Source organism: Psychrobacter sp. I-STPA10 (genome assembly GCF_021012795.1).
Classification (GTDB): Bacteria; Pseudomonadota; Gammaproteobacteria; order Pseudomonadales; family Moraxellaceae; genus Psychrobacter.
Genome location: NZ_VFYU01000003.1, coordinates 115,344 through 167,884, shown reverse-complemented (window position 1 = coordinate 167,884; position 52,541 = coordinate 115,344). Strand labels below are relative to the sequence as shown.

The window sequence follows — 52,541 nt, the reverse complement described above, 5'->3', positions numbered from 1 at the left end:
CACAGGCTGAGAGTACTACCATGTCTGTGCCATCTAGTTGTATGCCCATCAGGTCTAAGGCAGTAACTTTGCCAGTGTAGCTATTTGCTGTTGCTCCTGTTAGGGCTATTCCTGATTTGAGCATGGGGTTGTCAATTTCTGGGTCATTGATAAAAAATCCATGACTGGCTATGTGTAATAGTTTGCTGTCTTTGGTCTGTAGCAGGTTGTCTTTATTGGCTTGTTCACGGCTATAGCTTTGTATCTTACCTTGGTGCTGTTTTAGGGTGGCAATGATGTCTTCGGCTTCTTGTTGGGTGCCGGGGAGGTCATTAAAGGTTAGATTTCTTAAACTGGTGTTACTGCTAATATCGGTGTTGCGGGTGATGGCTTGTCGGTTGTCTGCTTCATCTTTGTGCTTGGTGTCGTGGTAGTCGGGGTTATAAAATATGGTCAGGTCTTTGTTGGGGATGGTATGTTTGGGCTGTTTGTGTAGGCGTAACCATTCTTTGCCACTGGGTATGTAGCGAATACGATGACTTTGGATTAGGTATTGTCCTTGTGGGTCAATAAGGGCGTCAAAGGGTAATAGTCGCAGTGCACCATCGGCTGAGATGATGAGTTCTGCTTTGCTGTCGATGTTTAGTTTAGTGTCGCTGATAAGGTGTTGGTAGAGCTGTTGTAGGTATTGTTGGTTGTTGTGCGACATTTGGTTGTTTAGTTGGTGGATACGTGCAGTTTTGAGGCTGCTATTTAGGGTTTTGTTGTTGTTGATGCTGGTAATTTGGGTTTGGGTGTCTTGAATGCTGTTTTGTAGGTCATGGGTGAGTTTATCTATTTGACTGCTGTTGTTTATGCGCTCAAAGGTTATGTGGTTGTTGTGGTCTAGGGTAAAGATGTAGTAGCCGTCTTCGGTATGGGCAAAGTCTATGTATAGTTGGTCTGCTGTTAGGGTGTCGGCAATTTGTTGGCTGCTAATGTTTTTTAGCCCAAGTTCTATACGAAAGCTGTCTGCTTGTGCAGCAAGTTGGCTTTCTAGGTCTGCTATTTTGCTTTGGGCTTGGTTGATTTGCTCTGTTGTTTGTTCAGGATCAATTTTTCTATTATCAGTACTATTTAATAATTGCTTGTAAAGATCAGTTAGGTATTGCTTTTGTTGAGTAATCTCATCAATTTTGTTGGCAATTTTAAGGTATTTACTATTGTTTCTAAGCATGGCAAGCATGTTTTCATTGTCATATAATGCACCTTTGCTGTTTAGCCATGCGTTTAGGGTGTCTTGATGTATTTGGGTGTTAGTGATGGCTTTTAGTTCAGGGGTATATTTTAGTTCTTCTGCTGTGGGTTGTAGAGGTTTGTCTGCTTGTGCTTGGATAAGGCTGTGGGCGGTTTTAAGCACTAATGGGGTATAGTAGGAGTTAGTTTTGATAAAAGCTTGTTTTCTTTGATTAGCAAAGATACTTTCAAGATTAAAGATATAAAGTTTATGAGATAACATTGCGTAATAATGGGCTGCTAGCAATCGATCAAAACTACTATGTAAGACAGCCAAATTATTATAACTAGAAGCTGTGACAATATCATAAGTGCCAAATACTTTTTCTCTAATCTCTAACGCATGTTGATATGCAACTACAGCTTGATTATATTTACCTAAAACCTCATAAATCCCAGCTAAATTATCATAACTAAATGCAGTATTGGGATGCTCCTCACCGAGTATTTTTTTATGAATCTCTAACGCACGTTGAAATAATATTAAAGCTATATCATTATAGCCTAATATTTGATATTTTCCAGCTAAACCGGTATAAATGGTTGCTGTAGTTTGATGCACTTCTCCAAAGACTTTCTCGCTAATAGCTAATGACTTCTGGTATAAAGGCAAGGCTTTATCATAATCCCCTAAATTATTATATAAGAAAGCCAAATTGTTATAACTGCTTGCTGTATCTGGATGATCTTCTCCCAATACTTTCTCTCTAATAGCTAATGATTTCTGATATAAAGATAAAGCTTTATTATAATCTCCTAAAGTTTCATATAAGCTAGCCAAATTGTTATAACTGGTTGCTGTACTTTTATATTCCTCTCCCAATACTTTCTCAAAAATAGCTAATGATTTTTGGTATAAAGGTAAAGCTTGCTTATATTGCCCTAACCGTTGGTGATAATTGGCAACTATTTCTATAATATCCGCATAATAAAGTGACTCTTCACCAAATTGCTGTTTTATGATATCTTGTTGCTGCTGAGCTATTGTAAACCCCTGTTTCCATTCTTGATTCTGGTAAGCTTGATTACGCTGTGAAGTTAATTGCTGATAATTTAACCATACCTGTTGCCATTGCAATACCATATATTTTTGATACTCTTCTGCCTGTACTGGAGTATAAATATTATCTAATAAAACAAAGTCTTGCTTAGCTTCAGTGACAAAATCTTCTCCATTACCTTGTGTCGCAGCCATAGCAAGGCTTTGATTATACATCTGCTTGGCAGTATCCATATTACCCTGTGCTGCTTGGATATGCGCCAGATTAATAATATCTGCTGGCGAGGCATAGTCTGATAAATATGCTTGTTGGCAATAATCTTTTGCTAAGTTAATCTGATTTGTTAATAAAACTGACCAACATCCTAAGCTAGTAACATATTTATTTTGTGAATAGGTCTGCATCAGTTGTGCTAATGCAGGTAGATAAGACTTAAGGTATTGTTGTTGCTCTACTTTTGATAGTTCAATAAAGGAGTCAATAAATTGCTGCGCATTTTCTTCATTAGGCTGTTTTTGGTACAACTGCTCAGCAATCAGATAGGCAGAGTGTTTATCTTTTTCATTTTGTTGGGCAGTTTGTAGTTTTGTAGTTAACTGCTCTACACTTAGACTTACCAAATCTTGTTTCTCTACTTCATCTGCTGCCATCACTGATGATGATATCAACGAAATACTCAATGCTAACGCTCGTATTTTTATCGTCATTATCCTGTTCCTTTTGGATGATTAAACTATATTACATATGTTCAAAATATATATGTTTGAATTTATATTGCTGCTTATGGATATTTAATTGGCTAAACTATTAGCTGTATTACTTATATATTTTACTAATGATCCACCTTATCCCAAGGACTGTTTTTAACCATCTCTTCTAATATACGCTGAGTCTCTAATAATTTTTTCTCAGTCATCTGGTGACTCTCACGTTCTTGCTGATACTTATCTTCAACTGTATTAAGCTGCTGCTGTGCATTGAGTAAACGTTTTTCAATATCTAGATTTTGCTCTTGTAATGCCAGCTTTTGTTGCGTCTCTTGTAACCATTGCTGTTTTAAGTTCTGATTATGCTCCACTAACTTATTTTTCTCATACTCTTGACGTATTTTTTGCCTTTTTTGGTTACGATGCTCCACATACTCAAACACATATTGAGCAATATTGATGGCCAACAGGGGTAAACCAAACTCTAACCAAACTCCTTGAGAAAACATCCAGTGATAAAACAATACGATACAAATGATCACCAAGCCAATATTAATAAAGGTCGCCCATTTAGGACTAAACTTAGCAAATATCAACGCAGCCATGACAATAATCAGACCATTAAATACAATGCGCTGCCACAGTGTCATCTCACTAATAGAACCAAACTGATCAAATGATACCAGCGCATTAAGATTAACCAATACACCAGGCATATCTCCAATCGGCGTACGAAAATTATCTTTGGCACTGGCATATGCTGCACCTATCGCTACAGGACTATCTTGCCATGCCCCTTGCTCGTATTCAGACTGGAGCATCATTAAAGGAGTGGTTAATTGATATTTTTTTTCATGGCGACTTAAGATATCTTCTTGCCAAGATTTCATCGAGTATATGATACGGTTATCAACGATATCGCTGTCTTTTTTTACCACAAAATTATTAACAAAATAGTCGATGGTTATATTGCATTGTTCTGAAGTTGGATTAGCAAGATGGTTTTGAAAATCATGTTGATTATAAGCTTCATAACCCTTGGGTATGGAAGTTATATCTTTCGCTAGATACGTCGGGGCAATACAAGGTTGAGTCGTATCAAGCTGGCAAAAGGACTTTAATTTATTATCATCACTAAGCGTAATGAGCTGCTCATAAGTATTATTAATAAAATCTTTTCTAGCCGTTGTGGTCAAATTACTATTGCTACTCGAGACAGTGTCAAAACTATGTAGCCAAGGTAATTTTGCTAATGTTGGAGCAATCTGGTGAGCTGGACCGGCTTCAATACTTTTTACTACATGATAAGCAAGCTGAGGTGAAGGCAAGAATACCCAACGGCTGTTAGCATCTATGACATCATTACTGGCGGTATGGGCAGTAGGTATATTATCAGAAATTCCCTGACTAGCATTAAGCTTATCAGAGGCGTGCCATTGAAACGCATTAAATAACTTCCAATATCTGACGACCCCATCTGTACTTTGATAATAAGTCGGAGATACTGGATGTATATACAAGTTGCCACTCTGTAGTGGATAATGTAGCCAAATATTATCTGAAATAGAGGTAAAATATTCTTCGTTGGGCAGACAAGGATCTACCATGGTTGAGGTAGCTACATATAAATGTAGCGGTTGTGGGTTATCTTTATACTTATCAATAAAAGACTGAACTGCTGCTAGATTTTTTTCATCTACTTCAAAAGTAAAATCAATAAATACATGACGGCTACCAAGCTGATATGCTTTATCTACCAACTGCAAGATATTGACTACTGCTTGTTTATCTGGATCTTGCAACCACTCACTATTTTGTTCAGACTCCTCATCAATAACCAGTAATACTGGCTCGCTATCAAACACCCCTTTTTTATCACTATATTCAGTAAATACCTGCAATGTTGTATCAAATATTGATTCTTTAATATCATGAACATAGGTGATTTTATCCATCTGAGATAATAATCCAGACGAAACTATACCGACTGCCATTGCAATCAAAAATCGTTTTGAAAAATCTGATAAATTATTGAGTTGCTCTTTAGTTTGAATAAAATAATGCTGGGTAAATTGGGTAGTTTTGGTTGACTTTAATAGCCAGCTAACCACCTTGATAAAAGGGTATAAAATCAGCTTCGCTAATATCAATAACTTAAATAAAAACGAGGAGGGTGACCGAGACTTCACTTTAAAATACCCTTTAATCCATTAAAACCGTATACGATTATTGCTCAATGACTGTTTGTTGCTGTTGTGGCTGTCCTATATCTGAGCAATAGCTACGTTGATAAAAATGAAGTAGAGAGTAAATAGGTGGAGAGATATTTTGTTGATCGTCAGTATTAGCTGCTATCATGCTAAGTTGATTGATAGCATTTAGATAAAGTATTGAATGATCTTTTTTAAAAACATCAATCTGATAAATAATATTTTTTTGTTTTTCTATACTATCTACATCTTCTCCTTTTTGCACTTGATACCAATGAGGAAGAGCCAAACTATCATTCGCCTTCCACTCTTCTTGCACTTGATACCAATTAGGAATATTTAAGCTATTATCGGCTTCTTTGCTTATATTTTTTATATCCATAGAATAAATTAACATCATATCTTCTTTCTGACTATTATCAGTCAAATGATCACTAATAGTAAGACTATACATCTTGTTTTTGTCAAATTTTATATTTGTAAAGATTGCAAAATTATCTTTTATTTCAACTGTTTGTATAGGATTTTTTTTCGTTAGAGAGTATAAAGCAGAATCTAATGTTTTTTCTGCTTGTTGTCCTATCGTCTCAATACCTTGTTTCATGGGTTCTTGCACATCTTGTTTTGCAGTATTTTGTGCAACTTCACTACTATTACTATTTTTTTCTTGGCTTAAATTATCAGTAGATAAGTCATATATATTCAATGTAGCATAATACTGATCTGGTATTGATTTAAAAGGAATACCAAAGCTAGAATAATGACCTGATTGTATATATTGATAACTGGACGAACTACCAAGGCAAGCAGTTAAACTGTCCAACTCACCATCGTCTGAAGTGGTACTACCACCTCTATTAGAATTTCGATGTGCTTGTGCCTGTGTTGGTCGAGAAAATGGTGCTTTTACTGTTTCAATCAATCTAGTTATAAGCCCTACACTCCACTGACCTATACCATCTTCCTCAAGATTGATACACTTACCTTTTGCAATACTCACATTTTTGGAATTGCTAACACCAATCATGCTTTGACTAATCTTAATATCGCGTTGTCCTGTATTGCAGACTTGAGTGTTAACAGGTAAACGTTTCCATTGCACATTTCTAAGTATACTGTAACTATATGATTGTCTTCTTTGATTAGGTGGTGTGACAGATATGCTATCTCCATACTTTCTATCAACCACATTAATTTGAAACCCTGTCGTTTCACCACCATATGTATAGCTACTTACTGTTAAAATCATACCTGCCATAAGTAGCTGTGATCTTGTTATCTTTTGCATATTCCATCCCCCAGAACCTAATGATATTTATAAACCTATGTATTCATGAATTTCATTTTTAGACTATCTCAGTCACAATTTAAGTAATGTTTAATACAAAATATAGTTGTAAATATATCATAATATCACTTAATGAAAACATTATCTGAATAAAAATAATAATGTCTGAAACAAAGCGTGCCGTTGCTCTCAACTAACCATGATACAAGTATTGGATATATTATTTATCTTGGATTAAACATATCTGATCATCTTACTCATCAACTCCCCCGAATCACAATTATTTTGCTACAATACGCCCGATTTTATCCAATTTTCACCTTAATAGTTAATACATCATATTTAAGAGAGACAATCCATGGGCTTTAACTGCGGCATCGTCGGCTTGCCAAACGTCGGCAAATCTACCCTATTTAATGCACTCACCAAAGCGGGTATTGCCGCTGAAAACTTTCCGTTTTGTACCAAAGATCCCAACGTAGGTATCGTTCCTGTACCTGATCCACGTTTAGATAAATTAGCTGCTATTGTTAAACCTGAGCGGGTACTACCTACCACCATGGAGTTTGTTGATATTGCAGGCTTGGTGGCTGGTGCTTCTAAAGGCGAAGGAATGGGCAATCAGTTTTTAGCAAATATTCGTGAGACACACGCCATCGCTCATGTGGTACGCTGTTTTGATGATGATAATGTGGTGCACGTTGATGGACGAGTCAGCCCCATTGATGATATCGAGACCATTAATACCGAGCTGGCATTATCTGATCTTGAAGCGGTCGAACGCGCCATTTTGAATTTAAACAAAAAAGCAAAAGGTGGCGATAAAGACGCTAAAGCGGCTTTGGAAGTATTTCAAAAAGTAGAACCACTGCTAGCAGAAGGCAAACCTGCACGTGCAGCAGGACTCGATGATGATGAGAAAAAGCTGATTAAAAGCTACGGGCTAATTACCCTAAAACCGACCATGTATATTGCTAATGTCAGCGAAGATGGCTTTGAAAATAATCCATACTTAGATGCTGTACAAGACTATGCCAAAAATGAAGATGCCATTGTATTGGCAGTATGCAATCAAATTGAAGCTGAAATTGCTCAACTTGATGAAGAAGATAAACAAGACTTTTTAGATAGTATGGGTATGGTCGAGGCAGGATTGGATCGTGTTATCCGAGCAGGCTATAGCTTACTTGATATGCAAACCTACTTTACTGCTGGGGTCAAAGAAGTACGAGCATGGACAGTCAAAGTTGGCGCGACTGCACCTGAAGCTGCTGGTGTCATTCATACTGACTTTGAACGTGGCTTTATCCGTGCTGAGGTCATTGCTTATGAAGACTTCATCGAATATGGTGGAGAAAAAGGGGCATCGGCAGCAGGAAAATCACGCTTAGAAGGTAAAACTTATATTGTCCAAGATGGCGATGTGATGCACTTTAGATTTAACGTTTAATTAATTTTATCTTTAAATAAGTTAGTTAGTATTTTAAAATAAAAAGATCACTTCTATAATTTTTGGAATTGATCTTTTTTAAAGTTAATTTCGTGTTATATTATAACATTCTATATATTAAATAAGGAACAGTTATGTTTTCATTCACTACTAGCAAAACCAAAGTACGTTTATTCTCTCCCCTATGTGCAACATTACTTGTGCCTTGTTTAATGCTAAGCGCATGTCAGAAAAATGATGCCACTCAAACAGCAAATACAACGGAACCTAACCAAGAGGTGGAAGCGCACGATCATGATCACGAAGAACACGACCATGATCACGAAGGACATGACCATGATCACGAAGGACACGACCACGATCATGAAGGGCACGACCATGATCACGAAGGACACGACCATGATCACGAAGGGCATGACCATGATCACGAAGGACACCATCATCATGGCGCACATGACCCTGCTAATATGACTAAATTTTCATGTGAGCCAGAAAATGAAATTTTTGCTCATTATCATAATGATGAACAACCAAAAATTGTGCATTTACTCATTGATGGTGTTGAGTATGAGTTAAGCGAAACTCCATCAACCTCAGGCACACTCTATAGCTCTGATATCGGTCTCACAGATGATCAAGGCATCGCCTGGAAAGTCACTAGTGAAGATAAAACCCAATTATCAAGCTTTGCTGTAAATGGTGGACAAGCGACTGATGGTAAAGTCCTTTTTGAATGTAAAAAAGACTCTTAAACAGCAATACTTATACCCGCTTTGATAAATTGTTTTTCATGAGTTATTTACCTACTATCACGCTCAACCTCTTCCAAGCCTCCCCTTATTTTAAGGGAGGATTTGGCAGGGGTCATAAATCAATTGAGTAAATACCGTACCACAACTGCGTTTATAGCTTGCTACTACCTTTTTTAATGTGTTACGTTATCCTTAAATAAAAATAGCAATCAATAGGATACGATAATAACAATGACTAAAAAAAAGACAGCTAGTAAAGTCGCAACACCTAGCAAACAATGGTCATATCTATTAAGTGATCGCCGCTTAGGAAGCATTAAAAAATATAAGAAAAAAGAGAAATCGCGCACACCATTTCATAAAGACTATGACCGTCTGATTTTTTCACATTCGTTTCGGCAATTAAACCAAAAAACCCAAGTCCATCCATTGACCAATCAACTGGGTATTCACACACGTCTAACCCACTCATTAGAAGTTTCCTGTATTGGACGCTCATTAGGCATGCGTGCCGCCGAAAAACTTCATGAACACCTTAGTAATGGTTTACCTCGAGGCATCAGTGTCGCTGATGTGGGGGTAATAGTACAAGCAGCTTGTCTGGCACATGACATTGGCAATCCACCTTTTGGTCATGCTGGTGAGTATGCGATTAGAGATTGGTTTCATCACGCCAATCAAGCCAAATTACTGCAACATATTCCAGCTCATCAGCGTTGGGATTTGCTGGGTTATGAAGGCAATGCACAAGGCTTTCGCTTACTGACACGTAATGAACATCACCCCAATCAAGGTGGTATGCGCTTAACTTGTGCAACTTTGGGTGCATTTATGAAGTATCCTTGGTTGGCAGCACATAGCAATGGCAAGCAGCAACACAATCAACAATCACAAACAGGATTGAATATCCAAAAGTATGGCTGTTTTGCCAGTGAAGAGAAACAACTACATGATCTGGCAGCACAGCTACACCTTCCTATCTCTCCGATACATGATGGCTATGCCCGCCACCCCCTCGCCTATCTGCTTGAAGCTGCTGATGATATTTGCTATGCGCTCATTGATTTAGAAGATGGTATCCATTTACGCATGTTACCCTACGCTGAGGTTGAGGCATTGATGCTATCGCTGATAGGCAAACGTGGTATACCACCTGAGGTAAAAAATAATGCGCCCATAGCACAAAAACTGGCAGCTCTCAGAGGACGTGCCATGATGCGCTTGGTGGACAAAGTCAGCGAAGCATTTATTCGTCATGGCTCAGAACTATTAGCAGGTACCCTACAAAGCAGCTTGTTTGATTATTGTCAGGCAGATGTTCGAGATGGCATTGCTGCTGCTAAGCATCTGGCGCAAGAACAGATATTTGCGCACAGTGACAAAATACGTATGGAGCTGATGGCAAATCGCTGTTTACAAACCTTGCTCAGCGCCTTTATGCCGCTGGCATTATTACCCCAATCAAACCAGCCTGCTGATTTTGAACAACAACACTTACTAAGGCTGATTGGCTCACATTTGCACCAAAATCATCGTATACTAGACGATGATGTCTATCATAATACACTTAACATTCTCGATTTTATCACGGGTATGAATGACCACGAAGCCTATCGTCTGGCTCAAGAGTTAAGTGGTAGTCATAGTGCAGGCTGGTAATTATGATAGACAACTGTATTCTCTACTGTTGATTTAATGAATCACCTTAAAAGATTAATACAAAATTAGCCCTCGTTTTTTTGTGTAGAACTCAGTATCATAATAGCCCATTAATCATAATATACAGTCCAATGAATTCAAGAGAACAAAAAAAACTACAAACCCGCCACGCTTTTTTTAATGCTGTACTTGATTTGTGTATGACTGGTCAATCTTTTGGCTCTATTAGTCTGCGTCAAGTAACTCGTGAAGTTGGTGTTGTGCCCACCGCATTTTATCGTCATTTTGATGACATGGAAAAACTCGGTCAAGCACTGGTCGAAGATGAAATGGGGACCGCACTCTCTGTACTCGGAGAACGCCTACAGATCGGACGTACCCGAAGCTTTGATCGTCAAATTGCTAAAAGCATTCAATTATTTTTCCAATCAATTGATGAGCATCCACGCTATTGGCAGTTTATGGTCAGTGAGCGTTTTGGTGGTTCAGAAGCGGTACGTAATGCCATTGATAATCAAATCAAATTATTTGCCAAAATAGTTGGTGCAGATCTTGGGTTGCAACCTGCCTTTGCTCATATTGATGACTATGATCGTCAACTTTTAGCGATTGCAGGTTTAAATTTATTTATGTCGTGGATTATGGATTGGTTGGATTTGACCTATAGCGAACAGTTCGATAAAGACATAGACAAAAAAGCTTTAGAAGCAAAAAAGCAAGAACAACTACACCGCTGTACACGTCAAGCACAAATGCTGTTTTATGGAGCAGAGAACTGGAAATCGTCTGAACAAACCATCTTAAATGATGACTGATTTTATGTTGCTGAGTTTAAATAAATAGGTGGTGTTTCAAAAAGTATGCTGTGGCTATTTTTAATAAATTACCATAGCTTCAGCCCTCCCCCTAGCCCCCTCCTTGTAGGAATTTCTATTTAAAGAAATTCCCTTGCGAGGCTAAAATTGCAGTGCAATTTTTTAACGCCTCTCAGGGAGGGGGAACAGTTCCCTCCCCCTGAGGGGGAGGGATAGGGAGGGGGTAGCATACTTTTTAGAACACCATCAATAAAAATAAATACGTTACTTTGAATTAGATAAGTTATTTTAACGAATTGCTATAACACCTGTATTTAAAGATTAGGGCGATATGTCCACAATTTTCGATTATAAGGGCGAATCACACGCTGAGCAGCTTGCTCTCCTATGTTCCCTCCTATGCCACTGTTGGCTGGCTGCTGATTGTCAGCTTGTCCATTATTTGCTGCATCTGTCTTAGCCACTTTGCTGATAAATGTAGTGGCATAGCGATGCTTAGCGTCCACTTCCACATCAATCAAGACCTCAAATGCTTGGCTATCTACAGCAAGTAAAGGGCGAACAGCCGCTTTGGCTTTTTCATCCAAACCTGCAAACCCTTCTGTTTGCATCAGATTATCCAAGCTATCAAAGGGCTGTGTTTGTACCGCCTTCACCAGTGGCGCAAACTGCGCTGCGCTGCCACCTTCTACCAAAGATGCCAATACCACCGCATCAGCCGTATTAGCATTAACTGGCAAATAATAAGGCACTGCTGTAATATAAGGTTTCAGCGTCGCCAGCTTTGCAGGAGTAAATCCTTTAACCGCTGCGAGCTCATCAACACTAATAAAAGGTTGGTTGGTAATACTCGCCACCACAGATTGCGAATTTTTATTGTCCTGCGCCTCATAAGCGTCACGCTCTGCTCCACCTTCTGCAAGAGTTTCATTGTCTGGGTCTTGCCAGTCTAATACTGCATACGCCAGGATAGGATCTAAACCCACATTGCTCAGTAATCGCTGAAAGGCTGCTAAGGCTGCCTCATCAACCGCACCATCATGATATAAGTTATTGATATTAAACTTTCGTGAGGCATCATAAATATTTAGGGTAACTTTATGCGATCCTATCTGTAGTGGTTTTGGTTTTTGCGCCCAAGCATCTTGCATACTATCACTGTTGTTTAGTGTCATGTCTGCGGCAATTAAACCTGCGGCAATCTGCTCTGCTGCCACAATATCTTGCAAAATTTGATTTTGATCCAAGAGTAGCATTTGTTTACGTAAAGCGATTTTTTGACTGGCAAGCATCGAGCCTGCCACCACAGTAATAACCACTACCAGTAATAGCACAGTCAATAAAGCCATGCCTTGTTGACGCTTTGGAAGCATAAAATTTACTGTGGTTTTTGACATATTAAAATATTTTATTTATCTGCTTAAAGTAATGGCTTAGGATTCTGGTTTCGGATCAGGATCAGGCTTTGGTTTTGCTATCACATCGACTACTGGTGGTGTCGACTGTAATGCAAATTGCCAACTTATGGGTACTTGTTGAGCACCCATTTGATAGCCATACTCTATCATAATACCTTTGGGTAAACTGCCTTTATTCGCTGCATTTTTTTTCTCTGCATCCTCACTATTAGCACTGGGTAAACCAGAATCTTCTGTCACGCTAGGATCTGGAAATGTCGCCATAGGCTCTGGATTTAATGCTTGAAAACGTAGCTGGGATATATCTGAGATAAGTATACTTTGCAGCGGGGTTTGTGTATCAGCAGTGTTTAAAGAATCAAAACGCTGACGAATCAATTGGTTACCTTCAACTCGATAGACAATACGTTCCAATAGTGGTGAGCTTTGATAACGGGGGTCTGGGTCAGCAAAACGAATAAAACTTATCGAGTCCGCAGCAAGGGTAAAGCCATTGGTGTGTCCCACATCTATAGCTCCTTGTATAGCCCCTTGACCATTTGCTAAACCATTTAAGCTGCTTGGTGATGCTGCCTCAGACAGTCCACTATCAAGCTGATAGGGTATCGCCTGTGCCATATCCTTTTGAATTTGCAAATAAGCAAACTGTAGTTCACTTAATGCGGTTGTTTGTAGCTGTGCTCTATCTTTGCTACGATTAAGACCATCAAACACCTGCCAGCCCGCGACTGCCAATATAGCAAATATAGTCATCGCTACCATCAGCTCTAGCAAAGTAAAACCACGCTGATCATAACTAGGAGAGGCTAAAGGTAAATGGGTCATTAATTTCTCAAAATAGTCTAATAGTCTATGGGCAATCTATAGGCAAATACTCACTCAGCTTAGCGCGCTTAGCTAAAAAACCACCTTTGTGGACTACAAATACACATTGTTAGTTTTGTGGGTTTTTAATAACCACATTTAAATCCGTCACATTGTTTTTAACTTGTCCATCTATCACAGGCGCAACTTGAATATTAACAATCTGTAGAGAATTCTCCACCGCAATCCCAGCCATAGGCTGTGGCACTAATACCACTTGCCAATCTCTTCCTTGTGATGATACCTGCTGTGATTGCTGTGCCGTTAACCACTTATTATGAATTTTTAAATCTGCACCTGCATTTTGCGCCACAAAGTGTGCCAATGTTTGTGTTTTTAGATTATCTACTGAGCGCAGGTAAGTACCACTTGCTTGGCTTGCTACAATAGCAACAACTGCCAAAATTGCCAAAGCAACCATGACCTCAATCAGGGTAAAACCACCTTGTTTTTGCCTTTGTTGACTGAAATTTTGGCTAAAAGTTTGCTGGTTTGACAAAAAGCGGAAATGTGCAGCACAATATGAGCATCGATATTCACGCATCACGACTGCCCTACTTTAATCTGACCATTTGGCATCACCGTAATCACCTCACCCACCAAGCGATCATGATAGCGCACTTCAATAGTCACAGGAGAAGCCTCACCTGTACCATACCACAACACCTTAGGCACATCATTGCCTTGAAACCACGGCTGCAAATCTTGCGTAGACTTATTTTGAGTTGATAAAGAAGAGATGGTTAGTACCACATCAGGAGGTAATTCAGGCAGGGTAATACTTGGCTCAGGTTGCCAAGTTGGCTTTTGACTATTTTTTTCATCACTACTCATGGCAGAAAGCTCCATGGCATTTTTTGGCTGATCCCCACTACTGACAGCCGTTGTGGTCAAAAACACATAAGGATCGCTCAAACTGAGAATGACTGGTGATGCTTGTCCATCTACTTTTGATTGCATCGCTAAGCCCATTGGCTGCATTTGCTCGGCTGAAAGCAGACGTACATATTGCAAACTGTCTATTAAATGCTCATAGAATGCTCTGTTTTTACGACTCTCAGTACTGCCAACAGACATGGTCATCATGGCTGCAAATACAGACAAAATGACCACCACCACCATCATCTCAATTAATGTAAAGCCACTTTGCCTATTATCAACAGATACGTCTTGACTTACATTACCAGAGTTAGAATAAAAAATCATACTAACCATATTAACCATACTAATAGACGACTGTTTTAATTGAATAAACTGTATCTTAGAAAATTGCGATAAACGATAATATGATTTTAAATAATATCTATTCATTATAAAGAGGATTGCTGATGTGCCTTGGTTTCAGAATCAATCTGATTCACCAAAGCAGCCATGTCATCATCTGCACTGTCAGTACAAGGATATTGCTTTGGTAAGTCTAATATTTGCTGCACCAATGCATAACGCAGGGTATCACGCCTTCCAAGATAACGCTGATAAAAACTTGAATTTAGTAGACTAGCGCCCCCTTGTCCCATCGCCCAAATAGTCGACATATAATCTCGTGTACTCAAACCACTATTTTGACTTTGTAGATAATGACTGGTGATATTAATCAAGCGTTTCATACGCGCACGGCGAATATCATACAATTCACCAAACATACGATTCAGCCCAATGGCGGATGACGCCAATCTTTCCTCTATCTGATTTAATAATAAAGCTTTTTGAGGGTTTAATAATTGTTGTAAAATGATACGAGCTACTCCAGCAGCAGGTTCATCTTCGATTTTATTAATCAAAAACAACTGTTCTTCATAACGGATAATAATGCGCAAATACAACTCATCTTTACTGGCAAAATGCTTATACAGTGTTCCTTTTGCCAAATCCAACTGATCTGCCAAACTATCTAGGGTAATATCTCCATTGCCCGTTTCCAGAAGCAACTGCTCTGCCATCGCTAATATGTTTTCTTCGCGTTGTTTGAATTGCTGCTGTCGACTCATGGACACTCCTATCAACTATTATTACTTATCTTATATAATTTATAACCTGATATAACCTGGTTGTTACTGTTTTATTGTTGTCACAGAACTGTGCTAAGTTTTATCATGCTTAGTCAATTAAACCCTAAATTCCTATTATTCTATGACTGTATAGTCATAACTACTTTATAGCATACCGATTTTAATGGTATTGTTCCAGTAAATTATTAAAATTTTTCGTGGTCAACTCTGCCACTGCCTCAGTAGACATAGCAAACAGCTCTGCCAGACAACTGGCGACATAAGGCACATAGGCAGGCTCATTGGGCTTGCCCCGTTTTGGTACGGGCGCAAGATAAGGGCTGTCTGTCTCTATGAGTAATCTATCTTTGGGAACTTTGAGCGCAGCATCACGCAAACTTTGAGCATTTTTAAAGCTCACAATGCCCGAAAAAGAAATATAAAGCCCCAAGTCCAAAGCCTGCTTTGCCGTCTCCCAATCTTCAGTAAAACAGTGAATAATGCCATGTTCTGCTTTTTCAGCCTTCAGAACCGCTAACGTATCATGTTTGGCTTCACGAGTATGAATCACTAAGGGTTTTTTTAGAATCTGACTGGCATGTACATGACGAGTAAGACTGGCTTGCTGCGCTTGTATATTCTCATCACTCCAATAATAATCCAATCCTGTCTCACCAATTGCCCACACATGATCTGCACTTGCCATCTCAACCAAACGCTCTACCGTGGCAGACTCTAGTACAGCTAAATCCTCACATGGATGCACACCAACACTCATTCCCAATGTCAAAGTATTGTCACTATATTGCTGTACAATTTGATAAATATCATCGTATTCGGCAATATCACACATGATTGCCATGGCTCGATTCACATTGGCAGCTTTCATCGCAGCAATCGCTCCTGCCAATTTACCATCATATTTAGTCAGATCGAGTCGATTTAGGTGACAATGGCTATCTGTAAACATAAGTTTCCAATTTATAAATAAATGTAATAGTATATTAAAATATAGAAGCTATAACTTTTTTATTACTGCATTTTAGTGAACTATATAATAATGATAATTTTTTAATAAACAACAATTTGTCCAAACTTATCCAAACAATTTTTTATAAATTATGATTAATACTAGTGTCTGTTGAACATTTACCCCATTGGACTAATATCTACAAGGGATATAACTATTTTTTACTTTTATGTAAAAATTAGCTAAATTTGCATGATGAAGCGTTAATGAACTTGTTCATATCCCTGCTGTTATTAACCAGAGCTACCTGCGTTCATTGCCTTGACTAAGACAATCAGACAATCAGACAAATTTGTCTCAATTTTTCCTATGAAGATGAATATTCAACAAACCCTAATAATAAATAATTATTTTAATACAAATCACAAATTTGTGCAGTATCAGTTCATTATATCTCTACTTTACTTTTCATCTAAACAGACTATCAATAACATAGAGCTCAACAGTTTATGAATAATAATTTGCTACAACTCTATAGAAACATCAAACCATCACTATATAAAAAAATCTATAAAAATCGTTTCCATATCATTGATAATGGTCAACATAATACATTTGCCATTGAAGCAAATAACCATATTATTGGACACTGCCCCATGACCATTCGCAAAGGCTGTCATAACCACATAGCCATTGGTAAAAACGGTAAATTTAACCAATTAAAAATAGATATTGATGGCAATCACAATACTGTCAATATTGCTGATGAGGTGAAATTCTCTGGGCATTTACTCATTGTTGGTGATAACCTACATATTAAAATAGCAGCAAAGACCACCGCCATTGACTGTTATATATTGGCACGCGATAAAAGCGTTAACATTGGCTCTGAATGTATGATCTCACGGGGCATTGAAATCAGGGCAACCGATGTGCATAAGGTATATGATCTACAAACCAAACAAAGACTCAATCATGCCACTACTGACATTCATATTGGTGATCACGTTTGGATAGCTGCCAATGTCACCATCTCCAAAAATGTACATATTGCCGATGGATGTATTGTCGCTGCTGGCGCATTTGTTAATAAGCCTGTCCATACGCCCAATTGCCTGATTGCAGGTACACCCGCCAAAATAGTCAAAACGGGTATTTACTGGGAGCGTTAAAGCTTTAACAACCTGTATTCATCACCCATTTAGCCCTTAACCCAATGGTACAACTCGCAATACCTCTTCCATTGTTGTTAAACCTTCAGCGATACGCTTTGCACCTGCCAATCGTAATGGCTGCACTCCTTCTTTATACGCTTGCTGCTTGAGCTCATCAAGCTTGGCATCACTGGCAACCAGCTTTTTTAGTTCATTAGATAATGGCATGATTTCATACAATCCAATACGTCCTTGATAGCCAGTATTACGACACTGCTCACAGCCCATCGCATGATAAAACTGCTCAGGTAAGGCCGCTTTCCACGGACTCACCAGCTCTGACCATTGTAATGCCATCTCACTATCTGCCACCACAGCCTGTGCACTTTTACAATGTGGACATAAGGTACGTACCAACCGCTGCGCCACCACACCTAGTATTGTTGCTGAGGTCAAAAATGGCTGCACCCCCAAATCATGCAACCGTGTCAAAGCACTCGGTGCATCATTGGTATGTAGAGTAGACAACACCAAATGTCCCGTCAGCGATGCTTGTACTGCCATGTCCGCAGTTTCATTATCTCGTATTTCTCCCACCATAATAATATCTGGGTCTTGGCGCATCAATGAGCGAATACCATCAGCAAAATGCAAATCTACTCCTGCATTAATTTGCATCTGGTTAAATGTTGGCTCAATCATCTCGATGGGGTCTTCAATGGTACACACATTAACTTGCTCAGTGGCAAGTTGTTTTAAGGTACTATATAAAGTGGTAGTCTTACCTGAACCTGTTGGTCCTGTCACCAAAATAATGCCATTGGGATTGGCGGTCATATTCTGCCACGTCTCAAGTTGTTTACCTGATAAACCAAGCTGAGCAAATGAGCGTACCAAAACTTCAGGATCAAATACCCGCATCACTAACTTTTCACCAAACGCTGTTGGCAGAGTTGATAAACGCAGCTCCGTCTCTTGTCCTTTGGGGGTACGGGTTTTTAAGCGTCCATCTTGCGGCTTGCGTTTCTCAGCAACATTGAGTCTACCCAAAATTTTAATACGTGCAGTAACGGCTGTCATGATAGTTGATGGCATCTCATAAACGGTATGCAATACACCATCAATACGAAAGCGTACTTTGCCTGTCTCCCGTCTTGGCTCTAAGTGAATATCACTGGCACGTTGCTCAAAGGCATATTGCAACAGCCAATCCACCACTTTAACAATATGTTGATCATTGGCATCAGGGTTGCTGCTATCACCAAGCTGTAACAGTGCCTCGACATTTTGGATATTGGCAGCATCACGTTTGTTTGCCAGATTTGCCCCTGCAATGGCATGGGTAACCTGATAAAACTCTTGGCGAAAGCGGTTAATCTGTGCTGGACTAATATATACCGTACGAAAGGTTTTGGGTTTGATAATATGGGCAATATTGGTATGCCAATCGGTATAAAATGGCTGGTCTGTACCAATCACTACCTCCGTATCACTAATGGCTATCGGCAAAATATATTGACTACGAGCATACTCAAACGCCATTATTTTGGTGATACTTGGTACATCAACTTTTAATGGGTCAATACGCACCACAGGCATGTCTGCTTTATCTGCTAACCAACGATTTAGCCAAGCTAAATCTAATTTTTGGTTAGTTAGCAAACGGCTGCTGAGCTTAAAATCAGCAATCACTTGCAATGGATGCTTATCTTTATCACGACGACTGGTCATCACCAGATTGTAATCACGCTGGTCAATGACACCATCATTTAATAGCTCATCAAGACACCAACGCAAATCAACGGTCATGGAAAATTCTGGAAGGGACATAAACATGGCTTCTATTTGTAATTATCCGCTATTTTAAACCACTTGCTGTATATCCACCAGCCACAATACCCCCTCATTATCCATCTGAAAGTGCACATCCACTTGTTTATAACGCATGATAAATACCTGATCTACCTCATGTTGTCGATACGCAGGTCTTGGATCTTGTGCAATCAGTGCACAAATAATATCGAGATCATTTTTTTGGATGCTTAGATAATTTATATTAACTGGGTTAGAAGAAGATTCTTCTGTTAAGAATGCGCTAAACTGATGTTGTGCCCTTGTGCTGATTTTTACTATTTTTGTGGTAGGTGCGGCGGGGGCAAAACCACTGATAGCATCAATAATGGCATCACTATATGCCACATAAGGCTTAATATCGACGATGGGCGTCGCATCAATCATATCTGCCCCTTGAATACGCAATACTACCTTGCCCTGTTGTTTATCAACTGCTAATAAACGCACCACTGATAAACCCAATGCCGAAGGGCGATATGTACTACGAGTAGCAAATACACCCAATTTAGCATTACCACCAAGACGCGGTGGGCGTACTTGTGGCTTAAAATTGACTTGGGCTTTATTATGATGCGTATGCCATGTTATCCATAAGTGGCTAAAATCTTCGATACCAACAAAGGCATCGAGTGTATCATAAGGTGGCAACATCTCGATATGACTGACCAAATCAACCAAATTAGGCTGACGTGGCATACCAAATTTTTGTGATAAGGGCGAGCGGTGATAGCCGATGATGGGAATGGTTAAATTGCTTGGTGTGCTTGGCATAGAATAAATAACATTGGCATAAAAGAGGGATATTTTAGCATAAGCTGGATACTGCCAATTTTCCATTTTACAGACTGCCAACCCTGTCCTTAACTGCAAACCTTAAATGCTGAGTCAGCATTTACACTCTTTGAAAATCTATGTGAAATTTGGAATAAATCTATATGTATTTTCAAGACAGTTTTTTACTCAATCCTATTTATGTCATTGATAAAACCTATGACAAAGGGGGCAGTGAGCCTTATCACCAACATTCTTGCCATCAACTGCTGGTGGTCAAAGAAGGCTTGCTAAAAGTACTGATGAATGGCAAACGATTTATTATTACTCAAGATAAAGGCATCTGGCTGTCTAAAAGTACACCACATTCCTTGTCGTTATTAAAAAATACCAGCATTTTATCGGCTTTTGTTGAACCATTAGCACGAGCAGACTTGCCCAATCAAACCCAAGTTGTCACCATTTCACCATTCTTGCAGACGTTGTTAATACAGGCTTTATCTATTGACAGTAATTATCAAAACCATAGCCGAGAACAATGGATTACCGAGCTAATACTTGATGAGCTTCGAGGCTTATCAGCGTTAGAAGATTTTGAATTGCCCATGCCCCAAACACAAAACTATGTCGAGGTGTGCGAAAAAGTGACAAAAAATATTCATTATCAATGGAGTATGGCAGACATTGCCAAAATGACTTGTTGTAGTGAAAGAACCGTTGCCCGCCAATTTTATCAGCAGACAGGGTTAAGTTTTAGCGAATGGTTAAGACGCTCACGCCTACAACAAAGCCTAACACTATTGTTGCAAGGCGAAAGCGTGACCAATGTTGCATTAGCTGTTGGTTATGATAGCCCGACCGCTTTTAGTACCGCATTTAAACAACGTATGGGCATGTCACCTTCACAATATGTTACCCAAACTTATGATGAGCAAAACTAACATTCCTATTGTACTTGTATAGTCTGCCTACTATAAATCCACCACAATGTTAACCTCGCTAGATGTACTACTTGTACTATCTTCACTCGGTTGCCTTGTGGTGAAATTATATTAGATTGACTATATGGATAAGATATCTATAAAAGCCTTGCTTAAAAATCGCTGACAGGCATTTATCACCGCTTGCACCGAGGTTTTGGCAATGTCATCACCAATCGCCACTCCAAATAGCCTATCTTGTTCCTGCTCTTGTTCCTGCTTTACGAGCTCATCATTTTCTTTCTCATTATTTAGTTCCTCACTTTTCGCTGATTCATTTTTTAACATTTCGCCATTTTCAGGGGCATTATTTTTAAGCACCACATAACATACCGCCTGACTATTACTGGCATTACCCAAGCTATGCTCATCAAAATTTTGAATGCTAAAATTTTGTGCAAACGTATGATTTATCGCATCAATAAAAGCGGATAACAAACCGTTACCCGAGCCCTGTATCTCCAGCGTTTGCCCGTCATAATGCAGTTGTATTGTTAACTGATAACTGTCTTTAGTTTTCTCCTCGTTAGTATTCTCCCCAATATTCTCCCCCTGCATTTTGCCGATAGTAACTATCGGTGTTGCCTGAGTCTGTATCTCTTGTGCGGTCAATAAGCCATAACTGTGGCGAAACAATGTCCATATATCAGCAATACTGGCTTCTTGCTCATTATGATGGGTAAATTGTTTTACTTTTTGGCTAAAGTCTATCTGAAAAGCAGGGGGCAGATGTAGCCCATGATGTTGTGCCAATAGCCACGTTGCCCCACTTTTTCCTGATTGGCTATTGACTCGAATCACCGCTTCATAATCTGAGCCAATGTCTTTGGGGTCAATGGTAAAATAAGGCACATTCCAAATCTGCTGTGGATTGGCATCACGTTTGCTAAACCCTTTTTTAATCGCATCTTGATGTGAACCACTAAAGGCGGTAAATACCAACTCACCTGCATAAGGGTGGCGAGGGTGAATGGGTAACTCATTGCAATGAACCATGGTCTTAACTGTTTGTGCCAGATTGGAAAAGTCCAGCTTTGGGCTAATGCCTTGGGTGTATAAATTGAGTGCTAAGGTGACCAAATCCACATTACCTGTTCTCTCACCATTGCCAAACAAACAGCCTTCAACTCGGGTTGCCCCTGCCAACATTGCCAGTTCTGCACAAGCAACTCCTGTGCCACGGTCATTATGTGGGTGAATACTGATAGTAATATCAGATAAATCAGAGAAGTTTTTGATAAACCATTCTATTTGGTCAGCATAAACATTGGGCGTGTTCATCTCAACGGTAGCGGGCAGGTTGATAATCATTGGACGTTGCGGATTGGGTTGCCAAACGTCTTTTACCGCTTCGCATATTTCAAGGGCAAAATCCCTTTCAGTAAAACAAAAAGTTTCAGGTGAATATTCAAATTGCCATAAAGTTTCTGGCTGTGCCTCACACTGGTTTCTTATTTGCTGTGCTCCTTGTAACGCAAGTTGAATGGTTTCAGCCTTATTCTGCTGGAACACCACCTCACGAAATACAGGGGCGGTGGCATTGTATAAATGCACGATTGCTCGGGGGGCATCTTTTAATGCCTCAAAGGTTTTTGCAATCAAAGACGCTCGGGATTGGGTAATCACTTGTATCCATACGTCTTCTGGAATTTTTTGATTATCAATCAAATGGCGTACAAAATTAAAATCGGTTGCAGATGCCGAGGGAAAAGCAACTTCAATCTCTTTAAAGCCAATCTCTAACAGATGATTAAATAGCATTATCTTTTTATCCATATCCATTGGATTAATCAAGGCTTGATTGCCATCTCTTAAATCTGAGGAACACCAACGAGGGGCACCCATTAGCTGTTTGTTACACCATGTACGCTGATAAAATGGCTCAACGTCAAAACGTTTATATTTTGTAGCAGGATTTGCCAACATTCGCTTTCTCCTTTTTGCAGTGTTGGTAGTATGATGGTTATATGATTAGGACTTGCGCAAAAGCACGATATTTATCTTAATACAGCGGCTAGGAGTTATTTACGAAGCCTCTGGAACTACGTACAGCCAGCGAGTAAATGATTCCCAGACGCTAATAATCTATGAAACTGCGTAAGTCCTAATAATTAAGTTAAATAGCACCTAATAAATAGTAGCTTAATCATATAAACCAGACCTTTGCATATCTGCCAAAAAGCTTTGCGTAATGAGATAATGGGGTAAGAACTAGGCTATTTACTTTCGATAGTAACGGGATTGACGACTCATAAGTAAAAGTTTGCATGTGGCGGTTATGGGATTGTCTTTATGGTATTTATACTGAGGTTTATTCCATTTTATCATGGTATTTTTATCTCATTTTTGTGTGTAAAGACGCTATGATGGTGATAAATTTGCTATGATATGGCGCATTGATAGGTGAGAATGGTTGTCATCATTGTATTTAATTTATTGTTAAATTATTATTAAACTTGATGCCCATTTTTTTATGACAATGGTTTTATTTGTATTTGTCATGGTACGAGTTGTATCCCTTTTTAATTTTTTATTAATAAGAATCCATTTTATAGAGGCAATATATGTCAAAATTTCACACTGAGACGGTGACGCATGTACACCATTGGAATGACTCACTATTTACCATTAAGACAACACGCGATGCTGGACTGCGCTTTCGTAATGGTGAGTTTGCGATGATTGGGATTATGGTGGACGGTAAGCCATTAATGCGTGCATATTCGATTGCTAGCCCCAATTATGAAGAGCATTTAGAATTCTTCTCTATTAAAGTGCAAGATGGCCCCTTAACCTCACGTTTACAGCATATTAAAGTAGGTGAAGAGCTACTGGTAAGTAAAAAACCAACGGGCACATTGGTATTAGATGATTTGTTGCCCGCTAAAAATTTATATATGTTATCTACAGGTACTGGACTTGCGCCATTTTTATCATTGTCTCGTGACCCTGAGGTGTATGAACGTTTTGATAAAGTGATTTTGTGTCATGGGGTACGTCATGTAGAAGATTTGGCGTATAAGCAGATGTTTGAAGAGACGCTACCTAATGATGAAATATTCGGTGAGTGGTTCCGTGAGAAGTTTATTTACTACCCCACGGTGACTCGTGATGAGTTCCGTAATACAGGACGCATCACTGATTTGATGAGTTCTGGCAAATTGTTTGAAGATATTGGTATGCCACCGATTAACAAAGACGATGACCGAGTGATGATTTGTGGTAGCATGCCATTTAATGCCGATGTCTCTAAGATTTTAGATGATTTTGGGCTGACGGTTTCACCACGTATCGGGGTGCCTGCCGATTATTTGGTTGAGCGTGCATTTGTCGGTTAAAATTGCAATAAAATGCTTGACGCTGTGAAAAATGTTGCTATAATAGCCGTCCTACAGCAAACACACTATTAGTTATTTAGTTTAATTCCTATTTTGTGTGATAGCTAACCCTACATGCCAGTGTGGTGGAATTGGTAGACACGACGGATTCAAAATCCGTTGCCCTTAAAAGCGTGTCGGTTCGAGTCCGACCACTGGTACCATATAAGAAAACCCCGTAGCTTATGGCTTTCGGGGTTTTTTATTATTTATGATTTATGTTTGTTTTTAGTGACTAATCAGACCTACTTTATTTATGATGATTTTTGATCATTGGCTGATAGTACCCGAGTTTGCGCATTATCAACATTGGCATAACGGTTCAGTGTATGTAAATCTTCACTTTGTGGATTATCTGAACCCATACTGTGCTCATTAATACTACCATCAAAAGGCTGCCCTATTTGGTCACGACGGTCAGGACTTCTTGCCGCTAAGTCACCTTCATTGACATGTTCGGTGTTGACCACTTCTCCTGCATCTTCAATATTTTTCACCTCAGTTGTCGTAGATTCTACAGTCTGAGGATTTTGTGATTCATCTGAGGACTCTTTTAAGGGTGTTTTAATTAAGTTTGAATCATTGCTGGTCATAAAAAATCCTTATTTTTGATTTATATTTAATTGTTAGTCAAATGACATTTGAAAAATCAATATAACACTTTTTTGATCTTTTTATACCACTGTCTTTAGTTTTAGATTTTGCTATTTAACCATCCTTTTTTTATTTAAACATCATTATTACGGCTTAAATCATGTGCATTTAGTTCACCCACATTTTTGCCAGCAGGTGGCAGATTCTCTTGTTTGCGTGGGTCAGAATAGATTTCGTCTGTCTCTTGTGAGTCCTGTTGTGGACCATCTATGTCTGGCTGATACTTACGTCCTGCATAGGTTTCATTAAGCTCTTTAGGATCAGCACTTTTATCAATAGAAGCACTCGTTGCCTCTTCTTTGGTGATATTACTGTCAACATTAAGCGTTTCGGCTGCCGCTGCGGCTTGTTGGTCTGTTACTTTAATCTGTTTATTAATTGACATGATAGTATCCTTTTAGCTATTTAAAATATTGGCTTTATTCTATCGCTTATTCGCTTACTGGAACAAACTGGTCATAGATTACTTTATTTATCAGCTTTATTGATCAGTGCGTAACTCTTCATCAATAAATGCAGTTTGCTCATCATCGCTTAAGGTTGCTGGTTTTTGTACCTCAGCTGTGTTTGTATTATCAGCGCTGTCTTTTAAATTTTCTGCCAACGAGTCAACCTTGATATTATCCACTGCTTGCTCAATGTCAGATTTGGTTTGTTTTGCTTGATTGTTTTCTGCGCTCATTGCTGTCTCCTAATAAAAAAGGGTCATTGATCACGTTCTATATTACCTAGTTTATACCCATATCTCCAAAATAATGACGTATCAATGTGTATATATATGTAAAAAGTGATGCGTATATATAAAAAAAACAACTGATTGCTCAGTTGTTTTTAGTTTTTTATCAATACAAGATAGCGCAAAATATTAGTGGCTGACTTTATTAATAACTTGTAATAAGTGGTTTTGAGCAATGTGTGCCTCTTCTCCTGCTTTGGGTGACAATGCTTGCCAGCTACCATCGCCTGCCAACGTCCATGCTTGTACATTATCTTGCAAGTAATTAATCAACCCATCTTCATAGACTCGTTTAAACAGCTTTTTATCTTCAATGGGAAATGCGACTTCGACACGGTGAAATAGGTTACGATCCATCCAATCAGCACTACCACAGTAGAGACGTTCATCACCATTATTATAAAAATAATAAACACGGGTATGCTCTAAGAAACGCCCCACCACTGAACGCACAGTGATATTTTCTGATAAACCTTTAACCTGTGGTCGCAAACAACACATTGAGCGTAAAATTAATTCAACTTTCACTCCTGCTTGTGAGGCATCATAAAGCTTGTCGATCAATTTACGCTCGGTCAGCGCATTGACCTTGACGATGATGTGTGCTTTTTTACCTGCTTTGGCATGTGCAATCTCATCATCAATATATTGCATTAAGCTATCATGCAAAGTAAAAGGAGAATGCAGCAGTTTATTCACTTTGGCAGGCTTACCCATGCCCGTAAGCTCTTGGAATATTTTATGCACGTCTTCTGAAATATTGGGGTCTGCGGTAAATAAACCATAGTCAGTATAAGCTTTGGCATTACCTGCATGATAGTTGCCTGTGCCTAGATGCACATAGCGACGAATCTGATTGTCTTCACGGCGCACAATCAGCATCAGTTTGGCGTGGGTTTTATAACCAACGATACCATAAACCACTACGGCACCTGCTTCTTGCAGCAGATTAGCCACTTCGATGTTTTTGGCTTCATCAAAACGGGCACGTAATTCAATTACAGCAGTGACTTCTTTACCATTGCGGGCAGCGGCTGCCAGTGCTTGTACTATCTCAGAGTTGGTACCCGAGCGGTATAAAGTTTGTTTAATTGCCAATACTTTGGGGTCATTAGCCGCTTGCCATAACAAGTTAACAATCGGATTAAACGATTCAAACGGATGATGCACCAGTACATCACCACGGCGCATGGCGGTAAACATACTATCGCCTTTGTCAAAAGACTCACGACGAAAACTTTTTGGCATCATGTGGGTAAATGGCTGATAACGTAACTCAGGCACATTAAAATCAAACAACAAACGGGTTAAGTTAACAGGACCATTAACACGATAGAGTAAATCTTTATGCAGTTCAAATTCATTAAGTAGATAATTACTGATTTCTTCTGGACAATTGGTGGTTACCTCCAGGCGTACTTTGTCACCAAAACGGCGATTTTCTAATTCGCCTTCAAGTGCTTTGGCAATATCCTCTACATCATCTGCCAGATTCAAATCGGCATTGCGAGTCAAGCGAAATTGATGGCAGCCAGTGACTTTTACACCAGGGAATAGCTCACCGACATGTTCATGGATCACGGCTGAGAGCATAATATGATGCTCCTTGCCACCTGTTAGTTCATCAGGGATGCGAATAACTCGAGGCAAACTGCGTGGTGCGGGTACAACAGCTAGATTAATATCACGTCCAAAGGCATCTTTGCCTTCTAGGCTAACCATAAAGTTAAGGCTTTTATTGACCAGTCTTGGAAATGGGTGCGCTGGATCAATGCTAATCGGAGTCAGTACAGGCAATACCTGATGGATAAAATATTCTTTCATCCATGCGGCTTGTTTGGCGTTTAATTCATCACGCTTTAAGTAGCGAATGTCTTGTTTTGCCATCTCAGGCAATATGTCTTCATTTAAAATACGATACTGCTCAGTGATGGCAGCATGCGATATTTTGGAGATTTCTGCCAATACATCACTGGGCTTAAGACCATCAGGTGTATTAGCAAGATTGCCACGATTCATCTGCTGCATAACACCTGCCACACGTATTTCAAAAAACTCGTCCATATTTGATGAGAATATGATTAAAAAAAACAATCGTTCTAATAAAGGGTGACAAGGATTGGTTGCTTGAGCCAATACACGCAAATGAAATTGCAACCATGATAACTCACGATTGATATAGCAGTTGGGAGAATAGCTACCATCTTCTGCTCTGTGCCAATCTATTGTCGTCAAATTAGACGTGGCAGACTGCTGTGGTTTGGTCGCACTATTTTTGGTTGCACTAGGCTGAGGTTGTTGTTTATTTTGGGCTGTGGGCATAGACACCTCCTAAGTCAGTTTTCATAAAGAGTCCGTTTTTACAAACGTTTTTATTAACAAGGATAACAATTACCATATTTATCAACAATATAGCTGATAAATATGACGATATAACGGCAACTGACAATAAACCTACCTTTATTATTATAAGTATTAGATAATTAACCGTTATAAAATTTTTATAATCCTTTTAAAAATAAATACCTACGGTAATGCTGCTGAGGGCATACGCTTTTGAATAATGCGCTGCTTATTACGCAACCGCTTGGCATCTTGGTGTTGCTCATAATATTTAGGATTGGGTAACATACTAATTAATAAGGCGGATTCACTTTGACTGAGTTTACTGGCAGGTTTGCCAAAATAATGCTGTGCTGCCGCTTCAATGCCATAAATACCATCACCAAACTCAGCTACATTCAAATAAGCAGTTAAAATACGCTGTTTATCCCATATATTCTCTATCATAACGGTAATAATGGCTTCCTCGCCTTTACGCACATAGGAGCGATGCGGCGTTAAAAATAAATTTTTTGCCAGTTGCTGGGTGATGGTCGAACCACCTGCTGATACTGTACCTGTACTTTCATTTTTCTTCATTGCCACTTCGATGCCCTGCATATCAAAACCATCATGAGTAACAAATTTTGCATCTTCACTGGCAATGGCTGCCTGTTTTGCTGATTTGGCAATGTGATCATACTCGACCCACGTTTGCGTCACACTTCCCCCTGAGAGGCGATGTAGTAACATAAACATTGAATTATCAATCGGCTGTGTTTTCCAAACTGCAAGCAACCCTGCAATCATAAGATGAAAAGCCACAAACAATAAAATAAGTACTATCAGTACTCGTTTGATAAATTTAGCAATAATTGCCATGATAAGACTACCTAAGCAAATGATTGAAATAAAAATTAGCTCCCCATACCAATCTCATTAATCGTCAAACGACATGGGGCTGTATTGTATAAAAGAGGCGTTACTGATGAGATATTGTGCAGATAAAGTGCGTATAATAACAGATATAGACTGTCACCATATATGCGTCTTAAGTACAGATATTTAGGTACGGCTATTAAAAATATAAAGATAAGAGAGAAAACCATGTCTACTGATACCACTAAACCCAGCCAAGATTTACGCAATGACATATATCGTGCACTCGCACAATCAGTAGACATAACCAATGACCCAACAACTTCCACTCAAAACAATACCAACAGTGATGATAATCACCTTCACTTAGCAGCATGGTGGCTACTAGGTACTTCTGCTTGTCATTTGTGTGAACAAGCTCAAGAGACTTTGAGGCTATTTTGTGGTGTTTATGGCATTCATTATCAAGTGATTGATATTGCTAAATTTAATGAAAGACTAATGATGCAATTTGCTGATAAAATACCTGTTCTACTGACACCACAGCAACGATTGGATTATCCATTTTCTATTGCTGATTTACAGCAACTTATCCTAAATAAAAATCAATAGCAGCTGTGACTAACTAACCGAGGCTGATGGATCAATGATTAAAACATAGGTAATAGGGAAATGATTCTATTTATCATTTATACAAAATAATCGAACACAATGATAAGTAAAAACAATCATAACCATTTGGTCAGGTTTTTTTATAAAAAATCTTATTATTTCAATAAGTTATATTTTTATAACTGACCACGTAAAGGTTATCACGCCTCTTTATTACCAAAACCTTACTATTAATGGGATTATATTAAGCATACTTTTACCGTATGATAGTGTTACTTTCAGAAAAATTTGTATTACTTTTGAAGTATTACAATACGATAAAGGTAAATTAAGTACAGTTAAGGAAAATTTATGTACACATTTTTGGCGTTAGCACCCATTTTAGTGGTGTTTGTCTTGCTGGTGGTCATGCGCTTACCAGCAAAAGTTTCTATGGGCGCAGCGTATCTGGTCACCGCTGCCTTATCTTTCTTTGTTTGGCAGGTAAGCGGAGCTCAGGTAGCAGCAGCAACGGTCAATGGAGTTATCATTGCCTTAACTATTTTGTTTATTGTATTTGCTGCTATTTTGCTACTAAATACATTAAAAGAAAGTGGTGCTATCATCGCCATTCGCCGTGGCTTTATGGACATATCACCTGATAGACGGGTACAAGCCATTATTGTGGCTTGGCTATTTTGTTCATTGGTCGAGGGTTCATCAGGATTTGGGACACCTTCTGCAGTTGGTGCACCTTTGCTATTGGCACTTGGCTTCCCTGCAATGGCATGTGTGATGACGGTGCTTATTATCCAATCCACACCTGTATCCTTTGGCGCAGTAGGTACACCATTATTACTTGGCGTCAATACAGGTATTAGTAATAAAGCTGATTTGGCACAAGCGATTGAGCCAAGCACTGTTGAGCAGTATTTGCTACAAATCACAGGTAATGTGGGACTATTTCATGCATTAATTGGCTTTTTAATTCCCTTAATTTTAAGCGCATTTTTGACTCGCTTTTTTGGTGAAAAACGCTCTTTTGTAGAAGGCTTAAAAGCTTGGCCGTTTGCTATTTTTGCAGGGCTCGCCTTTACCATTCCTTATTATTTGGTCGCCAAATATTTAGGCCCTGAATTTCCCTCATTGGTTGGTGGCTTTATTGGTCTATTGATTGTTTTGCCAGCGACCAAACGTGGATTTTTGGTACCCAAAGAAACCTTTGATTTTGCGCCTCGTGCTCAGTGGGATAACGCATGGTTGGGGACATTGGCAGAAGAAAAATTTGATGATACCGTTGCGCCACGTTTTTCTATTATTCGCGCATTTTCACCTTATATCATTGTGATTGTATTACTTATCATTACTCGGGTAGTAGCCCCATTAAAGGCATTTTTGGTCGGCGATATGACCACCATTAAATTTGCCAATCTATTTGGTACAGATATCTCAAGCAAAATCCAACTAGCCTATTCACCCGGCACGATTTTGGTAATCACTTCTTTAATATGTATTTGGCTTTTTAGCATGAATAAGGATTCTGTTAAACGTAGTTGGTCAAATTCTGCCAAAACCATGATAGCTGCCGCACCTGCATTGCTATTTTCTGTGCCAATGGTACAGGTATTTATCAACTCTGGTGCTGCCGCAGGCACACTTGATGCCCTACCAGCGATGCCAATTTTGTTGGCAGAGAGTGCCGCCAATGCATTTCATGGTGCATGGCCACTAATGTCACCATGGATTGGAGCAATGGGTGCATTCATCGCAGGGTCTAATACCATTAGTAATATGATGTTTTCTTACTTTCAATGGTCAACGGCAGGGCAAATTGGCTTAAATACTAATTTGGCAGCACAGGTGGTGGCATTACAAGCCATTGGTGGAGCTGCTGGTAATATGGTATCTGTGCATAATGTGGTCGCCGCTTGTGCAGTTGTGGGTTTGATAAACAAGGAAGGTTACGTTATTCGCAAAACGCTGCTAGCAATGATTTATTATGTGGTGCAAGCAGGTTTTCTTGGTATGGCGATTATTTTTGGCGGTATAATATGGTGGATATTAGCAGTGGTTTGGCCATTATCCTTTTTTGCTATTATGACCATTACTAGTAATACCACTACTAGCAATAAAGCCAAAGGTTGATAATACAGAAAAAGTGATACAACAATAACAATGATACTCATGTTAATATAGTTTTTTACGCCCATTTTTTTTGCGATTATCAAGTCCATAGCAACTTTTGCTATGGGCTTGATTTCATTAATAAGGCTATATGATTTAGCAACGCTCAGTTAAGTTATAAAGTTAAATTATATAAGTTAAGTAAGGTAGTATTATGAAAGATTTATCAAAAATTACTGAAATTGAGGACTTACGCCGTATTGCTGAACACAAAGTACCGCGTATGTTTTATGATTATGTGGACTCTGGCTCATGGACACAAACCACTTATCGCAATAATGAAACCGACTTTGACCGTATCAAGCTACGCCAACGGGTATTGGTCGATATGGAAGGGCGTAGCCTTGCCACCAAGATGATTGGTGAAGATGTGCATATGCCTGTTGCCATTGCTCCAACAGGCTTTACAGGTATGATGTGGGCAGATGGCGAAGTCCATGCGGCTCGTGCTGCTGAAAAGTTTGGCATTCCCTTTTCATTATCGACCATGAGTATCTGCTCGATTGAAGATGTAGCAGCAGGGACAAGCAAGCCATTTTGGTTTCAGCTTTATGTGATGCGTGACAAAGATTTTATGCACAATCTAATCAACCGTGCCAAAGCAGCCAACTGCTCCGCATTGGTATTGACTGCTGATTTGCAAGTATTAGGGCAACGTCATAAAGACATCAAAAACGGGCTGTCTGCGCCACCACAACCCACCCTAAAAAATATCCTTAACCTGATGACCAAGCCAGAATGGTGCTTAAACATGCTGGGTACTAAAAACCATACCTTTGGTAATATCGTTGGTCACGCCAAAGGTGTTGGAGACTTATCCTCACTATCTTCATGGACAACCGAGCAGTTTGACCCCAGTCTTAGCTGGGATGATGTGGCTCGCATCAAGGATTTATGGGGTGGTAAGCTGATTATCAAAGGCATCATGGAACCTGAAGACGCCATTTTGGCTGCCAAAAGTGGCGCAGATGCACTGATTGTATCCAATCATGGTGGTCGCCAGCTTGATGGTGCGCCTTCCTCTATTGCTGCACTACCTGACATTGTCCAAGCCATCAAAGCCGAAAATAGCAATATTGAGATATGGCTAGACAGTGGTATCCGTTCAGGACAAGACGTACTAAAAGCCATTGCACTGGGTGCAAAAGGTACGATGATTGGGCGCGCCTTTTTGTATGGTCTGGGTGCTTATGGTGAAGACGGTGTGCGCCGTGCCCTAGAGATTATCTACAAAGAATGTGACATCACCATGGCATTTTGTGGTCATACAGACATTCATACAGTTAATGATGATATCTTAGTTAAAGGCACGTTTGAGAATTTAAAAGGCTCTAATCCTCATATTGCACCGATGCATTGGGGTTAATTGAATTAATTGGGCTTTCAAGAACACAATCATATATATCACACTGCCACCTTTTATGATAATTTAAAAGGTGGTTTTTTATGCCTCTTAGAATCAAGAGAGTCAAACAAGAAAACATAAAATAATCAGGATAACTATGCTGTTTTCCAAATTAGTCAAGCACTACCTTTACCTTTATTTGCATCCTCGTGCCAATTTAGAACCAATTAACCAAGAATTAGCTTCAGACCCACTGACCAGTGGGTGGGAGTTTATTAGAAACTGCTATAAAGAAGAGCAGGGTAGAATAAGTATACACAGTCATCTTGTCTACTGTGGTGAAGATGAGGACTTAGAAAGAAGGCAGTATCATCTTGAGTTTTATCGAGATGACTTACCGCCTCATATTTATCAATTATATGATGACTGTGATGAGAATTTATTTAATATTTTTGATTCTATGGAATCTATGTTTTATATGGTAGGGCATTGTGAGGAGAAAAAGACTTTTTTTAATAATATTGCCAGAGCATTATTCCAATTAGCAAAAAACAATAAAAACATCAAAAAGAATGACTTTGTTAGAACTTATTATATTCGCTATCTGTTTTATAATTCTTTTTTATATGGTGATATTTGGTATTTAACTGTTAAAAATGGAATTTTATACTATCGTGATGTCAGTTTAAAAGAAGTCTTTGAATGTTTTTTATCCATCAATGATTCATCTAATAACAAGCTATCAGCCACAGCTATGGCTATGTGCCGATATTATTTATCAATAGTAAATTTTTTAGAAAATGGACTTATTACTGATGATAATCAAAATGACACTCAGCAAAATCACAATAATACTGATAATATCTTATCATTTAACCAACATCAGGCATGGTTAAAGCTTGGTTATGATATTGGTTTAGATGATGAATATCTGCCCTACTGTCATTATGGCAACTTTTTTGATAATTATTCGTTCGAAGATGATTTTTCTAACAATAATATAGATAATCATCAAATAAAAAATGACCACCAAACAAATAACAAGAGAGTAAAACGGCAACGAGTTAATCATAAAAAACTGGCGATATTGGCTTGTGAAATGTCACAATTTAACAGTTATAATCAAGGTCATTTACCCTTTGTCTATGATTCATTTTTATTTAATTATCATATGTGGATTAATAACCCTGAAAAACAGTTATCTAAATATTTATCCCAAATTGGCGCAGAGCAATATATTACCGATATTATAGAAGCCACAAACTCTTTATATTATCGGCAAGGTATTGTAAAAAAAATGCGCTCAAAGGGCTAAGAGCTTATAAAATATGACAGAATAGCAGGTAGAAATGACATCACCATAAAAATAAAATATCATATTAGCCCTCTCCAATATCTATATCTAGGCAATCACTCAATGAAATTTCAAGATTTATTTAAAATTGCACCTGTCACACTCCTATTACTGATTAGTTTTATCACTCTATTTATATTTCAAGTTCTTACTGGCGTGAGTATTGATAATCCTTCTGCCCAAGATCTGATTAAGTGGGGCGCAAATGTTCTACCTCTTAGTATGGGCTATGAGCCGTGGCGCTTGTTAAGTAGTGCCTTTTTGCATATTGGTTTGATGCATTTATTATTTAATGCCTTTGCCCTGTATTTTTTTGGACAAGTTGCTGAGCCAATGTTTGGTCATATTAAGTTTCTTATTATTTTCTTATTATCAGCAGTGGGTGGCAACATACTCAATAACTATTTAGGTTGGCAGTCTCTACTAGATGGCAGTACCACTCTACCTGCAATATCTGCTGGTGCTTCTGGTGGCATCATGGGTATTGGTGCGGCATTGCTCATAGCAACGATATGTAAAATGTCTGTTGCTGGTATGAGATTGAACTTAAAAAGCCTTGCTATGATTATGGGAATCAATTTAATATATGGATTTGCTGTACCTGGTATTGATAATGCAGGACACATTGGTGGTGCATTAGCAGGAGCACTACTCGGGCTTGCCATCGCCCTACCCCATAGCAAGCAGCAAAAAAATATCCAAATCAAAAAATCAGCCTCTATCCCAGTGTGGATTACTGCCATGATTTTAATTATCTTTTTTGGCTGGATATGGCTAGACATTCATCAACAAATAGCATTACACTTAAATTAAATAACTCTAAGGTGATACTCATGTGCTACTCACTTAAAAACACAACAATGTACTCTGCTATTATACTTGCCAGCTTGCTGATGAGCACCACCAATCTCTATGCGGCACCGCTACTATCCAATCAACTTACCAAAGATCCCGATGCCAAGCTTAGCATTGGTATTAATGCCGTAGTGACACAGTCTGCCTATGACACTGATGGCAGCACAGTTGAAATATTGCCCAGTGCTTTTTTTGATAATAACCGCCTATACGCTCGGGGTAATCAGTTTGGTGCTTATGCCATCAATGATGGCACAAACCAATTATCTGCCTTTGTGCAGACCAATGGTACTGCCTTTGATCCTGAAGATGCCAAAGGTAATTTAAATAAACTTGATGAGCGTAAACGTACCATTATTGCAGGGGCAGAATACCTGCGCATCACCCCAATTGGCGGATTTCGAGTACAAGCAGCCCATGATATTGTTGGCGATAGCAAAGGAAATATCGCCCGCCTAAATTATGTTGCAAAATACAGCAATGATCGCCTCACTCTATACCCAACCATTGGAGTTGAGTGGCATGACCGCAAATATAATGATTATTATTATGGAGTGAGTCAAAAAGAGTCAAAGAATTCTGGTGTCAATACCTATGAACCTGACCAAAGTATCAGCCCTTATCTCGCCGTTAGTGCCCATTATGATATCAATGATCACTTTACAGGATTTGCTTATCAAAGCTTAACCTATCTAGCTGATGAACAGTATAACAGCCCTATGGTAGACTCGCATACAGAAGCCAAAACCACTGTGGGATTGTTATATAAATTTTAATAACCCAATCGCTCAAATAAAAAGACTCAGCCTAAACTAGACTGAGTCTTTTTTTATGTTAAGTGGGTAGCAAAACAGCCATAATAAAATTAAAAAAACAACATTAAAAAATTAATAAGTGACCTGAATACTACCTGCATATTGCCACGTTCTAATCACTCGTAGTTCAATAATATCATTCATATCCTCAGTGAACTTACCAAATGGTGCAGATTGTCGTACTGACTCTTTAGCAGCTTCATCAAGAATGGTTGAGCCAGAAGATTCTAGCAAACGTATCGCCTTAACCGTACCATCGTTATTGATAATCACCATTAGACGTACATCACCATAAATCTTTTGCATCTGTGCTTGGGCAGGATAATTTTTGGTTGCCACATTCTCCACATGCTGACGAAACTGTTCTAGATACTGCGCTGCCTTGCCATGCGTAGTAGAGTTACTATCTACTGTTTCAACCTTGGTCTTTTTAGCAAAGACTTGCTGCTGCTGAGACAACTGTGCTTCTAATGTAGCAATCTGTTGTCTAAGGCGTTCTTCTTGCTCCTGTATATCATTTTGCTCATTATCATCTTTGTTGTCATTTTCAGCTTGTACTTGTCGATAGCTTAGAGTGGTACGCAAATAACTGTCCTGATAACGCTGCTGCCTTTGCTGCTGCTGCTGATTAATAATATCTTGGGTATCATTCATATCAGTATCACTCATGGGGCTGATTTGAGTGGTTTCTAAGCGTAATTGTTGTCGTACTTGCCCACTGCCTTCTTGCGATGCATTGGCAATAAAATTAGCTTCTTCATTTTCTTGTAAATTTTGCGTTAGTACAGTTGCCACCTCTTGTACTTTGTCTGCTGGATTGACACCTGCAGAAAAAGTAATGCCCCAAATAATCACAACATGTACAGCGATTGCAACAATGGCTGCAAACGGCAAAGCATAATCCCGCTCTGGCTTTTGAGCAGAAAAATGATAACTGTGTGAATCTTTAATATGCACCATCAAATATCTCTTTGCCACGCAATAATTTTGCTACTAAAATTAATCTAGCTTATGATACCATGAAGTGCTCAGATGTCACATATTCACACACATTCTGCTAGCAACTTTGCTACAATTAGCGCGCTTGAATAGGGGTGATGAGCACCATACATTCTAAGGCATTTAATCTACAATTTCTGATTTAGTTTTGTTGTAGAACGCCTTAAATAAATAGCTATTGTCTATTTTATAGCATACATCATCTATATTGACATGGTTTTTATCATTTCACCTAATATCATTTTTATAAAACAAATTTATAAAACAAAGTTAATTTAATAACGATACACAAAAATAATAAGTGCATACAAACAAGTTCTAGCATATAGACTGCATGCTCTTATAAACTTTGTGCTGATTGTTGAAATGACATCACAAATACAAGGATCTACTCGGTGCAAGACACACAGCCCTTTATAGATACAGTCTCTGATAATCTCAATGATACTTGGCAACAGGTCATCTCTAAGATAAAAAGTGTATATGACAAAGCATCTGATATGATAGATGACGAATTCGCACTGCCTATCAGCCAAAAACATGTCAACGAAGCCCTACAAAAATTTGTGACTAATAATGTAGAGGCCATCTTAGAGCTACGTGTTGAGCTACATGATGGTTGGTTTCGTTTATTTTGTACCATTGAAGCAGTGGGTATCTATGCCGAAGTTGCCAGTAATTTTGGACTTGTGCAAGTACAAATAGACCAAAATGTACAACGCTTTGTGTTTGCACAGCAGACCTATACCGATGTATTACAGCTACGTTGTCAATCTTTTTTAAAGCGTCAAGCCATTAATGCACTGATTTGGTTTTATCATCGTGTACTCAAAAAAGATCCGCTTGGTTTTATTCTCAGCTACATCAATATCGCTAAGCCAAAAGACAATATCATTTATCTAGATATCCATCGCTGGCTAAAGAAAAACGAAAAAATCATGAGCACCTTACATAAATTCCATGTAAATTATGCTGAGGTTGAAGAAGAGCAATTGCTACTCAAATCACAAGTTAAAATCAAAAATCTATTTATAAACAGTAGCGGTGAAGACATTTTGACACCAAGAGATGAACCTGAACTGATGGACGGCCCTATCAATCCCATTAGCGATGCAACTGATCCAAGTCAAGCCTAATCAGTTTAGCCAGTGTCAATGCTCGTATCGCTTTATATAATATAACTGCTTCCATGACTTAAGAGAAGATTGTGAAGAGAGTATATATCAATTTAATCAATTAAGTTTAGATTAGGATAATACTGATAGCATCATATCAAAGGTGATAAGCATAAGCATCTTACCCATTACCAGTAATTTTCTACGGCAATATTACCCTCACCACGACGATTCATCGTTAGTCCCATCTGCTTTAGGGTTTCTTTGGTATCCTCTACCATTTGTGGATTACCACACAACATCACATGAGAGCTATTAACATCTAATGATAAGCCTACTTTATCTTCTAGCACACCGCTTAGCAATAGTTTTGGTAAACGCTTAGATAACGCACCATCAACTGCTTCACGGGTGACAATAGGTACAAAGGTGAATTTGGCGGGTGACTCTACAAGCTCAGTAAAATCTGCGGTAATTTGCTTTATTTTTTCAACATAAGCAAGTTCAGACTCAGTACGCACACTATATGCCAGTATGATGTGCTCATAATCTTGCCAAGTTTTTATGTCTTGTAACATGGATAAAAAAGGCGCGATGCCTGTTCCTGTTGCTAACAGCCATAAATCTTTGGGTAGTGGTGCTTGATAGCGAGCCAACGTCAAAAAACCAAAAGCAGTGGTATTGAGCAGCAACTCATCGCCCACTTGCAAGTGCTGTAATTGTGAGGTAAATGCACCATCAGCAATAACTATCGAGAAAAACTCTATCACTTCATCATAAGGTGAGGAGACGATTGAATAAGCTCGAAAAATATCACTATTGGCAGGCAACCATATACTGTTTGCTAATACTTGCTGCCTATCTATGTCATGCCAATTATTAAGTTTCGTACTTAATTTCATTCGCTTATAGTAAGCCAAATGAGAGGGATTAACCCCCAAACGCACAAACTGCCCTGCGGTAAACTTAAAACTTTGCGGGCGAGTAACAGTAAAACTAAATAGCTTGGGCGTCCATGTGGTCTTGGACAATACAGTGACAGAAGCGATACTATTACTCATAATGTGACTCGGCTTATTATTAAACAATAAATGATCAGGAGAAAAAAGATAACACTAATACCAATTAGCTAAGATAGCTTATCTTAATCAAACTTGCTTAGTCTACTATTTGTAGTACTTGCTCTCATTTTTCTTGATATGTTAATTAATCAAAATGGTATTATAAAAATAATAGATACGCCACTCTCAACTTATAAAACCCCCTCCTAACCTCCCCCTTCAAAAGGAGGAGAAACTGGTTTTTAAGTCCTCCCCTTACTTCAAGGGGAAGGTTTGGGAGGGGTCATATATGATTTTATAAAATAAAGTTAAGAGTGGGGTTAATAGATAAAAAATTAACCATAAAAAAGAGACACTCAGTTTAACATAAACTGAGTGTCTCTTTTACATAATAGCCAACTGACTATTTATGATTTAGTCATGTTTTGGTTTGACTAACTTTTACCAAAGCCTTGCCTGTTCAGCCCACAGGATAAGATCACTTGGTAGTACACCAAAGTAGATGACCACTAACGTAACAATCATCACCATCATACCCCCTGCTTGCGCACCCCAATGACTCATCGCATCAAAGTGGATATGCTCTTTTGGACGCTTAAATAAAGTCAGCATAACCCGCAAATAGTAATACAAACCAATGGCACTACCCACAACAATCATAATGGCTAAAAACCACTGCTGATCTTGAACTGCTGAAAGAATGGCAAAAAACTTAGTAATAAATCCAGCCGTTAATGGCACACCTGCCAATGACAACAGCATGATGGTCATCATACCTGTCATCACAGGACGACGCCAAAACAACCCTTGATAATATCTTAGCTCATCTGCCTCACCTTTATCCTGATAAGGGCTAGACATTAAAGTAATGACACCAAAAGCACCAATAGAAGTTAAGGCATACATTGCCATATACATATTACTGATCACCACTGCACCACCACCCACACTAACAATGGCAATCAGCACATAGCCCATGTGTGCAATCGATGAGTAACCCAGTAAACGTTTTAAATTGGTTTGACGAATGGCTAATAAGTTACCTGCTAAAATCGATAGTGTTGCTATGATCATAATCAGCAATTGCACACTTTCTAATGCCAATACAGCTGAATCTAGCAAAAAGCGCAGTGCCAATCCCATCATAGCAACTTTACTAACCGATGCCAGATAAGTGGCAACAGGAGCAGGTGCGCCCTCATAAACATCTGGCGTCCATGTGTGAAAAGGGGCAGCTGATAATTTAAAGGCAATGGCAAAAAACATCATCGCTGCACCCAATATCATTAATGGCGCAGTTAATAACTCAGGTAACACCTTGCTAATCTGAGTAAAGTCTAATGTGCCTGTAGCAGCATAAATAAATGCCATACCCATCAGCAAAGTTGCTGATGCTGTTGCAGATAACACCAAATACTTCAAACCAGACTCTAACGAATGCTGGCGCATAAAAGTATATGCCAACATGCCATATAAAGGTACAGATAACAACTCAAGACTGACAAAAAATGAGGCCAAATTATGTGCACATACCATCAACATTGCGCCAATGGTAGATAATAACATTAATAAATATAGCTCTTCTTTTTGGTCTTGAAAGCTACGCATATAGGCATAGGTTAAGGTAAAGCACGCCAGTGATGACACTAAAATCACCACCATATTAAACTGAGCAAAAGGATCAACAATAAACATTGGATCAACGACTACGTTAGATGGCAAAGCAATCCAACCAAGAATTTGTCCCATTAATACTGCCAATGCAATATTTAATCCCAGCACACTGATTGTGCCCGCCAAGAAATGTATGCGTTTAATAGCTATTGCTATCATCAGCACCAATACCGTCAATACCACAATAATAATAGGTGCAAATGGCATCAGACTATCGACGTTAATCATCGCTAATTCATTCATGAGTTAACGTCCCTCCCCGACGGTTAATGTCATCACTTGCTGATTAACATAAGCATCATTAATCCATTGCATGCTTTGACTTGAAACATCTAAAACTTGTTGTGGAAACAATCCTAACCAAACCAATCCTGCTGCCAAAATCAATAATAATGCCAATTCACGTTTGTTTAAATCATACAATAATCGGCGTGATTTCACCGTAGCATGTGTGGCTGTCTGTGTTTGTAACTGTGGCTCGTCATCATGAGCAGAACTTGCCAAAGCGACTTGCGATCCTTCTAAATTCTCAGCAGATTCAAATTTTGCCGGTTTACCAAATAAAGCTTGGTAAATGAGTATCAAAGAATACAAGCCTGCCCATACCAAACTAAAGGTTGCTAATATGACAAATAAAGGATAAATCTCAAATGCGCCCAATAAAATCATGAACTCACCAACGAAGTTACCCGTACCTGGTATGCCAAGTAGTGCGGCACAAAAGAACATTAAAATAGCAGGGTAATAACGTAGCTGTCCCCACATACCGCCCATCACTCGTAAATCACGGGTGTGCAAACGCTCATAAAGCTGACCTGCCATAATAAATAACGCCGCAGAAGACAAGCCGTGCGCTAACATTTGTACCATCAACCCTTGTAAGCTGATTAAAGTACCTGCATAAATTGCTAAAACCACAAAACCCATGTGCGACACACTGGTATATGCCAATAGACGCTTTAGATCCGTTTGCACAAAAGCAAGCCATGCACCATAGAAAATACCAATCGTACCTAAGGTTATTGCAATTGGTGCAAACTCCTGTGAAGCGACTGGAAATAACGGCAACACAAAGCGCAGCAAACCATAAGCGGCTGTCTTAATCAAAATACCTGCCAAATCCACTGAACCAGCAGTTGGTGCTTGTGCATGTGCATCAGGTAACCAACCATGAAATGGCATCACAGGTAGCTTAACGGCAAAGCCAATAAAAAAGCACAGCATGATGGGATATTCCCAATCACCAAGTGGCGTACCTAATAGATCGTTATAGTTAAAACTAACCTGATGGGTATATTGGTAATTGATAATCACCAAACTTAATATACCAATAAGCATAATCAAACCAGAGGCTTGGGTATAAATAAAGAATTTTGTTGCTGCATATTCCTTGGTTTTACCACCAACAATATTGTGTCCCCAAATGGCAATCAAAAAGTAGATGGGTACCAGCATCATCTCCCAAAAGAAGAAGAATAAAAATAGATCAATAGCTAAAAATACACCAATAACCCCACCCAAACTCCACAATAGATTGAGGTGGAAGAATCCAACACGGCGTTGAATTTCATTCCATGAGCAACCCACTGCCATAATACCAAGCAGTGCTGTTAAAGCCACCATCAATAGTGACAAACCATCTAATGCCAGATGGAAACGAATGCCCATACTCTCAATCCAAGGCATGTCAAACTGCGCAAACCAAGGTAGCCCATCACTCACTGCATAAGTATGCTGACTCATTCCAGCAAATCCACCTTGTTGCCATAATATTAATGACAATATAAAGGTGATAATCATACCAATCAAAGCAACCCAACGTGGTAGGCGTTCATTGATTTTTTCAACCAGCCAGCACAATAGACCTGCAATAAAAGGCACTGCAATGAGTGTCGGCAATATCCAAGAAAGCTGTAATTGAGTCATCTTATACCACCGTCATCATTACAAGCACTAATAATACAGCCATGCCTAGCCCAAAGCTGGCAGCATAACCACGTAACGAGCCTGACTGTGTCGCTACCATCGCTTTGTTTCCAATTGAGGCTAGCATGGGCAATACATTCCATATCTTGTCCACTGGATCGGACTTTAATAAACGTCCAATGAATAAAAAGGGTTTGACAAAAATCCAATCATACAACGCATCAAAGCCCAAACCGTGATAGCACCAATAATAGATTGCACCACCAATACTTGAAGCTTTAAAACGTGCCAATAATCTTCCAGCATTGACCACATAAAGCAAATAAGCCAAGACACCACCTGCCAATGAACACGCTAAAGCAATCAGCTCAGCAGTATGTTTACCATGCGCCTCACCTGCCATTTCTAACACCTGACCCACACTCTCAGGTAATACACCTTGTAGAGGGGGTGTAATCCATGCACCTACAAATGTGGATAGCACTAATAACACCGCTAATGGAATCTGATAAGACAAACCTGATAACTTATGTGCATGGGTTTTTTCTTCACCAAAAAAGGTGAACCAAATCATTCTAAAGGTATACAGCGAAGTCAAAAATGCCCCAAACACACCCATGAAAAATAAAGCTTGATGTCCAGCGGCATAGCTTTCCCACAAGATGGCATCTTTAGAATAATAGCCAATAGTGACCAATGGTACGGCGGCTAATGCCCCACCACCAATGATAAAACTCCAAAATACCAAAGGTATCTTTTTGCGTAGTCCACCCATCTTAAAGATATTTTGCTCATGATGAGTTGCAATAATCACCGCACCAGAAGATAAGAACAATAAGGCTTTAAAGAAAGCATGTGCCATTAAATGAAATATCGCTACCTGCCATGCGCCAACGCCTAATGCCAAAAACATATAACCAATTTGACTCATGGTAGAATATGCCAAAATACGCTTAATATCCGTCTGCGCTAAAGCACAAAAACCAGCCACTACCAATGTAATCGCACCAACAGCCCCCACCCAATACAATAAAATACCGGGTGTAAGGATAAATACAGGGTGCATACGTGCAATCAAATAAACACCCGCTGTTACCATCGTTGCCGCATGAATCAAAGCCGAAACAGGTGTTGGACCTGCCATGGCATCAGCAAGCCATGTATGTAGTGGAATCTGTGCTGATTTACCCATTGCACCACCTACTAACATGGTGGTCGCCAATATCAACGCAGGATTATTCACCTCATACATAGCAGGTGCTTGGGTAATAATTTCTTGAATACCCAAAGTACCAAATTCACGGAACAACAAAAACAAGCCAAATGCTAAAAACACATCACCCACACGGGTTACAGTAAAGGCTTTAATAGCCGCTCGTCCATTGGCACGCTCATGATAATAAAAGCCAATCAATAGATAGGAACAAATCCCCACCCCTTCCCAGCCAAGATATAGCAATAATAAATTGTCTGCCAACACCAATAACAACATACTGGCGACAAACAAGTTCATATAACTAAAAAAGCGAGCATAGCCTGTTTCACCTTGCATATACCATGAAGCAAACAGGTGGATTAAAAAGCCAACACCGGTAATCACCCCGGTCATCGTCAATGCCAAACCATCAAAACTCAAACCAAATGCTGGGGCAAAATCCCCCACTTGCATCCAAGTCCATAACGGTATATTAATCACTGTGCCTGCTGGTTGTGAGGTTAAAAAACTCACTGAAGCAATCAGCGCAGCTAAAGCACTAAGCCCCATACTACCCACACCAATTAAACGAGCAGTATTTTGGCTCAGACGGTCACGCATACTGGCTAAAATTAAAAAGCCAATGAGCGGAAATATAAAGGTCAATGGTAATAAACTCATGGCATTATCCTTTCATCTCATTGGCACTATCGACATCTAAATGACCACGCTTATGATAAAACTGCAATAATATTGCCAGTCCAATCGACGCTTCTGCTGCCGCTAGGGTTAAAATAAATATAAACATCACTTGACCATCAGGACTCACCCAACGGCTACCTGCCACAACAAAGGCTAACGCAGCAGCATTCATCATAATCTCAAGACTCATCAGCATAAACAAAAAGTTACGCCGCACCATCACCCCAGCCAGTCCAATAGCAAATAATATACCTGCTAATGCCAGACCATGCCCCACAGGTATGGTTGTTAGGATTTCAGGTGCTGCTACTGGTTGAGGTGGCACACTTATTTGTTGCTGTATCGCCACATCTTGCCCCAGCTCTACATGTGAAAACGGTGCCTCTGTAGCTGTAGCAGCATCATTGGATAATTGTAATTCAGATTGTGCCATTAACGTCTCTCCTGTGCAGATGAGGATACGTCAAGGTTTTTAGTTTTATTAATATCATCAATGCTGTTGGCAGCATTGTGTTTATCTTTAAACTGCTGTGCATCAACAGAGTGATAAACATAAGGCTCTGCCATTTCTACTGCATTGGTTGCATCATTATCATCGTATTCATGAATACTACCAACTGAAGGCTGAAACTGCTGGCTACTATGGCTAAAGTTCTCATCATCTAATGCTTTTTTACCCAAATGATAAGCAGCCACCAAAGCTGCTAACAAAAGCATTGCCGCCACTTCAACTAATAACAAATATTGAGTAAACAAGCTAATACCAACCTCTGCTGCAGATACAGTGGCCCCAGTCAATACGGCTGCTGATTCACCTGCGTGCTCACTTTGTGTACCCAAACCAATCATCGAAAATAATACCAACGCAATAACTAATGCCAAACCCGTTGGCAACGCCCAAGTTTGCGCTGATAACCAACGCTTTTCTCGTGCTTCATTTGCCATACCCAGATTGAGCATCATAATCACAAACACAAACAGCACTAAAATAGCGCCCGCATAAACAATGATCTCTAATGCACCTGCAAATGGTGCACCTAAGATAAAAAAGATGCCTGCCACTGCCAATAAAGACACTATCATCGATAAAATGGCATGCACAGGATTGGCATGAATAACCACACGCAAACTGGCAATAATCGCCACCAATGCCAAGGCATAAAAGCCAACCATAGAGGCATTATCAAACATATGTAAAAAGGAGGTCATGGTAATAAGCTCCTTAAGTCTACTGGAGGCGCTTCATTTTGCGCTTCTCCTTTTGGCTTCTCAGCAATCGCCATACCAGTTACTCGATAATAGTTATAATCAGGATATTTACCTGGACCTGAAATCAACAGATGCTCTTTGTCATACACCAAGTTTTGACGCACATACTCACCTAGCTCAAAATCGGGCGTCATTTGAATCGCTGTTGTGGGGCAGGCTTCTTCGCACATGCCACAAAAAATACAACGAGAAAAATTAATACGGAAAAATTCTGGATACCAACGTCCGTCTTCACGCTCTGCTTTTTGTAATGAGATACAACCAACAGGACATGCTACCGCACACAAGTTACATGCCACACAACGCTCGTCCCCATCTGGATCTCGAGTTAACACAATGCGTCCACGAAATCTAGGTGGCACAGGAACAGGCTGTTCAGGATACAAAATGGTATCCCGAGGTCGTAGGGCATGACTATTGACCATCCACATTGAGCGGATAATGGTAAAAATACCAATGACCGTTTTTTTCAAGGTTTTTAACATATTCATTCTCTCCTTGGGGACGCTGTCTTTTGATTAATTGGTCATCAAAATAACCGCAGCGGTCAGCAGCAAATTTACTAAAGTAACAGGCAGACACACCTTCCAACCAAAGTTCATCACTTGGTCATAGCGTGGGCGCATCAATGACCCCCTCGCCAATACAAACATGGTCATAAAAAATAACGTCTTAATCATAAACCAAAAAGCAGGGGGTAATATGGTAAAGCCTGTATCAATAAGTGGCATCCAGCCTCCAAAAAACAGACAAGTCATCAATGCAGAAATCAACACCACATTGACATACTCACCAATAAAGAACATACCAAACTTCATACCCGAATATTCAACATGATACCCTTCAGCAAGCTCTTGCTCTGCTTCTGGCTGATCAAAAGGGTGACGGTGAGTAACAGCAACGCCAGCCACCACAAAAGTCAAAAATCCCAATATTTGTGGAAAAAAGTTCCAATTCCAAAAACCACCTGCTTGTGCTTCTACTATTGCTCGTAGGTTAAAAGATCCAGTCAATGCCACCACACCCATCAATGACAATCCCAAAAATACCTCATAGCTGATAGTTTGCGCAGCAGAACGTAGCCCACCAAGTAATGAGTATTTATTGGCAGACGCCCAACCACCAAACATCACCGCATACACTGCCATACCTGCCATCGCAAAGAAAAACAAGATACCAATATCCCAATCTGCCACCCCAAACGTTGGTGACACTGGAATAATGACAAACGATGCCAATGCCGTAAACATGGCAATGGCAGGTGCTAAGGTAAACATGAACTTATCAGTAAATTTTGGCGTCCAGTCTTCTTTAAAGAAGATTTTGAGCATATCTGCTACTAACTGTAATGAGCCAAAAGGCCCAACACGATTCGGACCATAACGGTCTTGCCATAACGCCAACATGCGCCGCTCATAGATAATCATCATCGCCGCCACCAGCACAATGACCAAAAAAATGACCAATGCTTGAGCAACCATAAAAAGGATTGACCACATCTCATAGCTTAGGCTACCTGCCAAAAATGTGGGTACATCAGGAATAATACGAGTTACTTGCATGTCATACCTCCTGCGTCGTCACTGATGACTGCGATGAGTTATGCAGCATATTCTCATGCTCACTCGTCAACTCAGATGCCAACACTTCGCTTGGCTCTTGTTGTACGGGTGGATCTATTTTTGTGACTGAAGCGGGTAAATTAGGATGAATAATTGGAACTTGTCCGACAGGATAACCAATACAACCTTCAGCTAAATAATCAACAATATGCACAGGTAACTCAATACGAATACCATCTGTTGCAATGGCTAACCAATCCCCTTCCGCCACTTGCCAAAAAGCGGCATCTTCTGCGGCAATGGTAAAGACAGCCGTTGGTAATTGTGCAGCAATCAAGGGACTGCGTGTTGCCATCGCTGACTTAGCAAAAATATTGTATACAGGCACAAGTTTTGCGCGACCTTGGAAAATACTGGTTTTTATAGGATAGCTTGGCTCGGGTGCGACATATTCTCGCTTGGGCAGACGCTGCTCATCGGGCAGTAAATCAAACAAACGCACACCTGGATCGCCTTGTTTTAAGTGACCGCCTACTTTATCTTGATATTTATTCCATGCTTGTGGTGAGTTCCACCCTGCTGACCATGCAAATGGAATCATTGAGCTTGGCGTTTTATCACCTGTATAACCCTCCATCGAGAAGGTCAAGCTTGTATCGACATCTTTTGGCTGCATTGGTTCATGCACAGAAATGGGCGCACGCATTGCTGTCCGACCTGAATAGCGACGAGGTTCACGTGCAATCTTTAATCCAGAAATACGATAGTCAGCATTTGGCGCCGCTTGTTTGATGCCTTGCAGTTGTGGATGGGTAGTAATTAAGGCATCGATGACATCATCTAGCTGTGTCCAGTCAATCGGTATTCCAGCCAAACTACATTCGATGGCATGTAACCAACGCCAACCTTCTTTAATACTACTCATCGGGTGATAGTAGCTGCTGTCATAAACTTGGAAGAATCTTTGTGCTCGACCTTCCGCTGATACCAATGTCCCATCTGCTTCAGCAAAACTTGCCGCAGGTAGCACCAAATCCACAAATTGATGCCAACCTAAAAACTGATGATCCAAAGCTATCACCGTTTTATTTTCTAATATTTGTGCCAATTTCTCGACACTAAGCGCATCGGTTAATTGATTTTCTGCCACCACCACCACATCATAATCACTGGCTAATAAGCTCTCTACTGGCTGCCCACCAAGCAAACTTACCCCAATACTATTGGCATCAGGAACGGTGAGATAAATACTGGCTTGCTGTTTATAAGCAGTATTTTCTTGTTTCAGCTCCAGCTTTTCATCAGGCTTACGCTCTACATGGCTCTGCTTATCTGTACCAATCTCTGGCTTAGTAGGTTTGGCACCTAACTCTTTATCTTCTGCTGGCTGCTGTTGTTGCGCCCGCACACGTGCATTATGCACTTCAATATGTTCAAGCTCAGTTGCCTTAATCTTCTCTCGCTTATTGGTTAATGCTTGCGTAATTGCAGCAGCCGCTTCAATTAGGGTAACATTAAATAAACTTGTCCCTGAGACTACCAATGGTTGGTTAGCTGTTACTAAATCATACGCAATTTGCTTGGCTAATGAACTCATGGCATCTTGCGACTGATTTTTTTGTGATTGCGCTTGTTGAGCGTGATCATCTGCTGCGTTTGTAGCCGTCAACTCACTTTGCTGAGCCATATCATGGTGAGGATCAGTAGTTTGTGTCTCTGAGGTTGCTGTTGGTGGCTCAATATCTTCAATATCGTCTGCTAAGTTTGTAATGGCATCGGCAATGGCATAGCTCAGTTTAATAATGTCTTCCGGTGTTGCCACACAGCTGACTTTACTAATATCATCAAGTTTGGTTTGCACCACATCAACCACATACACAGGGCTATATTCTTTTTGTCCAATGCGCTGCACAGGCTCGGCTAGCCACTCTTGTGTTTTTAGGGCAGCTGCCATGGCAACAGCTTTATTTTTGGCTGCTTGACGCACTGCCAAAGCCACTCTGGAAGCGGTTTGGGTAATGTCTTCACCCAATATCAATACTGCATCATGCTTTTCGATGTCAGTCATGCTTGGATTACGGATATTTTCGGTAGATAAAATCTCAATACATTTATCTACCAACTGCTGTTGCTGTGTATTTAATCCTGTTGAAAAACGATCAAATCCCACCAGTTTTTTTAGCGCAAAATTGGTCTCTAAACTGGCTCGTGGTGATCCAATACCAATCACCCGCTTACCTTGCAAACGCTTAATGGCTTCATCTAAAGCATAATCAATATTGATTTTTACGTGTTTATCATTGATACGCTCTAAGGCTTGAATCGGACGATCATCACGATTGACATAACCATAACCAAACCGTCCTAAATCGCAAAGGAAATAACGATTCACCTCACCATTGTAGCGATTTTCAATACGGCGTAGCTCGCCATAGCGCTCACCTGGTGAAATATTGCAGCCAGCAGAACAACCATGACAAATACTTGGCGCATATTGCATGTCCCATTTACGGTTATAGCGGCTTGAATGGGTTTTGTCGGTAAATACACCTGTGGGACAAACTTCGGTTAAATTACCCGAGAATTCACTTTCAAACTGTCCATCTTTATCACGACCAAAATAGACACGATTGTTAGACGCATAGACGCCCAGATCTTCACCACCTGCATAATCTTTATAAAAACGCACACAACGATAGCAAGCAATACAACGGTTCATCTCATGGGCAATAAAAGGCCCTAGCTCTTGGTTTTGGTGTGTACGTTTGGTAAAGCGATAACGACGACGATTATGCCCAGACATATAAGTCATGTCTTGCAAATGACAGTGTCCACCCTCTTCACAAGTAGGACAATCATGGGGGTGATTGGTCATCAAAAACTCAACAATTGACTGCCGAAACGCTTTGGCTTCTTTATCATCAATTGAAATATACATATCATCAGTTGGTGCGACCATACATGACATCACCAATCGACCACGTCCAGACTCCATGTCCTCTTTATTATTAAACTGCTTTACCGCACACTGACGGCACGACCCAACTGAGCCTAGGGCAGGATGATAACAAAAATAAGGCACATCAATGCCTAATGACAGACACGCTTGCAATAGATTGTCTGCACCATCGACTTCAACTGTTTTTCCATCAATATGAATGACTGCCATTTGCATCTCTCTGTTTATCTAAATTTGTCATTCTGACTTAGACGTAACCCTGTTATTTTATGGTGTGTCTAATACTATAAATCACAAATATTGTTTTGCTTACTATGTTTTACTGCTTTGCCAAACTCTCAGCGACCAATTCCGACGCTATTAACGCCTCATTGACTATCGAAGTATCACTGCTTTTGAGTGCTTCTCGCGGTACAACTGCCTGAAGTATTTTGTCTTCAAACTCAGGGCGAAAATATTTAAGCGCACTCATCAAAGGCTCCATTGCACCAGGCGCATGCGCACAAAATGTCTTACCAAGCCATAAGTTACGAGTCAGTTCTTGTAGCTTATCAATGTCTCCCATCTGCCCTTGACCCTTTTCGATGGCAGTTAAGATTTTTACGCCCCAAGGTAGTCCATCACGACAAGGTGTGCACCAACCACAAGATTCTCGCTGAAAAAATGTCTCTAAATTACGTAACAATGCCACCATATCTTGGTTTTTATCGACCACCATAATCAGCCCAGTACCCATACGACTACCTGCTTTTTGAATGGCGTCAAAATCCATGGGTGTGTCTAAATGTTCAGGGGTTAAAAAGTCGGTTGATGCCCCACCTGGCAACCATGCCTTAAGAATTAACCCCTCTTTCATACCACCAGCAAAATCTTCAATGATATTGCGCGCGCTATAACCAAATGGTAATTCCCATAACCCTGGATCATTTACCAAGCCTGAGCAACCAAAAATCTTAGTCCCAGGTGTCTCACTGCGTCCAACACTCTTTGGCAAATTCTGATACCAATCCACACCATTGATCAATATCGCTGGCATATTATTGAGAGTTTCAACGTTATTAACCACGGTTGGACGACCCCAAGCTCCTGATATCTGTGGAAATGGTGGCTTGGTACGAGGATTGGCACGGCGACCTTCTAAACAGTTAATCAATGCCGTCTCTTCACCACAAATATAACGTCCTGCGCCCGTATGTACATGCAAATCAAAACTAAAATCAGAACCTAAAACATGATCACCCAACAGATTATTTGCCAATAATTCATCAATGGCACGCATTAAACGCTCAGCGGCCAAAATATATTCACCACGAATAAAGATGTAACCTGCAGTTGCACCAATGGCATAGGCAGTAATTAACATGCCTTCGATAAGCTGAAATGGCAGACGCTCCATAAGTAGGCGGTCTTTAAAAGTACCCGGCTCCATTTCATCAGCATTGCAAATAAGATAACGCGGGCCACCATCTGGTGGAGACATAAATGTCCATTTGAGACCTGCATTAAAGCCTGCACCACCACGACCACGTACATTGGCCGCTTTGATCATATCACCCACTTCTTTAGGCGTTTTGGCTAAGGCATTTTTTAAACCTTCAAAACCTCGCAAAGATTCATATGTCTGTAAATCGAGCACTGCATCATGATGTGCCAAACGCCATGTCAAAGGTTTGGTCTCAATGGTAGCAGTGGCAGCATCACCATAAATGGGGATACGTTGACGATTAAGCTGGCTCGGGGCTTTACCCGACTGGCGTTGTGTAAGCTGTTCGGCGACGGTTAAACTCATGCGTATAGCTCCAATAATTGTGCCACTTCATCAGGCTGAACAG

The 52,541-nt window shown here is 39.7% G+C and carries 43 protein-coding genes and 1 tRNA gene (1 of these 44 only partly in view); 15 read left to right on the top strand and 29 right to left on the bottom strand.

Features of this window, described 5'->3' with window-relative positions; genetic code table 11:
- The 3 genes from FHK89_RS01865 to FHK89_RS01855 all read right to left on the bottom strand — a co-directional run.
- On the bottom strand, nt 1–2,962 hold a 2,962-nt coding region (locus FHK89_RS01865), incomplete at its 3' end, for a tetratricopeptide repeat protein (RefSeq protein WP_230656030.1).
- Nucleotides 2,963–3,087: 125 nt separating this feature from the next.
- Nucleotides 3,088–5,151 (bottom strand): CHASE2 domain-containing protein, encoded by a 2,064-nt coding sequence (locus tag FHK89_RS01860; protein WP_230656029.1) that lies wholly within the window; start codon nt 5,149–5,151, stop codon nt 3,088–3,090.
- Nucleotides 5,152–5,188: 37 nt separating this feature from the next.
- A complete protein-coding gene (locus FHK89_RS01855; RefSeq protein ID WP_230656027.1) occupies nt 5,189–6,460 on the bottom strand; it encodes a hypothetical protein in 1,272 nt (423 codons plus the stop codon).
- Between the two features lie 358 nt (nt 6,461–6,818).
- Here FHK89_RS01855 and ychF point away from each other — a divergent pair, with 358 nt between their 5' ends.
- From ychF to FHK89_RS01835, 4 genes are all read left to right on the top strand, one after another.
- Nucleotides 6,819–7,910 carry a redox-regulated ATPase YchF gene (ychF, locus tag FHK89_RS01850; RefSeq protein ID WP_230656025.1) on the top strand — a complete coding sequence of 364 codons (1,092 nt, stop codon included), beginning with the start codon at nt 6,819–6,821 and terminating at the stop codon, nt 7,908–7,910.
- Between the two features lie 134 nt (nt 7,911–8,044).
- Nucleotides 8,045–8,662, top strand: coding sequence for an MliC family protein (locus tag FHK89_RS01845; protein WP_230656023.1), 618 nt, complete (start codon nt 8,045–8,047; stop codon nt 8,660–8,662).
- A gap of 231 nt (nt 8,663–8,893) precedes the next feature.
- Nucleotides 8,894–10,321 (top strand): deoxyguanosinetriphosphate triphosphohydrolase, encoded by a 1,428-nt coding sequence (locus FHK89_RS01840; protein ID WP_230656021.1) that lies wholly within the window; start codon nt 8,894–8,896, stop codon nt 10,319–10,321.
- Between the two features lie 131 nt (nt 10,322–10,452).
- Nucleotides 10,453–11,136 (top strand): TetR family transcriptional regulator, encoded by a 684-nt coding sequence (locus FHK89_RS01835; protein WP_230656019.1) that lies wholly within the window; start codon nt 10,453–10,455, stop codon nt 11,134–11,136.
- A gap of 314 nt (nt 11,137–11,450) precedes the next feature.
- Here the strand turns inward: FHK89_RS01835 and gspK are convergent, their stop codons facing one another.
- From gspK to FHK89_RS01805, 6 genes are all read right to left on the bottom strand, one after another.
- The gene (gspK, locus tag FHK89_RS01830) at nt 11,451–12,509 is read right to left on the bottom strand and encodes a type II secretion system minor pseudopilin GspK (protein WP_230656017.1); all 1,059 of its coding nucleotides are present in this window, start codon (nt 12,507–12,509) and stop codon (nt 11,451–11,453) included.
- 60 nt (nt 12,510–12,569) lie between these two features.
- Entirely contained in the window at nt 12,570–13,379 is an 810-nt protein-coding gene (locus FHK89_RS01825; RefSeq protein WP_230656015.1) for a PulJ/GspJ family protein, read from the bottom strand.
- Nucleotides 13,380–13,488: 109 nt separating this feature from the next.
- On the bottom strand, nt 13,489–13,962 hold the full coding sequence (gspI, locus tag FHK89_RS01820; protein WP_230656014.1) for a type II secretion system minor pseudopilin GspI: 474 nt from the start codon (nt 13,960–13,962) through the stop codon (nt 13,489–13,491).
- Nucleotides 13,962–14,624: a prepilin-type N-terminal cleavage/methylation domain-containing protein gene (locus FHK89_RS01815; protein WP_230656012.1), complete on the bottom strand. Its 663-nt coding sequence runs from the start codon at nt 14,622–14,624 to the stop codon at nt 13,962–13,964. Before FHK89_RS01815 ends, gspI begins: the two co-directional genes overlap by 1 nt.
- Nucleotides 14,625–14,728: 104 nt before the next feature.
- On the bottom strand, nt 14,729–15,406 hold the full coding sequence (locus FHK89_RS01810) for a TetR/AcrR family transcriptional regulator (RefSeq protein ID WP_230656011.1): 678 nt from the start codon (nt 15,404–15,406) through the stop codon (nt 14,729–14,731).
- Nucleotides 15,407–15,587: 181 nt separating this feature from the next.
- Nucleotides 15,588–16,376, bottom strand: coding sequence for a TatD family hydrolase (locus FHK89_RS01805; RefSeq protein WP_230656009.1), 789 nt, complete (start codon nt 16,374–16,376; stop codon nt 15,588–15,590).
- A 509-nt stretch (nt 16,377–16,885) separates the two neighbouring features.
- On the opposite strand from FHK89_RS01805, the gene FHK89_RS01800 reads away from it, so the two are divergent.
- Nucleotides 16,886–17,548: an acyltransferase gene (locus FHK89_RS01800; RefSeq protein WP_230656007.1), complete on the top strand. Its 663-nt coding sequence runs from the start codon at nt 16,886–16,888 to the stop codon at nt 17,546–17,548.
- A 36-nt stretch (nt 17,549–17,584) separates the two neighbouring features.
- On the opposite strand, the gene FHK89_RS01795 is transcribed toward FHK89_RS01800, so the two are convergent.
- Both FHK89_RS01795 and tsaA read right to left on the bottom strand, forming a co-directional pair.
- Nucleotides 17,585–19,360 (bottom strand): GspE/PulE family protein, encoded by a 1,776-nt coding sequence (locus FHK89_RS01795; protein WP_230656005.1) that lies wholly within the window; start codon nt 19,358–19,360, stop codon nt 17,585–17,587.
- Nucleotides 19,361–19,393: 33 nt separating this feature from the next.
- A complete protein-coding gene (tsaA, locus tag FHK89_RS01790) occupies nt 19,394–20,155 on the bottom strand; it encodes a tRNA (N6-threonylcarbamoyladenosine(37)-N6)-methyltransferase TrmO (RefSeq protein WP_230656047.1) in 762 nt (253 codons plus the stop codon).
- 164 nt (nt 20,156–20,319) lie between these two features.
- On the opposite strand from tsaA, the gene FHK89_RS01785 reads away from it, so the two are divergent.
- Nucleotides 20,320–21,096, top strand: a complete 777-nt coding sequence (locus FHK89_RS01785) for an AraC family transcriptional regulator (RefSeq protein ID WP_230656003.1) — start codon at nt 20,320–20,322, stop codon at nt 21,094–21,096.
- A gap of 120 nt (nt 21,097–21,216) precedes the next feature.
- Here the strand turns inward: FHK89_RS01785 and leuA are convergent, their stop codons facing one another.
- Nucleotides 21,217–23,061 carry a 2-isopropylmalate synthase gene (gene leuA, locus FHK89_RS01780; RefSeq protein ID WP_230656001.1) on the bottom strand — a complete coding sequence of 615 codons (1,845 nt, stop codon included), beginning with the start codon at nt 23,059–23,061 and terminating at the stop codon, nt 21,217–21,219.
- A 638-nt stretch (nt 23,062–23,699) separates the two neighbouring features.
- Here leuA and FHK89_RS01775 point away from each other — a divergent pair.
- Nucleotides 23,700–24,473: a ferredoxin--NADP reductase gene (locus FHK89_RS01775; protein ID WP_230655999.1), complete on the top strand. Its 774-nt coding sequence runs from the start codon at nt 23,700–23,702 to the stop codon at nt 24,471–24,473.
- A 116-nt stretch (nt 24,474–24,589) separates the two neighbouring features.
- Nucleotides 24,590–24,676: transfer RNA gene (locus FHK89_RS01770), tRNA-Leu, on the top strand.
- 90 nt (nt 24,677–24,766) lie between these two features.
- Here FHK89_RS01770 and FHK89_RS01765 read toward each other — a convergent pair.
- From FHK89_RS01765 to mtgA, 5 genes are all read right to left on the bottom strand, one after another.
- Entirely contained in the window at nt 24,767–25,105 is a 339-nt protein-coding gene (locus FHK89_RS01765) for a hypothetical protein (protein ID WP_230655997.1), read from the bottom strand.
- A 134-nt stretch (nt 25,106–25,239) separates the two neighbouring features.
- Nucleotides 25,240–25,551: a hypothetical protein gene (locus FHK89_RS01760; protein ID WP_230655995.1), complete on the bottom strand. Its 312-nt coding sequence runs from the start codon at nt 25,549–25,551 to the stop codon at nt 25,240–25,242.
- A gap of 96 nt (nt 25,552–25,647) precedes the next feature.
- Nucleotides 25,648–25,848: a hypothetical protein gene (locus FHK89_RS01755; RefSeq protein ID WP_230655993.1), complete on the bottom strand. Its 201-nt coding sequence runs from the start codon at nt 25,846–25,848 to the stop codon at nt 25,648–25,650.
- Nucleotides 25,849–26,031: 183 nt separating this feature from the next.
- Entirely contained in the window at nt 26,032–28,224 is a 2,193-nt protein-coding gene (ppk1, locus tag FHK89_RS01750; RefSeq protein ID WP_230655991.1) for a polyphosphate kinase 1, read from the bottom strand.
- A gap of 204 nt (nt 28,225–28,428) precedes the next feature.
- Entirely contained in the window at nt 28,429–29,106 is a 678-nt protein-coding gene (gene mtgA, locus FHK89_RS01745) for a monofunctional biosynthetic peptidoglycan transglycosylase (protein WP_230655989.1), read from the bottom strand.
- Between the two features lie 225 nt (nt 29,107–29,331).
- On the opposite strand from mtgA, the gene FHK89_RS01740 reads away from it, so the two are divergent.
- The 6 genes from FHK89_RS01740 to FHK89_RS01715 all read left to right on the top strand — a co-directional run bounded on the left by FHK89_RS01740 (nt 29,332) and on the right by FHK89_RS01715 (nt 36,208).
- The gene (locus tag FHK89_RS01740) at nt 29,332–29,715 is read left to right on the top strand and encodes a glutaredoxin family protein (protein WP_230655987.1); all 384 of its coding nucleotides are present in this window, start codon (nt 29,332–29,334) and stop codon (nt 29,713–29,715) included.
- A gap of 351 nt (nt 29,716–30,066) precedes the next feature.
- Nucleotides 30,067–31,839 (top strand): L-lactate permease, encoded by a 1,773-nt coding sequence (locus FHK89_RS01735; protein ID WP_230655985.1) that lies wholly within the window; start codon nt 30,067–30,069, stop codon nt 31,837–31,839.
- 193 nt (nt 31,840–32,032) lie between these two features.
- Nucleotides 32,033–33,244, top strand: coding sequence for an alpha-hydroxy acid oxidase (locus tag FHK89_RS01730; RefSeq protein ID WP_230655982.1), 1,212 nt, complete (start codon nt 32,033–32,035; stop codon nt 33,242–33,244).
- 136 nt (nt 33,245–33,380) lie between these two features.
- Nucleotides 33,381–34,538, top strand: a complete 1,158-nt coding sequence (locus FHK89_RS01725) for a hypothetical protein (protein WP_230655980.1) — start codon at nt 33,381–33,383, stop codon at nt 34,536–34,538.
- 102 nt (nt 34,539–34,640) lie between these two features.
- Nucleotides 34,641–35,390: a rhomboid family intramembrane serine protease gene (locus FHK89_RS01720; protein WP_230655978.1), complete on the top strand. Its 750-nt coding sequence runs from the start codon at nt 34,641–34,643 to the stop codon at nt 35,388–35,390.
- 20 nt (nt 35,391–35,410) lie between these two features.
- A complete protein-coding gene (locus tag FHK89_RS01715) occupies nt 35,411–36,208 on the top strand; it encodes a MipA/OmpV family protein (protein ID WP_230655977.1) in 798 nt (265 codons plus the stop codon).
- 111 nt (nt 36,209–36,319) lie between these two features.
- Here FHK89_RS01715 and FHK89_RS01710 read toward each other — a convergent pair whose 3' ends face one another.
- The gene (locus FHK89_RS01710; protein WP_230655975.1) at nt 36,320–37,207 is read right to left on the bottom strand and encodes an energy transducer TonB; all 888 of its coding nucleotides are present in this window, start codon (nt 37,205–37,207) and stop codon (nt 36,320–36,322) included.
- 434 nt (nt 37,208–37,641) lie between these two features.
- Here FHK89_RS01710 and FHK89_RS01705 point away from each other — a divergent pair, with 434 nt between their 5' ends.
- Complete coding sequence (locus FHK89_RS01705) at nt 37,642–38,382, top strand: hypothetical protein (RefSeq protein WP_230655973.1); 741 nt, start codon at nt 37,642–37,644, stop codon at nt 38,380–38,382.
- 167 nt (nt 38,383–38,549) lie between these two features.
- Here FHK89_RS01705 and FHK89_RS01700 read toward each other — a convergent pair whose 3' ends face one another.
- From FHK89_RS01700 to nuoE, 11 genes are all read right to left on the bottom strand, one after another.
- Nucleotides 38,550–39,422, bottom strand: coding sequence for a ferredoxin--NADP reductase (locus FHK89_RS01700; RefSeq protein WP_230655972.1), 873 nt, complete (start codon nt 39,420–39,422; stop codon nt 38,550–38,552).
- Between the two features lie 441 nt (nt 39,423–39,863).
- A complete protein-coding gene (locus tag FHK89_RS01695; RefSeq protein ID WP_230655971.1) occupies nt 39,864–41,339 on the bottom strand; it encodes an NADH-quinone oxidoreductase subunit N in 1,476 nt (491 codons plus the stop codon).
- Nucleotides 41,340–41,342: 3 nt separating this feature from the next.
- Nucleotides 41,343–43,022, bottom strand: a complete 1,680-nt coding sequence (gene nuoM, locus FHK89_RS01690; protein WP_230655969.1) for an NADH-quinone oxidoreductase subunit M — start codon at nt 43,020–43,022, stop codon at nt 41,343–41,345.
- A gap of 1 nt (nt 43,023) precedes the next feature.
- Complete coding sequence (gene nuoL, locus FHK89_RS01685) at nt 43,024–44,898, bottom strand: NADH-quinone oxidoreductase subunit L (RefSeq protein WP_230655967.1); 1,875 nt, start codon at nt 44,896–44,898, stop codon at nt 43,024–43,026.
- A gap of 4 nt (nt 44,899–44,902) precedes the next feature.
- The gene (gene nuoK / locus FHK89_RS01680; RefSeq protein WP_442966547.1) at nt 44,903–45,202 is read right to left on the bottom strand and encodes an NADH-quinone oxidoreductase subunit NuoK; all 300 of its coding nucleotides are present in this window, start codon (nt 45,200–45,202) and stop codon (nt 44,903–44,905) included.
- Between the two features lie 149 nt (nt 45,203–45,351).
- On the bottom strand, nt 45,352–46,128 hold the full coding sequence (gene nuoJ, locus FHK89_RS01675; protein ID WP_230655965.1) for an NADH-quinone oxidoreductase subunit J: 777 nt from the start codon (nt 46,126–46,128) through the stop codon (nt 45,352–45,354).
- A complete protein-coding gene (nuoI, locus tag FHK89_RS01670; protein ID WP_230655964.1) occupies nt 46,125–46,673 on the bottom strand; it encodes an NADH-quinone oxidoreductase subunit NuoI in 549 nt (182 codons plus the stop codon). The genes nuoJ and nuoI overlap by 4 nt, the downstream gene beginning before the upstream one ends.
- 33 nt (nt 46,674–46,706) lie before the next feature.
- The gene (gene nuoH, locus FHK89_RS01665) at nt 46,707–47,687 is read right to left on the bottom strand and encodes an NADH-quinone oxidoreductase subunit NuoH (protein ID WP_442966546.1); all 981 of its coding nucleotides are present in this window, start codon (nt 47,685–47,687) and stop codon (nt 46,707–46,709) included.
- A gap of 64 nt (nt 47,688–47,751) precedes the next feature.
- Complete coding sequence (gene nuoG, locus FHK89_RS01660) at nt 47,752–50,919, bottom strand: NADH-quinone oxidoreductase subunit NuoG (protein ID WP_230655962.1); 3,168 nt, start codon at nt 50,917–50,919, stop codon at nt 47,752–47,754.
- 109 nt (nt 50,920–51,028) lie between these two features.
- On the bottom strand, nt 51,029–52,498 hold the full coding sequence (gene nuoF, locus FHK89_RS01655) for an NADH-quinone oxidoreductase subunit NuoF (protein WP_230655961.1): 1,470 nt from the start codon (nt 52,496–52,498) through the stop codon (nt 51,029–51,031).
- Nucleotides 52,495–52,541: the final stretch of an NADH-quinone oxidoreductase subunit NuoE gene (gene nuoE / locus FHK89_RS01650; protein ID WP_230655960.1), read on the bottom strand. It continues 463 nt past the right edge of the window; the window shows 47 of its 510 coding nt (coding positions 464–510); its start codon lies beyond the right edge, outside the window; the stop codon is at nt 52,495–52,497. The genes nuoF and nuoE overlap by 4 nt, the downstream gene beginning before the upstream one ends.

Bases quoted from the DNA above. Each gene is read 5' to 3' on its own strand.
- FHK89_RS01840 (WP_230656021.1), top strand. From the start codon at position 8,894: ATGACTAAAAAAAAGACAGCTAGTAAAGTCGCAACACCTAGCAAACAA.
- gspK (WP_230656017.1), bottom strand. From the start codon at position 12,509: ATGCTTCCAAAGCGTCAACAAGGCATGGCTTTATTGACTGTGCTATTA.
- FHK89_RS01720 (WP_230655978.1), top strand. From the start codon at position 34,641: ATGAAATTTCAAGATTTATTTAAAATTGCACCTGTCACACTCCTATTA.
- nuoM (WP_230655969.1), bottom strand. From the start codon at position 43,022: ATGACTCAATTACAGCTTTCTTGGATATTGCCGACACTCATTGCAGTG.
- FHK89_RS01845 (WP_230656023.1), top strand. From the start codon at position 8,045: ATGTTTTCATTCACTACTAGCAAAACCAAAGTACGTTTATTCTCTCCC.
- FHK89_RS01765 (WP_230655997.1), bottom strand. From the start codon at position 25,105: ATGACCAGCAATGATTCAAACTTAATTAAAACACCCTTAAAAGAGTCC.
- nuoF (WP_230655961.1), bottom strand. From the start codon at position 52,498: ATGAGTTTAACCGTCGCCGAACAGCTTACACAACGCCAGTCGGGTAAA.
- FHK89_RS01825 (WP_230656015.1), bottom strand. From the start codon at position 13,379: ATGACCCATTTACCTTTAGCCTCTCCTAGTTATGATCAGCGTGGTTTT.
- FHK89_RS01710 (WP_230655975.1), bottom strand. From the start codon at position 37,207: ATGGTGCATATTAAAGATTCACACAGTTATCATTTTTCTGCTCAAAAG.
- FHK89_RS01755 (WP_230655993.1), bottom strand. From the start codon at position 25,848: ATGAGCGCAGAAAACAATCAAGCAAAACAAACCAAATCTGACATTGAG.
- FHK89_RS01835 (WP_230656019.1), top strand. From the start codon at position 10,453: ATGAATTCAAGAGAACAAAAAAAACTACAAACCCGCCACGCTTTTTTT.
- FHK89_RS01815 (WP_230656012.1), bottom strand. From the start codon at position 14,624: ATGATTTTTTATTCTAACTCTGGTAATGTAAGTCAAGACGTATCTGTT.
- nuoJ (WP_230655965.1), bottom strand. From the start codon at position 46,128: ATGACCTCCTTTTTACATATGTTTGATAATGCCTCTATGGTTGGCTTT.
- nuoL (WP_230655967.1), bottom strand. From the start codon at position 44,898: ATGAGTTTATTACCATTGACCTTTATATTTCCGCTCATTGGCTTTTTA.
- FHK89_RS01805 (WP_230656009.1), bottom strand. From the start codon at position 16,376: ATGTTTACAGATAGCCATTGTCACCTAAATCGACTCGATCTGACTAAA.
- FHK89_RS01795 (WP_230656005.1), bottom strand. From the start codon at position 19,360: ATGTCCCTTCCAGAATTTTCCATGACCGTTGATTTGCGTTGGTGTCTT.
- FHK89_RS01715 (WP_230655977.1), top strand. From the start codon at position 35,411: ATGTGCTACTCACTTAAAAACACAACAATGTACTCTGCTATTATACTT.
- FHK89_RS01740 (WP_230655987.1), top strand. From the start codon at position 29,332: ATGTCTACTGATACCACTAAACCCAGCCAAGATTTACGCAATGACATA.
- FHK89_RS01810 (WP_230656011.1), bottom strand. From the start codon at position 15,406: ATGAGTCGACAGCAGCAATTCAAACAACGCGAAGAAAACATATTAGCG.
- nuoG (WP_230655962.1), bottom strand. From the start codon at position 50,919: ATGGCAGTCATTCATATTGATGGAAAAACAGTTGAAGTCGATGGTGCA.
- tsaA (WP_230656047.1), bottom strand. From the start codon at position 20,155: ATGCCAAGCACACCAAGCAATTTAACCATTCCCATCATCGGCTATCAC.
- leuA (WP_230656001.1), bottom strand. From the start codon at position 23,061: ATGTTGGCAAATCCTGCTACAAAATATAAACGTTTTGACGTTGAGCCA.
- mtgA (WP_230655989.1), bottom strand. From the start codon at position 29,106: ATGGCAATTATTGCTAAATTTATCAAACGAGTACTGATAGTACTTATT.
- FHK89_RS01760 (WP_230655995.1), bottom strand. From the start codon at position 25,551: ATGTCAATTAATAAACAGATTAAAGTAACAGACCAACAAGCCGCAGCG.
- FHK89_RS01725 (WP_230655980.1), top strand. From the start codon at position 33,381: ATGCTGTTTTCCAAATTAGTCAAGCACTACCTTTACCTTTATTTGCAT.
- FHK89_RS01855 (WP_230656027.1), bottom strand. From the start codon at position 6,460: ATGCAAAAGATAACAAGATCACAGCTACTTATGGCAGGTATGATTTTA.
- ychF (WP_230656025.1), top strand. From the start codon at position 6,819: ATGGGCTTTAACTGCGGCATCGTCGGCTTGCCAAACGTCGGCAAATCT.
- FHK89_RS01775 (WP_230655999.1), top strand. From the start codon at position 23,700: ATGTCAAAATTTCACACTGAGACGGTGACGCATGTACACCATTGGAAT.
- FHK89_RS01785 (WP_230656003.1), top strand. From the start codon at position 20,320: ATGTATTTTCAAGACAGTTTTTTACTCAATCCTATTTATGTCATTGAT.
- FHK89_RS01700 (WP_230655972.1), bottom strand. From the start codon at position 39,422: ATGAGTAATAGTATCGCTTCTGTCACTGTATTGTCCAAGACCACATGG.
- gspI (WP_230656014.1), bottom strand. From the start codon at position 13,962: ATGCGTGAATATCGATGCTCATATTGTGCTGCACATTTCCGCTTTTTG.
- FHK89_RS01800 (WP_230656007.1), top strand. From the start codon at position 16,886: ATGAATAATAATTTGCTACAACTCTATAGAAACATCAAACCATCACTA.
- nuoI (WP_230655964.1), bottom strand. From the start codon at position 46,673: ATGTTAAAAACCTTGAAAAAAACGGTCATTGGTATTTTTACCATTATC.
- FHK89_RS01695 (WP_230655971.1), bottom strand. From the start codon at position 41,339: ATGAATGAATTAGCGATGATTAACGTCGATAGTCTGATGCCATTTGCA.
- FHK89_RS01735 (WP_230655985.1), top strand. From the start codon at position 30,067: ATGTACACATTTTTGGCGTTAGCACCCATTTTAGTGGTGTTTGTCTTG.
- FHK89_RS01730 (WP_230655982.1), top strand. From the start codon at position 32,033: ATGAAAGATTTATCAAAAATTACTGAAATTGAGGACTTACGCCGTATT.
- nuoH (WP_442966546.1), bottom strand. From the start codon at position 47,687: ATGTGGTCAATCCTTTTTATGGTTGCTCAAGCATTGGTCATTTTTTTG.
- ppk1 (WP_230655991.1), bottom strand. From the start codon at position 28,224: ATGCCCACAGCCCAAAATAAACAACAACCTCAGCCTAGTGCAACCAAA.